At 73.0% G+C, this 54920-nt stretch carries 58 protein-coding genes (1 of these 58 running past the window's edge); 35 read left to right on the top strand and 23 right to left on the bottom strand.

The genetic code is table 11. The features are described 5' to 3' along the window. Both ACFY0D_RS37685 and ACFY0D_RS37680 read left to right on the top strand, forming a co-directional pair. A protein-coding gene (locus tag ACFY0D_RS37685) for a sacsin N-terminal ATP-binding-like domain-containing protein (RefSeq protein WP_390802393.1) crosses the window boundary here: on the top strand, positions 1–915 show its end. It extends 2217 nt beyond the left edge of the window; only the last 915 of its 3132 coding nucleotides appear in the window; the start codon falls outside the window, past its left edge; the stop codon is at positions 913–915. A 184-nt stretch (positions 916–1099) separates the two neighbouring features. Continuing rightward, positions 1100–2344: an acyltransferase family protein gene (locus ACFY0D_RS37680; protein WP_390802392.1), complete on the top strand. Its 1245-nt coding sequence runs from the start codon at positions 1100–1102 to the stop codon at positions 2342–2344. 39 nt (positions 2345–2383) lie between these two features. On the opposite strand, the gene ACFY0D_RS37675 is transcribed toward ACFY0D_RS37680, so the two are convergent. Both ACFY0D_RS37675 and ACFY0D_RS37670 read right to left on the bottom strand, forming a co-directional pair. Next, a complete protein-coding gene (locus tag ACFY0D_RS37675) occupies positions 2384–4849 on the bottom strand; it encodes an HAD-IC family P-type ATPase (protein ID WP_390802391.1) in 2466 nt (821 codons plus the stop codon). A 248-nt stretch (positions 4850–5097) separates the two neighbouring features. After that, a complete protein-coding gene (locus ACFY0D_RS37670; protein ID WP_390802390.1) occupies positions 5098–5457 on the bottom strand; it encodes a DUF2530 domain-containing protein in 360 nt (119 codons plus the stop codon). A 128-nt stretch (positions 5458–5585) separates the two neighbouring features. Here ACFY0D_RS37670 and ACFY0D_RS37665 point away from each other — a divergent pair, with 128 nt between their 5' ends. Beyond that, the gene (locus ACFY0D_RS37665) at positions 5586–7049 is read left to right on the top strand and encodes an NCS2 family permease (protein ID WP_390802389.1); all 1464 of its coding nucleotides are present in this window, start codon (positions 5586–5588) and stop codon (positions 7047–7049) included. Position 7050: 1 nt separating this feature from the next. Here the strand turns inward: ACFY0D_RS37665 and ACFY0D_RS37660 are convergent, their stop codons facing one another. Then, positions 7051–7233, bottom strand: a complete 183-nt coding sequence (locus ACFY0D_RS37660) for a hypothetical protein (RefSeq protein WP_030010567.1) — start codon at positions 7231–7233, stop codon at positions 7051–7053. Positions 7234–7363: 130 nt separating this feature from the next. On the opposite strand from ACFY0D_RS37660, the gene ACFY0D_RS37655 reads away from it, so the two are divergent. The 3 genes from ACFY0D_RS37655 to thpR all read left to right on the top strand — a co-directional run bounded on the left by ACFY0D_RS37655 (position 7364) and on the right by thpR (position 9855). Further along, positions 7364–7801 (top strand): MarR family winged helix-turn-helix transcriptional regulator, encoded by a 438-nt coding sequence (locus ACFY0D_RS37655; RefSeq protein ID WP_030010566.1) that lies wholly within the window; start codon positions 7364–7366, stop codon positions 7799–7801. Positions 7802–7827: 26 nt separating this feature from the next. Then, positions 7828–9186 (top strand): MFS transporter, encoded by a 1359-nt coding sequence (locus ACFY0D_RS37650; protein ID WP_390802388.1) that lies wholly within the window; start codon positions 7828–7830, stop codon positions 9184–9186. A gap of 114 nt (positions 9187–9300) precedes the next feature. Then, positions 9301–9855 (top strand): RNA 2',3'-cyclic phosphodiesterase, encoded by a 555-nt coding sequence (gene thpR, locus ACFY0D_RS37645; protein ID WP_390802387.1) that lies wholly within the window; start codon positions 9301–9303, stop codon positions 9853–9855. Between the two features lie 190 nt (positions 9856–10045). Here thpR and ACFY0D_RS37640 read toward each other — a convergent pair whose 3' ends face one another. Beyond that, positions 10046–11035, bottom strand: a complete 990-nt coding sequence (locus tag ACFY0D_RS37640; protein ID WP_390802386.1) for an aldo/keto reductase — start codon at positions 11033–11035, stop codon at positions 10046–10048. Between the two features lie 59 nt (positions 11036–11094). Continuing rightward, entirely contained in the window at positions 11095–11787 is a 693-nt protein-coding gene (locus ACFY0D_RS37635) for a GDSL-type esterase/lipase family protein (protein WP_390802385.1), read from the bottom strand. 76 nt (positions 11788–11863) lie between these two features. Here ACFY0D_RS37635 and ACFY0D_RS37630 point away from each other — a divergent pair, with 76 nt between their 5' ends. After that, positions 11864–12868 carry a WD40 repeat domain-containing protein gene (locus tag ACFY0D_RS37630; protein WP_390802384.1) on the top strand — a complete coding sequence of 335 codons (1005 nt, stop codon included), beginning with the start codon at positions 11864–11866 and terminating at the stop codon, positions 12866–12868. A gap of 379 nt (positions 12869–13247) precedes the next feature. On the opposite strand, the gene ACFY0D_RS37625 is transcribed toward ACFY0D_RS37630, so the two are convergent. The 3 genes from ACFY0D_RS37625 to ACFY0D_RS37615 form a co-directional block, all read right to left on the bottom strand. After that, positions 13248–14711 carry a flotillin family protein gene (locus ACFY0D_RS37625; RefSeq protein WP_390802383.1) on the bottom strand — a complete coding sequence of 488 codons (1464 nt, stop codon included), beginning with the start codon at positions 14709–14711 and terminating at the stop codon, positions 13248–13250. Positions 14712–14838: 127 nt separating this feature from the next. Further along, positions 14839–15069 (bottom strand): hypothetical protein, encoded by a 231-nt coding sequence (locus ACFY0D_RS37620; protein ID WP_189735107.1) that lies wholly within the window; start codon positions 15067–15069, stop codon positions 14839–14841. A gap of 56 nt (positions 15070–15125) precedes the next feature. Next, positions 15126–16049, bottom strand: coding sequence for a DUF3027 domain-containing protein (locus tag ACFY0D_RS37615; protein ID WP_390802382.1), 924 nt, complete (start codon positions 16047–16049; stop codon positions 15126–15128). A 327-nt stretch (positions 16050–16376) separates the two neighbouring features. On the opposite strand from ACFY0D_RS37615, the gene ACFY0D_RS37610 reads away from it, so the two are divergent. From ACFY0D_RS37610 to ACFY0D_RS37595, 4 genes are all read left to right on the top strand, one after another. Then, a complete protein-coding gene (locus ACFY0D_RS37610; RefSeq protein ID WP_390802381.1) occupies positions 16377–17738 on the top strand; it encodes an MFS transporter in 1362 nt (453 codons plus the stop codon). 225 nt (positions 17739–17963) lie between these two features. Beyond that, complete coding sequence (locus ACFY0D_RS37605) at positions 17964–18455, top strand: DUF2771 domain-containing protein (RefSeq protein WP_150257960.1); 492 nt, start codon at positions 17964–17966, stop codon at positions 18453–18455. A gap of 13 nt (positions 18456–18468) precedes the next feature. After that, the gene (locus ACFY0D_RS37600) at positions 18469–19206 is read left to right on the top strand and encodes a futalosine hydrolase (protein WP_390802380.1); all 738 of its coding nucleotides are present in this window, start codon (positions 18469–18471) and stop codon (positions 19204–19206) included. Further along, positions 19187–20050, top strand: a complete 864-nt coding sequence (locus tag ACFY0D_RS37595) for a 1,4-dihydroxy-6-naphthoate synthase (RefSeq protein WP_390802379.1) — start codon at positions 19187–19189, stop codon at positions 20048–20050. The genes ACFY0D_RS37600 and ACFY0D_RS37595 overlap by 20 nt, the downstream gene beginning before the upstream one ends. A 75-nt stretch (positions 20051–20125) precedes the next feature. On the opposite strand, the gene ACFY0D_RS37590 is transcribed toward ACFY0D_RS37595, so the two are convergent. Continuing rightward, the gene (locus ACFY0D_RS37590; RefSeq protein WP_030012939.1) at positions 20126–20509 is read right to left on the bottom strand and encodes a cold-shock protein; all 384 of its coding nucleotides are present in this window, start codon (positions 20507–20509) and stop codon (positions 20126–20128) included. A gap of 178 nt (positions 20510–20687) precedes the next feature. Between ACFY0D_RS37590 and ACFY0D_RS37585 the strand changes: the two genes are divergently transcribed. Further along, positions 20688–20939: a hypothetical protein gene (locus tag ACFY0D_RS37585; RefSeq protein WP_390802378.1), complete on the top strand. Its 252-nt coding sequence runs from the start codon at positions 20688–20690 to the stop codon at positions 20937–20939. Positions 20940–20954: 15 nt separating this feature from the next. On the opposite strand, the gene ACFY0D_RS37580 is transcribed toward ACFY0D_RS37585, so the two are convergent. After that, positions 20955–21572, bottom strand: coding sequence for an HAD family hydrolase (locus ACFY0D_RS37580; RefSeq protein WP_390802377.1), 618 nt, complete (start codon positions 21570–21572; stop codon positions 20955–20957). A 211-nt stretch (positions 21573–21783) separates the two neighbouring features. Between ACFY0D_RS37580 and ACFY0D_RS37575 the strand changes: the two genes are divergently transcribed. Beyond that, positions 21784–22284, top strand: a complete 501-nt coding sequence (locus tag ACFY0D_RS37575; RefSeq protein WP_314251884.1) for a SigE family RNA polymerase sigma factor — start codon at positions 21784–21786, stop codon at positions 22282–22284. 9 nt (positions 22285–22293) lie between these two features. Further along, a complete protein-coding gene (locus ACFY0D_RS37570; protein ID WP_390802376.1) occupies positions 22294–23136 on the top strand; it encodes a hypothetical protein in 843 nt (280 codons plus the stop codon). A 45-nt stretch (positions 23137–23181) separates the two neighbouring features. Here ACFY0D_RS37570 and ACFY0D_RS37565 read toward each other — a convergent pair whose 3' ends face one another. Then, positions 23182–24192: a hypothetical protein gene (locus tag ACFY0D_RS37565; RefSeq protein ID WP_390802375.1), complete on the bottom strand. Its 1011-nt coding sequence runs from the start codon at positions 24190–24192 to the stop codon at positions 23182–23184. 86 nt (positions 24193–24278) lie between these two features. Between ACFY0D_RS37565 and ACFY0D_RS37560 the strand changes: the two genes are divergently transcribed. Then, complete coding sequence (locus tag ACFY0D_RS37560; protein ID WP_390802374.1) at positions 24279–26771, top strand: helicase-associated domain-containing protein; 2493 nt, start codon at positions 24279–24281, stop codon at positions 26769–26771. A gap of 108 nt (positions 26772–26879) precedes the next feature. Further along, entirely contained in the window at positions 26880–27476 is a 597-nt protein-coding gene (locus ACFY0D_RS37555; protein WP_390802373.1) for a DUF4291 domain-containing protein, read from the top strand. Positions 27477–27525: 49 nt separating this feature from the next. On the opposite strand, the gene ACFY0D_RS37550 is transcribed toward ACFY0D_RS37555, so the two are convergent. Continuing rightward, a complete protein-coding gene (locus tag ACFY0D_RS37550) occupies positions 27526–28068 on the bottom strand; it encodes a DoxX family protein (protein ID WP_390802372.1) in 543 nt (180 codons plus the stop codon). Between the two features lie 191 nt (positions 28069–28259). Here ACFY0D_RS37550 and ACFY0D_RS37545 point away from each other — a divergent pair, with 191 nt between their 5' ends. Further along, positions 28260–29051, top strand: a complete 792-nt coding sequence (locus tag ACFY0D_RS37545; protein WP_390802371.1) for a hypothetical protein — start codon at positions 28260–28262, stop codon at positions 29049–29051. A 211-nt stretch (positions 29052–29262) separates the two neighbouring features. On the opposite strand, the gene ACFY0D_RS37540 is transcribed toward ACFY0D_RS37545, so the two are convergent. Next, entirely contained in the window at positions 29263–29823 is a 561-nt protein-coding gene (locus tag ACFY0D_RS37540) for a peroxiredoxin-like family protein (protein ID WP_390802370.1), read from the bottom strand. Between the two features lie 47 nt (positions 29824–29870). Here ACFY0D_RS37540 and ACFY0D_RS37535 point away from each other — a divergent pair, with 47 nt between their 5' ends. After that, the gene (locus tag ACFY0D_RS37535; protein ID WP_390802369.1) at positions 29871–30509 is read left to right on the top strand and encodes a TetR/AcrR family transcriptional regulator; all 639 of its coding nucleotides are present in this window, start codon (positions 29871–29873) and stop codon (positions 30507–30509) included. Positions 30510–30684: 175 nt separating this feature from the next. Then, the gene (locus ACFY0D_RS37530; protein WP_030387353.1) at positions 30685–32328 is read left to right on the top strand and encodes a DNA repair helicase XPB; all 1644 of its coding nucleotides are present in this window, start codon (positions 30685–30687) and stop codon (positions 32326–32328) included. On the opposite strand, the gene ACFY0D_RS37525 is transcribed toward ACFY0D_RS37530, so the two are convergent. Next, positions 32286–33053 carry a glycosyltransferase 87 family protein gene (locus tag ACFY0D_RS37525; RefSeq protein WP_390802368.1) on the bottom strand — a complete coding sequence of 256 codons (768 nt, stop codon included), beginning with the start codon at positions 33051–33053 and terminating at the stop codon, positions 32286–32288. The two genes, ACFY0D_RS37530 and ACFY0D_RS37525, sit on opposite strands and share 43 nt — an antisense overlap. Positions 33054–33100: 47 nt before the next feature. Next, positions 33101–33280: a hypothetical protein gene (locus tag ACFY0D_RS37520; protein WP_390802367.1), complete on the bottom strand. Its 180-nt coding sequence runs from the start codon at positions 33278–33280 to the stop codon at positions 33101–33103. 237 nt (positions 33281–33517) lie between these two features. Between ACFY0D_RS37520 and ACFY0D_RS37515 the strand changes: the two genes are divergently transcribed. Both ACFY0D_RS37515 and ACFY0D_RS37510 read left to right on the top strand, forming a co-directional pair. Beyond that, positions 33518–34153, top strand: coding sequence for a hypothetical protein (locus ACFY0D_RS37515; RefSeq protein ID WP_390802366.1), 636 nt, complete (start codon positions 33518–33520; stop codon positions 34151–34153). A gap of 318 nt (positions 34154–34471) precedes the next feature. Next, entirely contained in the window at positions 34472–36445 is a 1974-nt protein-coding gene (locus ACFY0D_RS37510; RefSeq protein WP_390802406.1) for a HelD family protein, read from the top strand. A gap of 217 nt (positions 36446–36662) precedes the next feature. Here the strand turns inward: ACFY0D_RS37510 and ACFY0D_RS37505 are convergent, their stop codons facing one another. After that, on the bottom strand, positions 36663–37349 hold the full coding sequence (locus ACFY0D_RS37505) for a copper homeostasis protein CutC (protein WP_390802365.1): 687 nt from the start codon (positions 37347–37349) through the stop codon (positions 36663–36665). 132 nt (positions 37350–37481) lie between these two features. Between ACFY0D_RS37505 and ACFY0D_RS37500 the strand changes: the two genes are divergently transcribed. From ACFY0D_RS37500 to ACFY0D_RS37490, 3 genes are all read left to right on the top strand, one after another. Beyond that, on the top strand, positions 37482–38186 hold the full coding sequence (locus ACFY0D_RS37500; RefSeq protein WP_390802364.1) for a hypothetical protein: 705 nt from the start codon (positions 37482–37484) through the stop codon (positions 38184–38186). 54 nt (positions 38187–38240) lie between these two features. Beyond that, positions 38241–39461 carry a Cmx/CmrA family chloramphenicol efflux MFS transporter gene (locus tag ACFY0D_RS37495; RefSeq protein ID WP_390802405.1) on the top strand — a complete coding sequence of 407 codons (1221 nt, stop codon included), beginning with the start codon at positions 38241–38243 and terminating at the stop codon, positions 39459–39461. 152 nt (positions 39462–39613) lie between these two features. Beyond that, positions 39614–40846 carry a serine hydrolase domain-containing protein gene (locus ACFY0D_RS37490; protein ID WP_390802363.1) on the top strand — a complete coding sequence of 411 codons (1233 nt, stop codon included), beginning with the start codon at positions 39614–39616 and terminating at the stop codon, positions 40844–40846. Here the strand turns inward: ACFY0D_RS37490 and ACFY0D_RS37485 are convergent. Both ACFY0D_RS37485 and ACFY0D_RS37480 read right to left on the bottom strand, forming a co-directional pair. Beyond that, positions 40843–41112, bottom strand: a complete 270-nt coding sequence (locus ACFY0D_RS37485; RefSeq protein WP_390802362.1) for a DUF4031 domain-containing protein — start codon at positions 41110–41112, stop codon at positions 40843–40845. The genes ACFY0D_RS37490 and ACFY0D_RS37485 overlap by 4 nt on opposite strands. A gap of 7 nt (positions 41113–41119) precedes the next feature. Next, complete coding sequence (locus ACFY0D_RS37480; protein ID WP_030727652.1) at positions 41120–41494, bottom strand: hypothetical protein; 375 nt, start codon at positions 41492–41494, stop codon at positions 41120–41122. 205 nt (positions 41495–41699) lie between these two features. Between ACFY0D_RS37480 and ACFY0D_RS37475 the strand changes: the two genes are divergently transcribed. The 5 genes from ACFY0D_RS37475 to ACFY0D_RS37455 all read left to right on the top strand — a co-directional run bounded on the left by ACFY0D_RS37475 (position 41700) and on the right by ACFY0D_RS37455 (position 46163). Next, positions 41700–42560 carry a MurR/RpiR family transcriptional regulator gene (locus ACFY0D_RS37475; protein WP_390802404.1) on the top strand — a complete coding sequence of 287 codons (861 nt, stop codon included), beginning with the start codon at positions 41700–41702 and terminating at the stop codon, positions 42558–42560. Between the two features lie 133 nt (positions 42561–42693). Then, complete coding sequence (gene murQ / locus ACFY0D_RS37470) at positions 42694–43629, top strand: N-acetylmuramic acid 6-phosphate etherase (protein WP_390802361.1); 936 nt, start codon at positions 42694–42696, stop codon at positions 43627–43629. A 23-nt stretch (positions 43630–43652) separates the two neighbouring features. Next, the gene (locus ACFY0D_RS37465; RefSeq protein WP_390802360.1) at positions 43653–45170 is read left to right on the top strand and encodes a PTS transporter subunit EIIC; all 1518 of its coding nucleotides are present in this window, start codon (positions 43653–43655) and stop codon (positions 45168–45170) included. A gap of 17 nt (positions 45171–45187) precedes the next feature. Then, positions 45188–45574, top strand: a complete 387-nt coding sequence (locus ACFY0D_RS37460; protein ID WP_390802359.1) for a hypothetical protein — start codon at positions 45188–45190, stop codon at positions 45572–45574. Positions 45575–45581: 7 nt separating this feature from the next. Then, complete coding sequence (locus tag ACFY0D_RS37455; protein ID WP_390802358.1) at positions 45582–46163, top strand: GNAT family N-acetyltransferase; 582 nt, start codon at positions 45582–45584, stop codon at positions 46161–46163. Positions 46164–46314: 151 nt separating this feature from the next. On the opposite strand, the gene ACFY0D_RS37450 is transcribed toward ACFY0D_RS37455, so the two are convergent. Then, on the bottom strand, positions 46315–46848 hold the full coding sequence (locus ACFY0D_RS37450; protein WP_390802357.1) for an amidase: 534 nt from the start codon (positions 46846–46848) through the stop codon (positions 46315–46317). Then, the gene (locus ACFY0D_RS37445; RefSeq protein ID WP_382549591.1) at positions 46845–47066 is read right to left on the bottom strand and encodes a hypothetical protein; all 222 of its coding nucleotides are present in this window, start codon (positions 47064–47066) and stop codon (positions 46845–46847) included. The genes ACFY0D_RS37450 and ACFY0D_RS37445 overlap by 4 nt, the downstream gene beginning before the upstream one ends. Positions 47067–47182: 116 nt before the next feature. Here ACFY0D_RS37445 and ACFY0D_RS37440 point away from each other — a divergent pair, with 116 nt between their 5' ends. Together ACFY0D_RS37440 and ACFY0D_RS37435 are read left to right on the top strand one after the other, a co-directional pair. Beyond that, positions 47183–48019, top strand: coding sequence for a Scr1 family TA system antitoxin-like transcriptional regulator (locus tag ACFY0D_RS37440; protein WP_390802356.1), 837 nt, complete (start codon positions 47183–47185; stop codon positions 48017–48019). Continuing rightward, entirely contained in the window at positions 48003–48269 is a 267-nt protein-coding gene (locus ACFY0D_RS37435) for a DUF397 domain-containing protein (protein WP_390802355.1), read from the top strand. The genes ACFY0D_RS37440 and ACFY0D_RS37435 overlap by 17 nt, the downstream gene beginning before the upstream one ends. Here ACFY0D_RS37435 and ACFY0D_RS37430 read toward each other — a convergent pair. Next, positions 48253–49428 carry a S8 family peptidase gene (locus ACFY0D_RS37430; protein ID WP_390802354.1) on the bottom strand — a complete coding sequence of 392 codons (1176 nt, stop codon included), beginning with the start codon at positions 49426–49428 and terminating at the stop codon, positions 48253–48255. The genes ACFY0D_RS37435 and ACFY0D_RS37430 overlap by 17 nt on opposite strands. Before the next feature lie 365 nt (positions 49429–49793). Here ACFY0D_RS37430 and ACFY0D_RS37425 point away from each other — a divergent pair, with 365 nt between their 5' ends. Further along, a complete protein-coding gene (locus tag ACFY0D_RS37425) occupies positions 49794–50138 on the top strand; it encodes a protease inhibitor I9 family protein (protein WP_390802353.1) in 345 nt (114 codons plus the stop codon). A gap of 86 nt (positions 50139–50224) precedes the next feature. On the opposite strand, the gene ACFY0D_RS37420 is transcribed toward ACFY0D_RS37425, so the two are convergent. Then, complete coding sequence (locus ACFY0D_RS37420) at positions 50225–51421, bottom strand: S8 family serine peptidase (protein WP_390802352.1); 1197 nt, start codon at positions 51419–51421, stop codon at positions 50225–50227. A 368-nt stretch (positions 51422–51789) separates the two neighbouring features. Here ACFY0D_RS37420 and ACFY0D_RS37415 point away from each other — a divergent pair, with 368 nt between their 5' ends. The 3 genes from ACFY0D_RS37415 to ACFY0D_RS37405 all read left to right on the top strand — a co-directional run bounded on the left by ACFY0D_RS37415 (position 51790) and on the right by ACFY0D_RS37405 (position 53189). Then, positions 51790–52161 carry a protease inhibitor I9 family protein gene (locus ACFY0D_RS37415; RefSeq protein WP_390802351.1) on the top strand — a complete coding sequence of 124 codons (372 nt, stop codon included), beginning with the start codon at positions 51790–51792 and terminating at the stop codon, positions 52159–52161. 61 nt (positions 52162–52222) lie between these two features. Next, complete coding sequence (locus ACFY0D_RS37410; RefSeq protein WP_390802350.1) at positions 52223–52762, top strand: hypothetical protein; 540 nt, start codon at positions 52223–52225, stop codon at positions 52760–52762. Between the two features lie 43 nt (positions 52763–52805). Next, complete coding sequence (locus ACFY0D_RS37405; protein ID WP_390802349.1) at positions 52806–53189, top strand: hypothetical protein; 384 nt, start codon at positions 52806–52808, stop codon at positions 53187–53189. A gap of 16 nt (positions 53190–53205) precedes the next feature. On the opposite strand, the gene ACFY0D_RS37400 is transcribed toward ACFY0D_RS37405, so the two are convergent. Further along, a complete protein-coding gene (locus tag ACFY0D_RS37400; RefSeq protein WP_390802348.1) occupies positions 53206–54630 on the bottom strand; it encodes a PQQ-binding-like beta-propeller repeat protein in 1425 nt (474 codons plus the stop codon). Between the last annotated feature and the right edge of the window lie 290 nt (positions 54631–54920).

The raw sequence follows: 54920 nt of genomic DNA, 5'->3' as shown, positions 1-54920 counted from the left end.
GACCTCGACCTCGTCGACGACGACTGCTGGCCGCAGGCCCTCGCCATGCTCGCGCAGCCGCCGCTGCGTGACGCGCTGACCCAGCCCGTGCGGATCCTGCTGCCGGACGGCACCACGCAGTCGGTGCGCCCGTACACCGCCTGGTGGCTGCGCGACCACCCGGTGCTCGACGGCCGCCGCCCGGCGGGCCTGCGCGCGGCGGGCGGCGACCCGCTGCTGGGGGGCCTCTACACCTCGGCGGACGCCACGGGCTTCGAGGACGAGCAGGTCCTGCGGGCGCTGGGCGTACGCACGTCCGTGCCGGCCCTGCTGGACGAGCCCGGCGGCGCCGCCGAACTGCTGGCCCGGCTCGCCGACCCGGACCGCGAGGTCACCGGCCACCAGCTGCACGGCCTGTACGGCGCGCTGGCCGATCTGGACCCCGAGCAGGTCACCCTCCCGGACGAGCTGCGCGCGGTGGTGGACGGCGAGGTGCTCGTGGTGGACGCGGCCGACGCGGTGATCGCGGACGCCCCGGACCTGCTCCCGCTGACGGCGGGGCTGCCGCTGCTGCCGGTCCCGCCGTCGCGTGCCGCGGATCTCGCGGAGCTGCTCCAGGTCCGCCGCCTCTCGGAGACGGTTCCGGCGGAGGTGACGACGCCCGGCGAGGAGCACGAGGTGCCGGAGTCGGTGCTCGTGCTGCTGGGTCCGGCCACTCCGGCGACGTACATCGAGCACGAGGAGCTCGTCGCGGGCGGCACGGAGCTCGACTGGCGCCGCACCCCCGACGGCACGCTCCACGCGTCCACGCTGGAGGGCGTCGCCGCCGGCCTCGCCTGGTCGGCGGGCCAGTGGCCGCGCCGCTTCGAGGTGGCGGCGCTGCTGGAGGACCCGTCGCGTACGGCGGAACTGGCCCGGGACCGCTGGTTCGACTGACCGGAAGGGGGCCGGAAGGGGGCCGGGAGCGGGCCGGGAGCCGGGCGCGCGGGCGCCCGGAAACCGTGCGCTCCCTTTGACAGGCGGCACGTGCCGACTCAGACTGATCAGTGCTTTCGTCCGACCGGCGGATCCACGACCAAGAAGAGAACGCGCCCTCAGGGAATCGTTCAGGGGGAGCGTCATGCCCGACAGGAGAGCCCGTTCGGCCGGCTTCCGGTGGTCCCACGGCCCGGTGTCCGAGCTGTTTTCCGGCCGGAACAACAGCCTGGGCCTCCTGCGGCTGTTCCTCGCCTCCGCCGTCGTGGTCTCGCACGCGGGCATCCTGGGCTTCGGCAGCCATGAGATCGGTCACGGCTTCTCGCAGGGGCAGATAGACCTCGGGAAGATGGCCGTCTTCGGCTTCTTCTTCCTCTCCGGCATCCTCGTGACGCGCAGCGGGAACCGGCTGCCCGTCGGCCGCTTCCTGTGGCACCGGGCGCTGCGTCTGCTGCCCGGCTTCTGGGTCTGCATGGCCGTCACGGCCTTCGCCGTGGCCCCTTACCTGTACTGGCGCCAGCACGGCGGCACGGCAGGGTTCTGGGACCATCCGCAGGGCCCCTTCGCCTATGTCGAGGCGAACTGGGCCGTCGGCGTCGGGCAGTGGGGGATCTCCGGTGTGATGGAGACCGGCGCCACCAAGGGGCTCACGCACAACGCGGCGATGAACGGCGCCCTGTGGTCGCTGGCCTACGAGATCCTCTGCTACCTCGGGGTCGGCCTGCTCGCGCTGGGCGGCTCCCTGGTGCGGTCCCGGCGGACCGTCCTGGCGGTGGCGGTGATCCTGGGCGGCCTGGTCGTCGGTGACGCCGTCGGCAACCGGCTGAACGCCGGGGCCGGGGCGGCGGCGCACGGCGGTGACCTGGTCATCCCGCTGATGGGCCCCCACAGCGTCAACTACATGATCTACCTCGGTTTCGCCTTCGCCCTCGGTGCGGTGCTGGAGCTCTACAAGGAGCGCGTCCCGGTCAGCGACCCGCTGGCGGCCCTCAGCGCCGTGGTGTTCGTGCTGACCCTGCACTACGGGTACTTCTTCGCCCTGGGCGTGCCGGCCTTCTGCTACCTGCTGCTGTGGCTGGCCATCCGGCTGCCCAAGCCGTTCCAGCGCATCGGCGCCAAGCACGACTACTCGTACGGCATCTACATCTACGGCTTCCTCGTGCAGCAGTCGCTGGCCGTCCTCGGTGGCGCGCGCTGGGGTTTCGCCGCCTACCTGGGGCTCTCCCTGGCGGGTGCGCTGATCGCGGCGGTGCTCTCCTGGCACCTGGTCGAACGCCCGGCGATGCGCCTGAAGGACATCGGCGGCGCCCGGCGCCGGCCCCCGCACGACGTCCCGGCCCCCCGGCAGGGCGCCACCGCCGAGGACCAGCAGCCCGTATCGGTCTCCTGACCCCGACCCCGACCCCGACCCGGACCGGGCCGGCTCCGGTCAGGCCGGGAACTTGCGGTCGACCCACCTGAAGGTGAACTCGATCAGGACGGCCGCGCCCACGGCGACGGCCACCGCGATCCACGGCACCGTGACGCCGACCAGCTTGAGCTGGAAGAAGTCCTGCAGCCACGGCACGACGAGGACGATCAGGAACGCCCCGCCCATCGCGCCGACCAGGGCCACCCGCCACCACGTGTACGGGCGGGCGATGATCACCAGGACCCACATGGACGTCAGGAACAGCGTCAGAGTGGCCGCGCTGGACTCGGCTTCGAGGGCGCCCTGGCCCGTGTAGTAGTGGCGGGCGATCAGGTACGAGACGAAGGTGGCCACGGCCGCGATGACGCCGCCGGGGATCGCGTACCGCATGACCCGCTTCACGAAGTGCGGTCTCGCGCGTTCCTTGTTCGGAGCCAGCGCCAGGAAGAAGGCCGGGATGCCGATGGTGAGCGTGGACAGCAGCGTCAGGTGGCGGGGCAGGAAGGGGTACTCGACCTGCGAGCAGACCACCAGGATGGCCAGCAGCACCGAGTAGACCGTCTTCGTGAGGAAGAGGGTGGCCACGCGGGTGATGTTGCCGATGACCCGGCGGCCCTCGGCGACCACCGAGGGCAGGGTCGAGAAGCTGTTGTTGAGGAGGACGATCTGGGCCACCGCCTTCGTCGCCTCCGAGCCCGAGCCCATGCTGACGCCGATGTCGGCGTCCTTGAGGGCGAGCACGTCGTTGACCCCGTCGCCCGTCATGGCGACCGTGTGGCCCTTGGACTGGAGGGCCCCCACCATGTCCCGCTTCTGCTGCGGGCTCACCCGTCCGAAGACCGAGTTGTCGTCGAGGACCTTCGCCATGTCGGCCTGGTCGGTGGGGAGCCCCCGGGCGTCCACGGTGTTCTGCGCGCCCGGCAGACCCAGCTTGCCGGCGACCGCACCGACGGAGACCGCGTTGTCGCCGGAGATGACCTTCGCGCTGACGTTCTGGTCCTCGAAGTAGCGCAGCGTGTCGGCGGCGTCGGGACGCAGCCGCTGCTCCAGGACGACGAGGGCGGTCGGCCGGACCCCGGTGGCGACGGCCGCGTCGTCGAGCTCGCGGGCGGAGCGGGCCAGCAGGAGGACGCGCAGTCCCCGCTCGTTGAGGTCGTTGATCTCGTCGAGGGCCGGATCCCCGGCGGGGAGCAGCACGTCGGGGGCGCCGAGCAGCCAGGTGTTGTTCTCGCCGTCGCCCTCGCTGAAGCTGGCGCCGCTGTACTTCCGGGCGGAGGAGAAGGGCAGGGACTCGGTGCAGCGCCACTCCGCGCTGTCCGGGTAGGCGTCGATGATCGCCTGGAGGCTGGCGTTGGGGCGCGGGTCGGACTCCCCGAGGGCGCCGAGCACCTTCTTGACGTACGCCGGCTCCGCGCCGCCGAGCGGGCGCAGCTCGGTGACGTCCATGCCGCCCTCGGTGAGGGTGCCGGTCTTGTCGAGGCAGACCACGTCGACGCGGGCGAGGCCTTCGATGGCGGGCAGCTCCTGGACCAGGCACTGCTTGCGGCCGAGCCGGATGACGCCGATCGCGAAGGCCACGGAGGTGAGCAGGACGAGCCCCTCGGGGATCATCGGGACGATGCCGCCGACGGTCCGGGCGATGGAGTCCTTGAGGTTGTTGTCCTTGACGAGGAGCTGGCTGATGATCAAACCGATCGAGGTCGGGATCATCATCCAGGTGACGTACTTGAGGATGGTGGAGATGCCGGTGCGCAGCTCGGAGTGGACGAGCGTGAAGCGGGAGGCCTCTTCGGCCAACTGGGCGGCGTAGGCCTCGCGGCCGACCTTGGTGGCGGTGAAGGCGCCGCCGCCGGCGACGACGAACGAGCCGGACATGACCGGGTCGCCGGGCTTCTTCAGGACGGGGTCGGCCTCGCCGGTGAGCAGGGATTCGTCGATCTCCAGGCCGTCGGCCTCGCCGACGGATCCGTCGACGACGACCTTGTCGCCGGGGCCGAGTTCGATGACGTCGCCGAGGACGATCTCGGAGGTGGAGATCTCGGCGGTCCGGCCGTCGCGGCGCACGCTGGGTTTGACCTCGCCGATGACGGCGAGGCTGTCGAGGGTCTTCTTGGCGCGCAGTTCCTGGATGATGCCGATGCCGGTGTTGGCGACGATCACGAAGCCGAAGAGGCTGTCCTGGATCGGCGCGACGACGAGCATGATCGCCCAGAGCACGCCGATGATCGCGTTGAACCGGGTGAAGACGTTGGCGCGGACGATGTCGGTGGTGGAGCGGCTGCTGCGGACGGGAACGTCGTTGACCTCGCCCCGCGCGACGCGCTCGGCGACCTCGGCGGTGCTCAGCCCGCCCGGCTTGAAGCGGGGCGCGGGCGGTCGCACCGGATGTACGGGGTCCAGCTCCGCTCCCGCGTCGATGGCGGGGGCGGCCGTCCTGCCACCCGGCTCCGGCCCGTCGGATTCGGTTCCAGCCCGCTGCGTCATGCCTTCGACGTTAAGCGGGGTTCTTTCGCTTCACCCGCCGAGAAGTCCGAAGATCAGACCTCAGGATGACCCGAATCGTCCCCTGGTAGCGCCGTGGGCCACGCCGTGGGGCGGGGACACTCCGGGACGTCCCCGCAGGTCGAGCGAACCCGCCGCCGGGCCACGGGCCGATCCGGCCCACTGTTCGCGAGCCGAGGAGACGTCCCGGAGGGGCACCGCCCCACCCGAAACGGCGCCGCCGCGCCCCGCTAGGCCTGTGGCCCCGAGCCCTGCCCCGAGCCCGCCGGGCCCTGGCCAGAGCCCGCCTGCCCCGCCTGCCCGTCCTGCCCGTCCCGCTCGGCCCGCGCAGCGACCTCCGCCTGTTCCGCCGCGTGACGCGCAAGCGCTGCGTCGCGGCCGCGGACGTACCAGATGCCGATCAGGCCGAGGAAGCCGCCGGCTGCGCAGGTCCAGACCCACCACAGCTGGCCCCGGTCGGCGAACCACCCGTAGAAGGGCAGCTGGACCAGGAAGAGGGCGAACCACAGGATCGTGCCACCTGTGACGGTGGCGACGACCGGCCCCTCCAGGGGCTCGGGCGCCTCGTGCTTCGCAGTCCATTTCGCCATGCGGCAAGTCTAGGCGGCGCGAAACGACATCTACGCGCGGAGATGGACGCCCTTTCGTTCATGTGTTCATACTGAAACGGTTTGGGCGCGGCCCATTTTCTTCGTATGAACCACCCAATGAGGACCGTATGAGCACTCCGGCCCCCGCCCCCGCAGCGACCGTTCCGGAGCCTTCCCCGCAAGGACCCTCCGGCCCGCTGGACCGCTACTTCAAGATCTCCGAGCGCGGCTCGACCCTCGCCCGCGAGGTCCGCGGCGGCTTCGCGACCTTCTTCGCCATGGCCTACATCATCGTGCTCAACCCGATCATCCTGGGCAGCGCGAAGGACATGTACGGGCACCAGCTCGACAACGGCCAGCTCGTGACGGCCACCGCCCTGACGGCGGCCTTCACCACCCTCCTCATGGGTGTCATCGGCAACGTCCCGATCGCGCTCGCCGCCGGCCTCGGCGTGAACACGGTCGTCGCGCTCCAGCTCGCCCCCCGCATGAGCTGGCCCGACGCCATGGGCATGGTGGTCCTGGCCGGCTTCGTGGTGATGCTGCTGGTCGCCACCGGCCTGCGCGAGCGGGTCATGAGCGCCGTCCCGCTGGGCCTGCGCAAGGGCATCGCGATCGGCATCGGCCTGTTCATCATGCTGATCGGCCTGGTCGACGCGGGCTTCGTCTCCCGCATCCCGGACGCCGCGCACACCACGGTCCCGCTCCAGCTCGGCAGCGACGGCCACCTGCACGGCTGGCCCGTCCTGATCTTCGTGATCGGCGTGCTGCTCACCCTCGCCCTGCTGATCCGCAAGACGCCGGGCGCGATCCTGATCTCCATCGTGGCCATGACCGTCGTCGCCGTCGTGGTCCAGCTGATCGTCCAGCTGCCCGACTCCGGCTGGGGCCTGACCGTTCCCGAATGGCCCGGCAACCCGGTGGCCGCGCCCGATTTCGGGCTCGTCGGCGAGGTCAGCCTGTTCGGCGGCTTCGGCAAGGTCGGGATGCTCACCGGCATCCTCTTCGTCTTCACCGTGCTGCTGTCCTGCTTCTTCGACGCCATGGGCACGATCCTCGGCGTCGGCGACGAGGCGAAGCTGATCGACAAGAAGACCGGCGAGTTCCCCGGGATCAACCGGGTCCTGCTCGTCGACGGCCTGGCGGTCGCCTCGGGCGGCGCCACCTCCTCTTCCGCGACCACCTGCTTCGTGGAGTCCACGGCCGGCGTCGGCGAGGGCGCCCGCACGGGCATGGCGAACATCGTGACCGGCGGCCTCTTCGCCGTGGCGCTGTTCCTCGCCCCGCTCGCCACCATGGTCCCGTCCCAGGCGGCCACCCCGGCGCTCGTGGCGGTCGGCTTCCTGATCCTGGCGGGCTCCGTCAGGGACATCGACTGGAGCGACTTCACCATCGCCGTACCGGCCTTCCTGGCCATGGTGATGATGCCCTTCACCTACTCGATCACCAACGGCATCGGCATCGGCTTCATCAGCTTCTGCGTACTGCGCCTGGCGACCGGCCGGGGCCGCGGGGTCCCGGTGGCCATGTACGTGGTGTCGGCGGTGTTCGTCTTCTACTACGCGATGCCCGCCCTCGGCCTCGCCGAGTAGCTCACGTCAGCCCGTAGAACTTCTCTGTCTCGTCGACGGCCGCCTTGAAGCGCTCGTCGAAGTCATCGCGAATGAGCGTCCGGACCACGTAGTCCTGGACGCTCATTCCGCGTTTGGCGGCATGGATCCGGAGCCTGTCGAGGAGCTCCCCGTCTATGCGCATGCTCAGCACATGTGTCCCCATGCCGAAAGAGTCGGGGCACAGGGTGCGTACGCGTGTCACTTTCAGCCGCCGACTCACCCGTATGAGTGACCCCAGGAGTAAGCCGGAAAACCGGTTTTCCTTAGGAAGAGTAATGAGTTACCCTAAGCACATGCATGACCTTTCCCATGGCGACGACGCAGCCGCCGTGAACGACCTCCGCTCCGCCGTCATGCGGCTGGGGCGACGCCTGAAGCACCAGCGCGTCGACGAGTCGCTGAGCCCGACCGAGATGTCGGTCCTCGGCACCCTCGCCCGCTGCGGCCAGGCCACACCCGGCGAGCTCGCGCGGCGGGAGCACGTCCAGCCGCCGTCGATGACGCGCATCGTCGCGTTGCTGGAAGCCAAGGGACTGGTCACGCTGGAACCGCACCCCGACGACCGCCGCCAAAAGGTGGTCCGCCAGACGGAGGAGGCCGAAGCGATGCTCGAAGAGAGCCGCCGCAAGCGCAACGCCTTCCTGGCCGGGCTCGCTGCCGAGCTGACCGAGGACGAATGGGCCAAGCTCCGCGCGGCCGCACCCGTCCTGGAGAAGCTCGCGCACCTGTAAGGAACGACGCCAGGAGGCGAACGCTTTTGAGTACGGGAACCGGAGCAGACTCCGCACCCGGCCACACATCCACCCCCTCTACCGCCGCGACCCTCGCGGCACCCGCGAGCAAGGGCTCCATGTTCAGCTCGCTGAAGATCCGCAACTACCGGCTCTTCGCCACCGGCCAGGTCGTGTCCAACACGGGTACCTGGATGCAGCGCATCGCCCAGGACTGGCTGGTCCTCTCGCTCACCGGCTCCGCCTCCGCCGTCGGCATCACCATCGCCCTGCAGTTCCTGCCGATGCTGATGTTCGGCCTCTACGGCGGCGTACTCGCCGACCGGCTGCCCAAGCGGCCGCTGCTCCTCGCCACCCAGAGCGCGATGGGCCTGACCGGCATCGCCCTCGCCGTCCTCACCCTGGCCGGACACGTCCAGGTGTGGCACGTCTACCTCGCCGCCTTCGCGATCGGCCTGGTCACCGTCGTCGACAACCCGGCCCGGCAGACCTTCGTCTCCGAGATGGTCGGCAAGGACCAGGTGGCCAACGCCGTCAGCCTGAACTCGGCCAACTTCCAGTCCGCGCGGCTGGTCGGCCCGGCGATCGCCGGTGTGCTGATCACCGCCGTCGGCTCCGGCTGGGCCTTCCTGCTGAACGGACTGTCCTTCGCCGCACCCCTCGCCGGCCTGCTGATGATGCGGACCCACGAACTGCACCCGGTCGAGCCGAGGCCCCGCGCCAAGGGGCAGCTGCGCGAAGGCCTGCGCTACGTCGCCGGCCGCCCGGAGCTGATCTGGCCGATCGTGCTCGTGGGCTTCATCGGCACCTTCGGGTTCAACTTCCCGATCTGGCTCTCGGCCTACGTCAGCGACGTCTTCCACGGGGACGCGGGCACCTACGGGCTCTTCAACACCCTGATCGCGGCCGGCTCCCTGGCGGGCGCCCTGCTCGCGGCCCGGCGCGGACAGTCCCGCCTGCGGGTGCTGGTGGCCGCGGCCGTGCTGTTCTCGGTCCTGCTCCTGGTGACCGCCTTCGCACCCGGCTTCTGGCTGTTCGCCGCCCTGCTCGTCCCCATCGGGATCTTCGGCCTGACGGTCAACGTCACGGCCAACTCCAGCGTGCAGATGGCGACCGACCCCGAGATGCGGGGCCGGGTCATGGCCCTGTTCATGATGGTGTTCACCGGCGGCACCCCGCTGGGCGCCCCGCTGCTGGGCTGGATCACGGACACCTACGGCGCCCGGATCGGCATGGCCTCGGGCGCGGTGATCTCCCTGGCCGCCTCGGTCGCGATCGCGGTGGTCCTGGCCCGTGTCGGCAACCTCCGGCTGCGGTGGGGCCGACGCGGTGTGACGTTCGTCCCGGCCGTCCCGCGCCACCGCGAGCTGGTGACGGTGGCCTGACGCCGCGCCTCAATCGCCGGCGAGGCCGCGTTTCGGCCTCGCCGGCGATTGAGGCGCGGGGGTTCGGGGCCAGAGCCCCCGACAACGGCGCCGCGCACGGCTACGCTCGCCGGCATGAGACTGTTCGCAGCCGTCCTACCGCCGGACGCGGCCGTCGCCGAGCTGGCCCGGGCCGTCGACCCGCTGCACGACGACCACCTGACGTGGACCGCGCGAGCGGGCTGGCACTTCACGCTCGCCTTCATGGGCGAGGTACGGGACGAGGTGCTCCCGGAGCTGCACACCCGCCTGGAGCGGGCCGCCCACCGCACGCCCCCCTTCGCACTGCGGCTGCACGGCTGCGGCCACTTCGGGGATCGCGCCCTGTGGGCCGGCGCCGCCGGTGAGCTCGCCGCCCTGCGGATGCTCGCCGAACGCGCCGACGCCGCCGCCCGGCGGGCCGGCGTACCGATGGAGCAGCACCACCGGTACACCCCGCACCTCACCCTGGCCCGCAGCCGCAGCGCCACCACCCCGCTGCGGCCCTACCTGGACGCCCTCGCGGACTTCGAGGGCACGCCCTGGCAGGTCGACACGCTCAGCCTGGTCCGCAGCAACCTCCCCGTCAGCGGGGTACCGGGCGAGCAGCCCCGCTACGAGACCGTCGGAGCCTGGCCGCTCGGCGGCTGAACCATCCACGCCCCCCGGCCGGAACCGGGGGGCGTGCGGGAGAGCGGGCGGGCCGCGTTAGGCTCGACGGGTGGATCCCAAGACCAGAAACCGTGTGATGGCCGGTGTGCTCGTACTGATGTTCGTCGTCGTGGCCGTGGCGGCCGCCGTCGGCCAGTAACCCCCTCGGGGGTGCCGTGCCGGTCAGGACCTACCAGGCGAAGGCCTCCGGCGACGCCCCGGGACCGGGGAAGATCTCGTCCAGGCCCGCCAGGACCTCCTGCGAGAGCTCCAGCTCCGCCGCGCGCAGCGCCGAGTCGAGCTGTTCCTGCGTACGCGGCCCGACGATCGGCCCGGTGACCCCGGGGCGCGTCAGGAGCCAGGCCAGCCCGACCTCGCCCGGCTCCAGGCCGTGCTTGTCCAGCAGGTCCTCGTACGCCTGCACCTGCGCCCGTACGGCGGTGTTCGCCAGCGCGTCCGCCGAACGGCCGGAGGCACGGCGCCCGCCCTCGACCTCCTTCTTGATGACGCCGCCCAGCAGGCCGCCGTGGAGCGGGGACCACGGGATGACCCCGAGGCCGTACTCCTGGGCCGCCGGGATGACCTCCATCTCGGCGCGCCGCTCGGCGAGGTTGTAGATGCACTGCTCGCTGACCAGGCCGAGCCGGCCGTGACGGGCCGCGGTCTCGTTGGCCTGGGCGATCTTCCAGCCGGGGAAGTTGGAGGAACCCGCGTAGAGGATCTTGCCCTGCTGGACCAGGACCTCGACGGCCTGCCAGATCTCCTCGAAGGGAGTCAGCCGGTCCACGTGGTGGAACTGGTAGACGTCGATGTAGTCGGTCTGGAGCCGCTTGAGGCTGGCGTCGACGGCCCGCCGGATGTTCAGCGCCGACAGGCGGTCGTAGTTGGGCCAGGTGTCCGCCTCGCGGTACATGGAGCCGTACACCTTGGTGGCGAGGACCGTCTTCTCACGGCGGTCGCCGCCCTGGGCGAACCAGGTGCCGATGATCTCCTCGGTGCGGCCCTTGTTCTCGCCCCACCCGTACACATTGGCTGTGTCCACGAAATTCAGGCCTGCGTCGAGGGCGGCGTCCAGGATGCCGTGGCTGGTCGGTTCGTCTGTCTGCGGACCGAAGTTCATCGTGCCGAGGACGAGTCGGCTGACTTTGAGTCCGGTGCGTCCGAGCTGCGTGTACTTCATGGGACCCAAGCCAACTGCTTCGAGTGCGCTCGAAGCAAGACCCCGCCGTGAAGGGCGTGTTACAGCCCCTGCGCGGGCCGGTAGGGGCCGCCGATCCCCCACGCCTGGTGCAGGACGGCCGCGAACTCGCCCGCCAGCCGGTGCTCGCCCGAGGCGTTCGGGTGAGTGCCGTCGTAGGTGTCGCGGTGGATGTCGTACGCGTCCGGGCGCGCGGCCAGCAGGATCGGCGAGGCGCCGGTCGACAGGTCGGCGACCGCCTTCGCGAGGAGCTCGTTGAAGCGGGCCACCTCGGCCGCGAAGGGGGCGTCCTCCTCGGCCCGGCTGTTCGGGATGACCGGCAGCAGGACCATGCGGACGGCGGGGCCGGCGGCGCGGGCCTCGGCGACGAACCGGCGGGCGTTGGCGGCGGTCTGCTCGGCGTCGGTGTAGAAGCCGAGGTCGATCAGCCCCAGGGAGACCAGCAGGACGTCGGCGCCGGTGTCGGCGACCGCGGGGCCTATGAGGGGGGCCATGTGCTGCCAGCCCTCGCCCCAGCCGGCCAGGTGGCGGCGGGCGCGCTCCGGGAAGCCCGGGTCGGCGTACGCGTGGCTGGTGGGCGTGTCGGCGACGGTGTCGTACAGCTCGCAGCGCGGACCGACGATCCGGTACGGACCGCCGAAGGTCGAGCTGAGGTGCTGCCACATCCGGTAGCGCCAGGTGTAGTCGCCGGCGCGTCCGATGGTCATGGAGTCGCCGACGAACATGAAACGCATCCGGTCATCATCGCGGATCGCGCGACAGAAACCCCTGTGACGCCGGACACGCGGCACGTACTGGCAGGCTGGGGGAATGCGCCTGCCCATGCCGTCCGCCGCCGCGTCCGCCGCCGTTGCCGTCACCGCCGCCGTCGCCGCCGCACTCGCCGTGCTGCCGGGCCCGGCCCTCGCGGCGGAGTCCCCCACCACGTCCTCCTTCACCATCTCCGACCCGCGGATCAAGGAGTCGAGCGGCCTGGCCGCCAGCCGGATCCACCCGGGCGTGTACTGGACGCACAACGACAGCGACGACGGCCCGTACATCTACGCGGTGGACTCGACATCGGGCAGGACGGTGGCCCGCGTGACGCTGACGGGGATCGGGAAGCCGCGCGACGTCGAGGCGATCTCGCTGGGCCCGGACGGGCAGCTCTACGTCGGGGACATCGGCGACAACCGCAACGGCACCTGGGACCACGTGTGGATCTACCGCTTCCCGGAACCGAGGCAACTGGGTGATGTCACGGTCGAGGCCGCGCAGTTCACGGTGAAGTACGCGGACGGGGCGCGCAACGCGGAGGCCCTGATGGTCCATCCGGTGACGGGGCGCGTGTACATCGCGAGCAAGGACGAGAACAAGGGCGGTCTGTACGAGGGTCCCGCGGAGCTGACGAAAGGGGGCACGAACGTGTTCCGGCGGGTCGCCGCCGTGCCGTGGGTGACGGACGGGGCGTTCTCCCCCGACGGCACCCGGCTGACGCTGCGGGGCTACTTCACGGCCCGCACCTACCCGTGGAAGGACGGCCTGCCGGAGGGCGAGGGCGAGCGGGTGGACGCGCCGTGGCAGGGCCAGGCGGAGTCGGTGACGTACACGCCGGACGGCGCCACGCTGATGTTCGGCGCGGAGGGCGAGGGCAGCCGGGTCATCGCCGTGCCGGTCGCCGCCGCCGCGTCGGCCTCGCCGCAGCCGGGTGCCCCTTCGGAGGCGGGCTCCACGCCGGAGCCGACGGGCAGCTTCGGCAAGGGAGCCCTCGTCCTCGCGGGCGGCCTGGCCCTGGTCTTCGGCGCCAAACGCCTCCTCCGCCGCCGCAGCAGCTGACCCCGGCCCCGCCGAACCCATCCGGCCCCGCCGGGCCAAACCCAGCCCCTCCGGCCCATCCGGCTCCGCCGGGCCAACCCCAGCCCCTCGGGGAACATCCAGCCTCGCCGGGCCAAACCCAGCCCCTCCGGCGTTTGAGGAGCGGGGTCCGGGGCGGAGCCCTGGCAGCGGCGCGGGCGCCGAATCACCTGGTTCCGGGTGCGGCGCCGTTGCCAGGGGCGCTGCCCCCGGACCCCCGCTCCTCAAACGCCGGAGGGGCTGAATGTGCCCGGAGGGGCTGAATCGGCCCGGCGGAGGGAGCCACATGGTCCCGGCGAAGCCGGATTGGCCCAGTGGGCCGGAGGGCCTCGATGGAGGGCCCGGCAGCGTAGGGCTTGGGTTACTCCTCGCGGATCGGGATGCGGCCGTTCACCGGCGGGGAGGCCGGGGAGGGGGTGCCCGACGGCGGGGTCTGGCCCATCGAGGCCAGGAGTTGGCGGGCCACGCCGAGGCCCGTGCCGCCCATCGTCAGCGCCTTCGCGAACATCTCCGACATGCCCTCGGCCCCGTTCAGCAGGACCATGTGCTCCACGTTCCCGAAGGCCCCCGCGCCCGCCTCCACGATCGCCGGCCAGTTCTCGGCCAGCTGCTGCGCGACGACCGCCTCCTGGTTCTCCGCCAGCGCGGCGGCCCGCGCCTTGATCGCTTCCGCCTCGGCCAGACCGCGGGCCTTCGCCGACTCCGCCTCCGCGAGACCCCGCGCCTGCGTGGCCGCGGCCTCCGCCTCACCGGTCGCCCGCGTGGCCTTCGCCGACGCGATGCCCCGCGCCTCCACGGCCTGCGCGTCCGCGGTCGCCGCCGTCGTCACCCGCGTCGCCTCGGCGGCCGCCGCGAGCTCCGTCTCCTGCGCCTTCGCCTGCGCCGCCGAGATCCGGGCGTCACGCTCGGCCTCCGCCCGGGTGCGGGTCTCGTACGCCGCCGCGTCCGCGGGCTTGCGTACGTCCGCCTGCAGCTGCTGCTCGCGCCGGTGCGCCTCCAGCTCCGCGACCCGGGTCTCCTGGACGACGACCTCCTGGCGGGCGGCCGCCTCCGACAGCGGGCCCGCCTGGCGGGCCGTCGCCGCCGCCTTGTCCCGTTCGGCCTGGTAGCCGGCCTGCAGGATCTCGCTGTCCCGCGTCGCCTCGGCCATCCGGGCGAAGGCGGCCTGCTCGGCCTCCGTGGCCAGCCGGTTCGCCTCGGCCTGCGCGATCCGCGCGTCCCGCTGCACGGCCGCCGCGTGCGGCATCGCCAGGTTCTTGATGTAGCCGGTCGGGTCCTCGATCTCGTGGATCTGCAGCGAGTCGACGATCAGGCCGAGCTTCTCCATCTCGGTACCGCAGGCCATCCGGGTCTGGCCCGTCAGCTTCTCCCGGTCGCGGATCATGTCCTCGACCGTCAAACCGCCGACGATGGACCGCAGATGGCCCGCGAAGACGATGTGCACGCGCTCGGGCATCATCTTCTGCTGGTCCAGGAACCGGCGGGCCGCGTTGGCGATCGACACGAGGTCGTCGCCGACCTTGAAGATGACGACGCCCTTCACCCGCAGCGGGATGCCCTGGTGGGTGACGCAGTCCACGGACAGCTGTGTCTCGTTGAGGTCCAGGGACAGTTTCCGTACCGCCTGCACGCCCGGGAGTACGAGCGTCCCCCGCCCGGTGACGATCCGGAACCCCATGCCCTGCCCGAGGCCCTCGGTCTTGTGCGTGGAACCGGAGATGACGAGTGCCTCGTTCGGTTCGGCCACCCGCCACATGAGCTTGAACAGGCCGATCAGAGCCACGATTGCGGCGAGAACGATTCCCGCCACGACGCCGATAGCCATCGGCAACGCCCCCTTAGCGCGGTGCCGTTCGGCACCGACGAGGCCGAGTCTGCGCCTGCCGCATCCCCGCCGGAAGATGCGGGCCGAGTCTTGTCGCCATCTTGATACGTACAGGTGGGACGGGGCGTCAGTTGTCGTAGGCGGCCATCACGTACACCGTGCGCGGCGGCAGGTATTCGACCACCGTCACCACCGTCCCGACGGCGATGCGGCCGGTCCCGGAGACCGGGTGGGCGAGGAAGTGCTCCGCCCCGCCCCGGATCCGTACGATGACCTCGCCCACCAGCCCCGGCCCGACCGTCCCGGTCACCCGGCCGGTCAGTCCCACCATGTCCGCGTCGGCGCCCGTGTCCCCCATGGGGCGAGGGTACGCCGCACGGCCGCCGGAAGGGGCCTGCCGGGCGGACCACGAGGCTACGAGTGGCCGAGGTCCGCGGCCGGCAGATCCGATTCCGAGACCGGAACCGAGCCCGTGTCGGAGGCCGGTCGCAGGGTGAACTCGTCCGAGGCCATCGAGTCGAGCACCGGCGGGGCCGGGCGCAGCGGCGCCGGCATGACCGCGGCCTCCGAGTGGCCGCCGCAGCCGTAGGACAGCGACACCAGACGGCCGTCGGCCGGGCTGAACTCGTTCGCGCAGACGCCGAAGGCCTGGCCGAGCGAGCCGCCGATGGCGACCAGGAAGCCGCAGGAGACGCAGGACGCGGGCGCGGCCTGCGCCATCGGGGTCTTGGCGCCGAAGGACTCGTCCCAGCGGTCGGCGGCGGTGTGCAGCCCGTACCGCGAGAGCACGCGCGCCCGGCGCATGCCCAGTTCCTCGGCGACCGAGGTGATGGAGCCGCGTACGGGGACCACCGCGCGGTCGGTGACGTCGGCGTCCTCGGCCTCGACCAGTTCGGCCATCTCGGCGGAGACCACCGAGTTCGGCGGCGGGGTGTCCTCGCCCGACCAGCCCGGCTCCAGGCGCAGGTCCTCGGCGTCGGTGGGCAGCAGGTCGCCGGGGCCCATGTCGCCGGGGCGCAGCCGCTCGCTCCACGGCACCCACTCGGGGGCCAGCAGCGCGTCGTCGCCGGGCAGCAGCACCGTTTCGTCGAGGGTGACGTTCTTCGCGCGGGAGGCGCGGGTCACGGTGACGGCCCAGCGCCAGCCGCGGTAGCCCGGTTCCTTGGACTCGAAGAAGTGGGTGACGACGCGGTCGCCCTCCGCCACGGCGGAGACGTGCGCGCCCACCACTCCGGGGAAGGCGGCCTCCTCGGCCGCCGCGCGGGCGAGTTCTACCGCCTCGACGCAGAGGCGGTCGGGGGTACGCGGGGTACGGCTTCGCGTCGTCGCAGCACTCACTGGTCTCGTTCTCTCCTACGCCGTCTCACGTGTGCGCCGTCCGTACTGTCGTCCACAACGACCCGTCGGTGCTGTCCGTACGTGGCACGGGCGGAGCGGACCAGAGGGCCGCGTCGACGTCCGCACCCGATCGGACTCCGGGCGCACCTCACTGCGACCCATTCTGCGGGATCACGAAGAGGCGCGCGGCCAGGAGCAACCGCCGGTGGCGCGCTACGCACGCTACCTCCTCTTAAGCCTCGGGCACACATGCAAGGTCCGATTCGCGGACAAGCCACCGGCCGGGTGACGCGCCGGGAGGCGCCCGGCAGGGCCGGGTGGGGCACTATGTCGAGTGTGGCACCCGTACGGTCGTCCGACGACGGCTCGGGACCGGCCAGGCGGGCCGGCCGGGCTGTCGGGCGTGCGCTGCACCTTCCGGCGCGGGGGATCCGGCGGGCCACACACGCGCACGGGGCGGGGGAATCGGGCCTCGGCAAGCTGATCGAGCTGCACGCCATCAACGGCGCCGGCGATGTGATGATCACGGTGGCGCTGGCCTCGACGGTGTTCTTCTCCGTTCCCACGGACGAGGCGCGCGGCCGGGTGGCCCTGTACCTGGCGATCACGATGGCCCCCTTCACCGTGCTGGCCCCGGTGATCGGTCCGCTGCTGGACCGGCTGCCGCACGGCCGGCGGGCGGCGATGGCGGCCTCGATGCTGGCGCGCGCGCTGCTGGCGCTGCTGATGTCGGGCGCGGTGGCCACGGGGGGCATTCAGCTGTATCCGGCGGCGCTGGGCGTGCTGGTGGCGTCCAAGGCGTACGGGGTGGTCCGCAGTGCGGTGGTGCCCCGGCTGCTGCCGCCCAAATTCTCACTCGTCAAGGCGAACTCCCGGGTCACGCTGGCCGGCCTGCTGGCCACGGGCGCGGCGGCACCGGTGGGTGCCGCCCTGCATCTGATCGGGCCGCCGTGGCCGCTGTACGGGGCCTGCGTGATCTTCGTGTGGGGCACCGTCGCGGCGTTCACGCTGCCGCACAAGGTGGACGAGGCCAAGGGCGAGCGCCGGGCGCGGCTGTCCACGCACGAGCCGCACTCGAAGCGGCCGGGCCTGCGGACGGTCAGCCGGCCGGTGCTGTGCGGGCTGCTGGCGAACGCCTCGATGCGTGCGCTGTCCGGGTTCCTGATCTTCTTCCTGGCGTTCCTGCTGCGCGAGCATCCCCTGGCGGGGCAGAGCGCGGCGGTGTCGCTGGGCATCGTGGGCGTCTCGGCGGGCGTGGGCAACGCCTGCGGCACGGCGGCGGGAGCGTGGCTGCGGGCGCGGGCGCCGGAGGCGATCATCGCGGCGGTGCTGTGCCTGACCCTGGGCGTGGCGGTGCTCGCGGCGGTGTTCTTCAGCGCGCTGTTCATGGCCGTGCTGGCCGCGACGGCGGGCTTCTGCCAGGCACTGGCGAAGCTGTCGCTGGACGCGATGATCCAGCGGGACGTCCCGGAGTCGGTGCGGACCTCGGCCTTCGCCCGTTCGGAGACGCTGCTCCAGGTGGCGTGGGTCCTGGGCGGCGCGATCGGCATCGTGCTTCCGCTGAACGGGGTACTGGGGATGTCGGTGGCCGCGGCGATCGTGGCCCTGGGTACGACGATGGCCCTGCGCGGCGTCCTCTCGACCCCCCGCCCCCACCACCCGGACACCGCCCGCCCCCGCGTGGCGTAGGAAGTCCGGCCCCGCCGGCGTTTGTGGCGCGGGGGTCCGGGGGCGGCGCCCCGGCAACGGCGCCGCACCCGGCCGAACCGGCCGAACCGGCCGAACCGGCCGAACCGGCCGAACCGGCCGAACCGGCCGAACCGGCGGAGCCGGACCGCGCCGCGCCGCGCCGCGCCGCAGGCCACCGGTACCCCGTGCGGCGGCGCAGCCCACCGGCCCGATAGCCTTCGGCTCATGACCGCACCGCTTTTCTCGGGTAGGGCCCGCCGCAGCGTCGCGGCCCTCGGAGCCGTGTCCGCCGGCCTCCTCCTCCTCTCCGCCTGCGGCGAGAAGCCGACACCGCTGGCGACCGTGACGGTCGGCACCTCGTCGGTGTCCGCCGAAGCCTCCTGCCACAACGACGGCAAGGAGCTCTCCATGGACCAGGTCCAGGAGTGCCTCACCAACCTCAAGAACCCCAAGACCGTCGAGTACGCCCGCGGTGACACGCTGCGTCTCGGTGTCGAGCCGGAGATCGTCGAGGACGGCAAGCGCTGGTCGGCGGTCCTGGACGGCCAGCCGATCACCGAGCCCTCCTCGAACACCTACCGCAGCTTCCCGGGCGCCGACGTCTTCGCGACCGGCGGCCAGGGCGAGGCCCCGTCCTCCAAGAAGCTCGCGTTCCTGCAGATCGCCGAGGACGGCAAGCCGCTCGCCGTCTGGTCCTTCAACCTCAAGCTCAAGTAACCGGGCGGCGGCGGTGCGCGCGCTCGTCGTGACCGCGGTGGCGGCGGAGGCAGACTCCGTCACCACCGGGCTGACCCCTCATCCGGACACTCCTGGTCCTGAGCCACGCACCTTGCCCGGCGGCTACCTCATCAACCGCCGGGACCTTCCGGGCATCGCCTTCGACGTGCTCGTCGGGGGCGTCGGTCCGGCGGCGGCCGCCGCCGGGACCGCCACGGCCCTGGCCCTGGCCCTCGCCGACTACTCGCTCGTCGTCTCCGCCGGCATCGGCGGCGGGTTCGCGCCCGCCGCCCCGCTCGGTTCCCTCGTGGTCGCCGACGCGATCGTCGCCGCCGACCTGGGGGCCGATACCCCCGACGGCTTCCTCGACGTGACGGAGCTGGGCTTCGGGCACAGTGTGCACCTGCCGCCCGCCGAGCTCGCCGCCCGCGCCGCCGAGGCGACCGGGGCGCTGCTCGCGCCCGTGCTGACCGTCTCCACCGTGACCGGGACCGCCGCCCGGGCCGCCGCGCTCGCCGCCCGGCACCCGATGGCCGGGGCCGAGGCCATGGAGGGTTTCGGGGTCGCGGAGGCGGCCGCCGCGCACGGGCTGCCCGTACTGGAGATCCGCGCCGTGTCCAACGCCGTGGGCCCTCGTGACCGTGCCGCCTGGCGGATCGGGGACGCGCTGACCGCGCTCGCCGGCGGCTTCCGCGTGCTGGGGCCCGTACTCGCGAACTGGGGAGAACGCCATGAGCACCCGCACCGGTGAACCGCTGAAGATCGCCTATTCGCCCTGCCCGAACGACACCTTCGTCTTCGACGCGTGGGCCCACGGCCGGGTACCGGGCGCGCCCGCCCTCGACGTCACCTTCGCGGACATCGACCTCACCAACGGCATGGCCGAGCGCGGCGAGCTGGACGTGCTGAAGGTGTCGTACGCCGTCCTCCCATGGGTCCTGGAGGAGTACGCGCTGCTGCCTTGCGGCGGGGCGCTGGGGCGCGGCTGCGGCCCACTCGTACTGACCCGCGAGCCGGGGCTCGACCTGACCGGGCGGACGGTGGCCGTGCCGAGCGAACGCTCCACCGCCTACCTGCTGTTCCGGCTGTGGGCCGCGGACGTGCTGCCGGAGGGCGTCGGCAAGGTCGTCGTCCTGCCGTTCCACGAGATCATGCCGGCGGTCCGGGACGGCCGGGTGGACGCCGGGCTGGTGATCCACGAGGCCCGGTTCACCTATCAGGACTACGGGTTGCACTGCCTGGCCGACATGGGTGAGCACTGGGAGTCCACGACCGGCCTGCCGATCCCACTGGGCGCGATCATCGCCCGGCGCTCGCTGGGCGCGGAGCGGCTGCGCGCGCTGGCCGAGTCGGCCCGTACGTCGGTCCGGATGGCCTGGGACGACCCGGAGGCCTCCCGCCCGTACGTCCGCGCGCACGCCCAGGAGCTGGACCCGGCCGTCGCCGACCAGCACATCGGTCTCTACGTCAACGAGTTCACCGCGGACCTCGGCGATTCCGGCTACGCGGCGGTGCGCGGGCTGCTCACACGGGCGGCGGCCGAGGGTCTGGTACCGGCCATCCCGCCCGGCTCGCTGGACTTCCCGCAGGACTGACCGCCCGCACACACGACTGCGCCCCGCCGCTCTTTCGAGTGGCGGGGCGCAGTCGTACGCGTGACGGTGCGAGGTTCAGACGTCGAGCTGGTCGGCCACCGCGCGCAGCAGTCCGGCGATCTTCGTGCCGTGCACCTTGTCGGGGTAGCGGCCGCGCTCCAGCATCGGGGTGATGTTCTCCAGGAGGGTCGTGAGGTCCTGCACGATCGAGGCGAGCTCGTCGGGCTTGCGCCGCTGCGCAGCCGCGACGGAGGGTGCCGGGTCCAGTACCGTCACCGAAAGTGCCTGGTCACCGCGCTGGCCCGCGACGACACCGAACTCGACGCGCTGGCCGGGCTTGAGAGCGTCCACCCCGGCAGGGAGCACCGACGAGTGGACGAAGACGTCGCCGCCGTCGTCGCGGGAGAGAAAGCCGAAGCCCTTCTCACTGTTGAACCACTTGACCTTGCCGGTAGGCACGTCCGTCCTCTGTCCTTGTGCTCGTCGGGGGTCCGAAGTGCCGTGAACGGCTCCGGACAACAGCGCAGCGGGCCATGTGTGACCCGCCACCTCAAGGCTAATGGTCGGGGGCCGGGTGACAAGACGTTCCCCGGTCCTTCACGGTCGGCTGCTTCGGCCAGGGAACTACCCTGGTGAGGTGACTGTTACTCCTCATTCAGACGAAGCGCGGCCCGGCGACGGACTCGTCAAGGCCGGCGGCATCGTGTTCATCGCCGGGGCCGTGGCCACGCTGGCGACCATGGCTCCGCTCTTCCTCGACATCGACCCGTTCCCGCCGTACGCGTGGGCGGTCTGCATGCTCATGGGCGTCGGCTTCGCCCTCTCCGCGGCGGGCGTGCTCCGCTCGGCCTCGGCGCAGCGCCGGGCCGCCCGGGCCTCGCAGGCGTAGCCGCCCGGGAAGCTTTCAGACGGGCTGCGCGGCGACGTACTGCGCGAGCCACTGGGGCAGCGCGGTGAGGTCGGGCAGCACCACGTCCGCGCCCGCCTCGCGCAGTTCCTCCTCCGGGCACGGGCCGGTCGGCACCACCACGGACAGCGCGCCGGCCGTGCGGGCCCCGCGTACGTCGCCGACGTGGTCGCCGACGTAGACCTGCGCCCCGTACTCGCGCAGCGCACCGGCCTTGGCCTCCGCCCAGAGCCAGCCGACGACCGCGTCGGGCTCGATGCCGAGGTGCGACAGGTGCAGGCGGGCGTTGGGCTCGTGCTTGGCCGTGACGACGATCGCGCGGCCGCCCAGCGCCTGGACGGCCTCGATCGCCTCGCGGGCGCCCGGCATGGCCGGGGTCGGCCCGATGCCGTACATGGGGTAGATCTCGCGGTAGCGGTCGGCCACGGCCGGGATCTCGGCCTCCGGGAACCAGTGCGCGAGCTCCTCCTCCAGCGGCGGACCCAGCCGGGTGACCGCCTCGTCGGCATCGATGAAGGTTCCCGTCTCGGAGGAAAGGGCCTGGTAGGCGGCCTTGATTCCCGGGCGCGAGTCGATGAGGGTCATGTCGAGGTCGAAGCCGACGGTGAGGTTCATACCTTCCATTGTGCCGAGGCGCCCGCACGGCAGGCCGACTGCGGGCCGACTGCGCGCCTACATCAGGGGAACGCACGCCGAAGACCGCCCGCCGTCCGGCGCGGCCCACGCATCCTGCACCTCCTTCGAATCCCTCATATCCGTGCTCAACCTTTTCCCGGCGGCGGCACTCAGGACAGGGGTGAGACACACCATGTGAAGGGGAGGGCGGATGCCACCAGGCACCGAGCACGACTTCGAGGCCTTTGCCCGGGCCGGTCAGCGCAAGCTGTACCGGACCGCGTACCTGCTGTGCGGGAACGCCGACGGCGCACGCGATCTGACGCAGACGACGCTCGCGAAGCTGTTCCAGCACTGGCGGCGGGTGTCCGCCGCCGAGCATCCCGACGCGTACGCCAGAACCGTGCTCACCCGCACCTTCCTCGCCGAGCGGCGGCGGCGCCTGCGTGACCTGCTGGCCCACACGCGCGCCGATCCGCCGTCCCGGCCCGAGCACGCCGACCTGCGCGTCACCCTGCTCGCCGCGCTGGCCGAACTCCCGCCGCGGGCCCGCGCCATGGTCGTCCTGCGCTACTGGGAGGACCTGAGCGTCGAGACCGTCGCCGAACTGCTGCGCTGCAGCGAGGGCACGGTCAAGAGCCAGTGCTCGCGCGCCCTGACGAAGCTGCGCGCGCGGCTCGGCGAGGCCCACATCTACGCCACCGAGAGCTGAGGAGACGCCATGGGTACCAACGAGGACCACACGGAAGACCGGGCCGCAGCCAGGCTCGTCCGGGACGCGATGGACCGTGCGACCGCGGAACTGCCCGCCACGGTGGACCTGGTGGGCCCGGCCCGCGCCCAGGGCCTGCGCCGCAGGGCGCGCGTCCGGGCGGCGATCGGCGGTGCGGTACTGGCCGTGGCCGGGCTCGGCCTGGCCGGAGCCTTCGTCCTGCCGGGCGACGGCGACGGCCGGGGGGCGACCGGAGCCACCGGGGTCATCGACGTGGCCGCGCCGCCGGCGAGCTCCGGACCGCCGCCGCCTATCCACCTCGAACCCAGTCCGGGCGAATCGTCGATGGCCGACCTGCCGCCCGCCGAGCGGGCCCGGCAGGAGAACTTCCAGAACCAGGCCGTCGAAGTGCTCCAGCGGCTGCTGCCCCCGTCGGTCGGCACCGTGCAGCGGATCGACCTCAACGTGCGGCACTACCAGGGCACCAAGGACGGCAAGGCCTTCCACATCATCTTCTCGGTGCGGCCGTTCGAACCGGGCACCTCTCCCCAGGCCTGCCGGAACGTCAAGGGCCGGGTCTGCTCGAAGGCCACCCTGCCCGGCGGCATCGAGGCCAATGCGTGGATCTCGCCGGTCAACAACGGCACGGTCACCGAGTCCCGGGTCTCGTTCCGTTACGGCGCGAGCGACGTCTCGCTGGCCGTCAGCCCGCACGACGCGTCGAACACCTCGGCGCCCGTCACCGCCCAACAGCTCCTCGACCTCGCCAAGTCCTCCGCCTTCCTCGACCTGGTCAAGGCGGCCGACCGCGACCCGGTGGAAGAGATGCAGCGCACGATCGTAGGCGGCTGACCGCCCCGACCCCGCCGGCCACATCCAGCCCCGCCGCGCCCCCGGCTACCGCCGCCGCGCCCGCCACACCAGGTACAGCGCGGAGGCCAGCGCGGCGCCCCGCAGGACCCACGGCCCCATCCCGTGCAGCGCCCCGCTCAGCTGGTCGTCGGGCAGCGTCTCGCCCCACTTGCCGTTCATCCGGCCCCACACCCACAGCACCGCCCCCGCGAGCACCGCGCCGGGCGGGCCGAAGACCGCCCATTTCCGCTCGGCCGGCCTCAGCACGCGCGAGGCGAACGGAAGGAGCCAGCCGACCACGAGGAGCAGCCAGTAGCCGGTGACCATGCCGACGACGAGGACGGCCGCCGCCAGCAGCAGGAGGGCGTTCGGCCGCGGGCGGGCGGCCGGGGCCGCCGGGGCTTCCGGCCCGGCGGCCCCGGCCGCCGCGTCCTTCTTCGCGCGCCGCCGCTCGCGCAGGAACCGTACGAGGCTCCGCGCGCGCCCCTCGTCCTCCCCGGGCCGAGCCGGCGCCGCCGCCGCCTCCCCCGGCTCGTCCTCCGCCCCTTCCTTGAACAGGTCCGGGATCTCGATGCCGCCCGCGAAGCCGTCGACCTGCGGGCCCGCCCCGTACGCCGCCGGGCTCACCCGCCACCAGTCGGGCTCGGCCCCGCCGGAGGGGCCGAGCTCGTCCAGCCCGGCCAGGTGCGGCGGCACGTTCTCGGGCTCCGCCGCCGGGCGGGCCGGGGCCGCCTTCCGGCTGCGCAGGCGGCCCGGTCCCCGCTGGACGGGGACCGACAGGCCGGCGTCGGCGGGGGCCGCGGGGGCAGGGGCGGGCGCCGCGCCCTGCCGGGAGCCGAGGGTGTCCAGGACCTCCTCGGGCGTGCCGATCCGCTCCAGAATGCGCCGTACGGCGGCCGGGGTGTCCGGGTCGTACTTGGCGCGCCGACGGTCGATCTCGTCCCGCAGCCCCGACACCAGCCGCATCCGGTCACCGGAGGACAGCTGCCGCTGTTGCGCCAAGTCCCCGACGCGGCTCAGATATTCGTAGACCAGATGGTCGCTTTCGATCCCCACGCCCAGGCTCCTCCCTTACCCCCTGTCCCGAAGGTAGCGCGTGCGCCCGTGGAGCTGCTGCGGGCGCAGCGGATACCGTTGACCGGATGGGGACCGGCCGACTGACCGGCCGACGCGACCAGGAGGCGACTGTGCCCGAGGCAAGCACTGCGGCGGGATCCGCCGGCGGGAGCCCGGCGGGAAGCTCCCCGCGTTCACTCGCCGAGGCGCTGCGCGCCCGTGACGACGCGGCGCTCGCGGCCCTGTTGCGCGCCCGCCCGGACCTGCTCGGGCCGGTGCCGGGCGATGTGACGCAGCTGGCCACCCGGGCCGGCACCCGGGCTTCGGTGGTGCGCGCCCTGGACCGGCTGGACCGGTTCGCCCTGCAGACCGCCGAGGCCCTCGCGGTGGGCCCGGACCCGTGCCCGTACCCGGTGCTGGAGGGGCTGCTGACGGGCGGCGAGGACGAACGGGCCCGCGCCGAGCTCCCCGGCGCCCTGGCCACCCTGCGCGACCAGGCCCTGGTGTGGGGCGACGAGGACCGGCTGCGGCTGGTCCGCACCGCGCGCGAGCTGCTCGCCCCCTCGGCCTCCCGCCCCTCCCCCACGGGCCTCGGGCCGACGGTCGCCGAGGCCACGGCCGGGATGTCGCCGACCCGGGTGCAGGAGATCGTGGCGGCCGTCGGGCTGCCCGCCACCCACGACCCGGTGTCCGCGGTGACCGCGCTGACCGGGCTGTTCACCGATCCGGAGCGGATGTCGGCGCTGCTGGACGAGGCTCCGGCGGAGGCGCACCAGGTGCTGGGGCGGCTCGTGTGGGGGCCGCCGTACGGGGAGGTCACCCCGAATCCGACGCCGCCGGTGCGCTGGCTGCGCGACCGGGGCCTGCTGCTGCCCGCGACGGCGCGGACGGTCGTGCTGCCCCGCGAGGTGGCGCTGCACCTGCGCGGCGGGCTCGCGCACCGGGACACCGCGCCGGTGGCTCCGCCGGTGCCCGCGCACCGCGAGCACCGTCCACAGCTTGTGGACGCGAACGCCGCCGGGCAGGCGCTGGCCGCGCTGGCCACCGTCGAGGAGCTGGTGAAGTCCTGGGAGCACGCCGGTCCGCCGGTCCTGCGGGCGGGCGGGCTCTCCGTACGGGACCTGAAGCGGACCGCGGCCCTGCTGGACACGACCGAGCCGCAGACGGCCTTCTGGGCCGAACTGGCCTACGCGGCCGGTCTGCTGGCCAGCGACGGGGAGGCGGACGAGCGGTACGCGCCCACCCCGGCCTTCGACGACTGGGTCGAACTGCCGCCCGCCGAGCGCTGGTCGCACCTCGCGGCGGCCTGGCTGCCGGCCACCCGCACGGCCCCGCTGGTCGGCGAGCAGGACACCAAGGGGCGCACGCTCTCCGCGCTCGGCCCCGAACTCGACCGGTCCGCCGCCCCCGAGGTGCGCCGGCGCGTGCTGGAGCTCCTCGGCGACCTGCCCGAGGGCGCGTCGCCCGACCCGGAGACCCTGTTGGCGCGGCTCGCCTGGGAGCGTCCCGTACGCGGGGCGAGCGATCTGCGGGCGCGTCTCGCGCACTGGGTGCTGGTCGAGGCGGAGGTCCTCGGCGTGACCGGCCGGGGCGCCCTGTCCGGTCCCGGCCGGGCCATGCTGGAGCACCGCGACCCGGCCCCGCTGCTGGCCCCGCTGCTGCCGGAGCCGGTGGACCACGTGCTGCTGCAGGCCGACCTGACGGCGGTGGCCCCGGGCCCGCTGCGCCGCCCGCTGGGCGACACCCTCGCCGTGCTCGCGGACGTGGAGTCCAAGGGCGGGGCGACGGTGTACCGGTTCACGCCCGGCTCGGTGCGCCGGGCCCTGGACGCCGGTCATGCCGCCGCGGACCTGCACGCCTTCCTCAAGGAGCACAGCCGTACGCCGGTGCCGCAGCCGCTGGCCTACCTGATCGACGACGTGGCCCGCCGGCACGGACACCTGCGGGTCGGCGCGGCCTCCTCGTACGTGCGCTGCGACGACGACGCGATGCTGGGCGAGATCCTGGCCGACAAGCGGTCGGCCGGGCTGGGGCTGCGCCGCCTCGCGCCGACGGTGCTGGCGGCGCAGGCGGATCCGACCGTGCTGCTGGAGGGGTTGCGGGCGATGGGTTACGCGCCGGCCGCGGAGTCCCGTACCGGCGACGTGCTGGTGGCGCGGGCCGACGCCCACCGCACCCCGGCCCGCTCGGCGCCCGTACCGGTGCCGGAGGGTCCGCCGGTGCCGGACGCGACGCTGCTGGCGGCGGCCGTACGGGCGATCCGCGCGGGCGACGTGGCGGCGACGGCGGTGCGCAAGGAGCCCGCGACGGCCTCCGCCGCCGGGACCGGGGTGCCGGGCGAACTGCCGCGCACGAGTGCGGCGGAGACCCTGGCGACGGTGCAGGCGGCCGCGCTGACCGGGTCGGCGGTGTGGATCGGGTACGTGAACGCGGAGGGCGCGGCGAGCCAGCGGGTCATCGCGCCGGTCCGGGTGGAGGGCGGCTTCGTCACCGGGTACGACCACACGGCGGACGAGGTACGGACGTACGCGCTGCACCGGATCACCGGTGTCGCGGAACTGGCGGACGACCAGGTGTGACGACCAGGTGTAGGGGGTGGGGTCGGCGGGGCGGCCGCGGCTGCCGGTCCGCGCCGCCCGCGCCGAAAACCGATGGTCAGCAGGGTGACGGGCCGTCATCCTGGGCCCATGTCCGACGAGCACGTACCGAACCGCCAGATCCGCGCGGCGCACACCGACACCACCGTCACGGTGTACCAGGCCTATTCCCCGGCGCTCGGGGTGCCGGCCGCCCGCGACGGGCGCTTCCCGCCCGCCTGGAAGCGGGAGCGGATGACGTGGATCAAGCCGTCGTTCCTGTGGATGATGTACCGCTGCGGCTGGGGGGCCAAGGACGGCCAGGAGACGGTGCTGGCGATCGAGATCACCCGCGAGGGCTTCGACCGGGCACTGCGCGACGCCTGCCTGTCGCACTACGCGCGGGGCGTGCACGCGGACCGGACGGCCTGGAAGGAAGCGCTGCGCGGGGCGCCCGCCCGGGTCCAGTGGGACCCGGAGCGGGACCTGCGGCTGAACCCGCTGCCGTACCGCTCGCTCCAGCTGGGCCTGTCCGGTCCGGCGTCGCGGGCGTACGCCGACGAGTGGACGGTCTCCATCCGTGATGTGACCGGGCTGGCCCGGGAGGTCCGCGGTCTGCTCGGGGCCGGGGACGAGGCGGCCGCGCGCGCCCTGCTGCCCGTGGAGACCCCGTACCCCGCGGGTCCGCTGCCCCACCTGGGCGCGTAGCCGGTCGGTCCCGCTCGGCCCCGGTCGGCCCCGCTCGGTCCCGGCCGGTTCAGTCGCGGATGAGCACGACGACGAATCCCGCGACGACACCCACCAGCAGGGCGAGCAGGGAGTAGCGGGGCCGGTTCTCGCGCAGCACCGGGAGGTAGTGGTCGACGGCGAAGCGGCCCGGCCCGGTGAGGGTGAGGGCGACGATCGCGGCGAACAGCACCACTTCGAGTTCCACGCCCTTGGGCGGGAAGTAGGCGCTCAGGCCCCGGACGTCGAGGACGTTGATGAAGGTGCCGGTCAGGGCCGCTCCGGCGAGCGGGGTGAGCAGGCCGAGGGCGAGGCCGAGGCCGCCCAGGGTCTCGGCGAGACCGGCGATGACGGCCATGGCGTCGCCGGCGGGGTAGCCGGCCGCCGTGAAGCCCTTGCCGGTCGCGGTGAGGCCCGGGCCGCCGAACCAGCCGAAGAGCTTCATCGTGCCGTGGCCGGCCATGCTCAGGCCGACGACGAGCCGGAGCAGGAGCAGGCCGGTGTCGTGGGTGACGGTGGTGGCGGGAGCCGAGGAGGTGCTGAGGAGCGTGCGGTCCCAGCTTGCTTGCGTCATGAGGGTCCGTTCCGACGTCGCCTGTGGGCGCCAGTGGGCGCCTGCCACCCTAGGCCGCGCGCCGGTGACGCTCCGGGAGTGACGTCGCCGCCCGTCCCATCGGCCCGCGGCGTCTACCCGTTCGGCCCTGGAACACCTGGACACGACCGCGCCGAAAGGCCGTCCCCACCCGTTGGCTACCCTCTCGGACCATGTCTGACCTGCCTCCTTTCCACAGCGCGATCATCGACGCGATCATCGGCCACGCCGGCCGGGCGACACTTCCCTTCCAGCGGATCCACCGGTCGGAGCAGTACGCGACGGCCTTCTGGTTCAACGAACTCGTGGAGGAGACCGCCGAGGGTGCGGTCGTCCGGCAGTACCTGGTGACCGCCGGTGAGCCGACGAGGGTCGAGACGGCCGAGATCACCCTCCGGCCGCAGCTGTGCGCACCCGCGATGAGCGCGGAGAAGCTGGCGATGACGGACTTCGCGCAGGGGTGGACCCACCTCGGGGACCTGGGCGTGGCGGTCATGCCCGACACCGCGCTGTACGCGCACGCCGCGCGCAAGGGGTGGAGCTGGACCACGGACGAGATCACCGACGGCGTCGCGGCCACGGAGGAGGACATCGCCGGTCTCGACGGGACGCCGGTCCCCGCCTACGTCCTCGGCCACGATGTCGGTGCCGGGAACGGCGCGCGGGAGCAGGCCGTCGTGGTCGGGCAGATCGTGCGCACCGGCGAGGACGGCGTCCGCTGGGTCGGGACCCTGCCGCAGGGGTGCGTCGGCGCACCGGTGTTCATCGGCACCGGTCTCGGCGAGAACAGCTTCAAGCTGGTCTGCGTCGGCGTGGCGCTGCCCGGCGACGGGCATCACCCGATCGCGACCTTCGACCGCATCCGCACGGCCCTGGGCGCCCTCGCCCCGGACGCCGACACCGCGCCCGCCCCGGACGTACAGCCCGTCGAACCGAAGCGTCGCTGGTGGCAGCGGCGCGGCTGACGCCGACCGCCGCGGCCGGCGGCGAGCACGGGTCTCACCTGGGGGCGTGGTCGGTCCGCCGATGTGCGCGATGCTCCCGGTCCAGGCGGCGAGGTCCCGCTCGTTGTGCCCGGCGGCGAGACACCCCCCTAGGGCTCCAGCCGGAAGCCGTCGGCGACGAGGGTCCGCGGTATCGCGAAGTCGGCGGGCACGAAGGGCTGCCGGTCTTGGTTCAGGCCAGGACGGTACGTGCCTCCGCCGCCAGGGTCAGCAGCTTTTCCACCGGCCACTGGTCGTCCGCGTGCACCCCGTAACCGGCGGCCAGGACGCGTCCGTCCGGCGCGATCAGGAAGTCCGCCGGCAGCCCCAGGCGCCCGCCGTCCTGGACGAGCGTCGGCGGCTTCGCCCGGCCGCGCAGGATGTCGAGCGTGCCGACGGCGATCGCCCGCCAGGCGCGCGCGGCCAGCAGGGCGCGGTAGGACGACTCGACGCCGAACTCCGCGTACAGCCGCTTGCGGGGGTCCGCGACGACGGCGAAGGGCAGGTCGGCGACGTGTTCGCGCAGTTCGTCGGCGCCGGAGTGGAAGACCACGACCTCCCGGATCCCGGCGGCTTCTATCTCGGCGTGCCGCCGCACCACCGAGCGCAGGTGCAGATGACAGATGGGGCAGCCGGCGAACCGGCGGAACTGCAGGTGGACGAGGTGTCCGGGGTCGGGGACGGCCACGGGCGCGCCGTCCGCGACGGCGGTGAGCGTGCGGGTACGGACGATGGAACCGGTGTCGAGCTGCACTGAGGTCTCCTCCGTAAGCGTATGTCGTACACCTACAGCGTAAGCGTATGTCGTACGCTGTCAACACCATGCCGCGCCCCCGCTCACTCACCCCGGACCAACTGGCCGCCGCGGCCCTCGCCGTGATCGACCGTGAGGGTCTCCCCGGACTGTCCATGCGTGCCGTCGCCGTCGAACTCGGCATCAGCACCATGGCCCTGTACCGGTACGTCCAGGACCGCGGGGAGCTGGAGGCCCTCGTCGTCGAGCTGGTCCTCGGCGCCGTCGACAGCACCCCGCCGCCCCTGACCGCCGGCCCCTGGCCCGACCGCATCACGCTCCTCGTCGACCGGATGCGGGACACCGTCGGCGCGCACCCCGCCGTGCTGCCGCTCACCATGAGCCACCGGCACCGCTCCCCCGGCGTGCTGCGCTGGGGCGAGACCGTCCTCGGAGTGCTCGGCGAGGCCGGGTTCGGGGCCGAGGAGCGGATCATCGCCCTGCGGGCCCTGCTCGCCTACGTGATCGGCGCGATCCAGCAGGAACACCTCGGCGCCCTCTCCGGAGCGGGCACCGCCGCGATCGCCGAACTCCCGGCGCACGAGTACCCGTACCTGACCGAGGCCGCCCTCGGCGCCCGCTCCCTCACCCCGGACCGCGAGTTCCACGGCGGCCTCGCCCTGCTCCTGGACGGCCTGGGCCGCTGACCCGCCCAGGGCCCCGCCCAGGGCCCCGCCCAGGGCCCCGCCCAGGGCCCCACCCGGTGCCCCGCGGCGTGCCCCACCCGGTGCCCCGAGGCGGCCCCGCCGAAGCGCCGTGTTCCCACCCTCCGCGCCGTACGGCACACTGGAGGTTTGACCTGAATGAAACGGGGCGCCGCGCGTGAATGGTCCACTCATCGTCCAGAGCGACAAGACCCTCCTTCTCGAAGTCGACCACGAGCTCGCCGGAGCCGCCCGGCGTGCCATCGCCCCCTTCGCCGAGCTGGAGCGGGCCCCCGAGCACATCCACACCTACCGGATCACCCCGCTCGGCCTGTGGAACGCCCGGGCCGCCGGCCATGACGCCGAGCAGGTCGTCGACGCGCTCGTCGAGTACTCCCGCTACCCCGTCCCGCACGCACTCCTCGTCGACGTCGCCGAGACCATGGCGCGCTACGGCCGCCTGACCCTCTCCAAGCACCCCGTGCACGGACTGGTGCTGACCAGCACCGACCGGCCGGTGCTGGAGGAGATCCTGCGGTCCAAGAAGGTCGCCCCGCTCGTCGGTGCGCGGCTCGACGCCGACACCGTGGCCGTGCACCCCTCCGAGCGCGGGCAGATCAAGCAGACGCTGCTCAAGCTGGGCTGGCCCGCCGAGGACCTCGCCGGCTACGTGGACGGCGAGGCCCACCCGATCGACCTGGCCGAGAACGGCTGGGCCCTGCGGCCGTACCAGCAGCAGGCCGTCGAGGGCTTCTGGCACGGCGGCTCCGGTGTGGTCGTGCTGCCCTGCGGCGCCGGCAAGACGCTGGTCGGCGCCGGGGCCATGGCGATGGCCAAGGCGACGACGCTGATCCTGGTGACGAACACCGTCTCGGCCCGCCAGTGGAAGCACGAGCTGGTCAAGCGGACCTCGCTGACGGAGGACGAGATCGGCGAGTACTCCGGTACCCGCAAGGAGATCCGGCCCGTCACCATCGCCACCTACCAGGTCCTCACGACCAAGCGGAAGGGCGTCTACCCGCACCTGGAGCTCTTCGACTCCCGCGACTGGGGCCTGATCGTCTACGACGAGGTGCACCTGCTGCCCGCGCCGGTCTTCAAGTTCACCGCCGACCTGCAGGCGCGCCGCCGGCTCGGCCTGACCGCGACGCTGGTGCGCGAGGACGGGCGCGAGTCGGACGTCTTCTCGCTCATCGGGCCGAAGCGGTTCGACGCCCCGTGGAAGGAGATCGAGGCGCAGGGCTACATCGCGCCCGCCGACTGCGTGGAGGTCCGGGTCAATCTGACGGAGTCGGAGCGGCTCGCCTACGCGACCGCCGAGACGGAGGAGAAGTACCGCTTCTGCGCGACGACGGCGACGAAGCGCAAGGTCACCGAGGCGCTGGTGGCCAAGCACCGCGGTGAGCAGACCCTCGTCATCGGGCAGTACATCGACCAGCTCGACGAGCTGGGCGAGCACCTGGACGCCCCCGTCATCAAGGGCGAGACGTCCAACGCGCAGCGCGAGAAGCTCTTCAACGCCTTCCGCGAGGGCGAGATCAGCGTGCTGGTCGTCTCGAAGGTCGCGAACTTCTCCATCGACCTGCCGGAGGCCACCGTCGCCATCCAGGTGTCGGGCACCTTCGGCTCCCGCCAGGAGGAGGCCCAGCGCCTGGGCCGCGTGCTGCGGCCGAAGGCGGACGGACACGAGGCGCGCTTCTACTCGGTCGTCGCCCGCGACACGATCGACCAGGACTTCGCGGCGCACCGCCAGCGGTTCCTCGCCGAGCAGGGGTACGCCTACCGGATCATGGACGCCGACGAGCTGCTGGCGAGCGACTGACTCCGGCACGCGCGGGCGGTCAGGACGGCCAGTAAGGGAGCGCACCAGACCCACAGCGGCGGCCAGTCCAGTACGAGGTCCCGGGCCGCGTCGGCCAGGTGCCGGGTCCAGAACTCGGCGGAGGCCTCCGGCAGGACCAGCAGCCCGAGCAGGGCGGTCCCGGCCGAGGCCGCCAGCGCGGTGAGCCCGGCGCGGACGCGGCGGGTCAGCAGGAGGTACGCGGCGATGGCCGCCGGGGCGAGGGTGATCCCGGCGGCGACGCCCAGCGCGAAGCCCTTGCCGAGCGCGGAGCGCGGCCGCCCGAGGTCCCACAGGACCAGGCAGGCGAGAGCCAGGTTGATCAGCCCGGGCAGCGGTGCCTGGAACAGCGGCTGCAGCCACAGCCCGGCGATGGTGGCGGCCAGCACGGGCCCGGGCCGGGACCGGAGTCCGGCAAGGCGGCAGGACAGCGTGATCAGCAGGGCGAGCAGGCCGGCGTTGCCGAGGACGAGGACGGCCTTCAGCGCTCCGCTCGGCAGCCACGCGGCGGGCGTGAACAGGATCGCAGCGAACGGCGGATACGTGGCGGACGGCCCCCACTCGGCGGCGGAGAAGCCCTGGACGAGGGCGTCGGCCACCGGAATGCGCAGGGCGATGCAGAGCACACCGAGCAGCAGCAGCGAGCCGGTCAGCAGCACACCGGCGAGGGACGACGGTGAGCGGCTGGGAACGGGACTCCGGGTCACCCGCGTGACCCTAGTGGATCAGCGGATGTGCTGCGTGGGGCCCGAGGTCAGTGGCGTATGACGCCCGCGTCCTCGGCGTATTCACCGAGCACGACGACGCTGACGGCGGTCGCCGCGAAGATCTTGACGGCGCGCAGCATGCCGCCGAGGCCGTTGCGCGGACGGGAGTCGGATGCGGCGCCGCTAGGACGGCTGCCCTGGATCGAGGTGAAGGTTGCGGGGCTCATGCATCCATGGTGCGTTTTCGCGCCGTCCCGCACATCGCTCCCGGGAGGGAACCTCAAAGGCCCCCGGGTCCTCCTCCCGTCGCATGCGTACCCCTAGGGGTGGATACCAAGGTCTGACACTCTCCGGTACGACGCGGTACGACGCGGTACGACACCCGTCCGGATGCACACGGGCGGGTCGGGACGGACCCTGGGAAGGTCCGCGGCGCCGCCGACCACGCCAGGGGAGTGATCCGCATGACCCACCGTTCCCGGACGCAGCGGCTCGCGCTGCTCTCCGCATCGACAGCCCTGGTCACAGGAGGGCTGCTGCCGTCCGCCACCGCGCTCGCCGCCCCGGCACACGCCGCCGCGGTCGCCGTCGCTGCCGCCCCCACGCCCACGCCCACATCCCCGTCGACAAAATTCGCCCGGGAGGCGGTGAAGACCACCGATCCCCCCAGCGGCATCACGGCCGAGCTCCCCGGAAAGGCCAAGGTCCGCATGGGTGCCATCCCCATGGAGGGCGGTTCCGTCGACGCCCGCGTGTACGGGGTGGAGACCCCGGACGGAGCCTCCGGCTTCGCCGTCTACGACATGCCGGGCGACCGGATTCCGCTGGAAGACGCCCTCAAGGGCTTCGTCGACGCGTACGGCCTGACCGGCGCCGGGACCCTGACCAGTGACGACGTCCGCAAGACGACGGTGGACGGCCGCCCGGCCCTCGACGCGACCCTCTCCGGCGAGGACCCCGAGGGATCCTCGGTCGGCTCCATCCGCTTCATCTCCGACGACGACCATCTCGTCATGGCCCTGACCTTCGGTCCCGAGGCCAAGGAGAAGGACCTGAAGGAGATGCACCAGCAGCTCCTCTCCTCCCTCACGATCCCCTGATCCCCGCCTCCGATATTCGTTCGCGCCGCACCGCCCCGGTGGCTAGAATCTCCGCTCTTGCCGCCTCCCGCCGCCTCATCGGGGAGAGCCGCCCTCCGGCCGGAAACCGGCGGGCCATCTGTTCCGCATCCAGCAGCTGGAGGCAGTTCCGTGCCCGCGCACGCCCCCGAGACCACGCACGACGACCCGACCGCGAACGCGACCTCGAAGCCGGCCTCGAACCCGATCGCGAACCCGATCGCCGACCCGGCGGCGCCCACCGACCCGCTGGGCCGCGAGCGGGCCCACCTCACCGCCTCGCGTTCCGCCCTGCGCGCCATGCGCGAGGACGTCGAGTCCCTCGACATCCGCGACGTCACCGCGAACTGGGTCAACGCGATCGTCCTCCAGGCCCAGATCGACGACCGCATCAAAGCCCTCGCCGACCTCGCCCACACCCCGCTGTTCTTCGGCCGCCTCAACTACCTGCACGCGCCGGGCGCGGAGCTCGCCGAGGGCGCGGAGGGCGAGCAGTTCTACATCGGCCGCCGCCACGTCCACGACGCCGGCGGCGACCCGATGGTCATCGACTGGCGCGCGCCCGTCTCCCAGCCGTTCTACCGGGCCTCCAAGACCGACCCGCAGGACATCGCGCTGCGCAGGCGCTTCGGTTACACCGGCGGCGAGCTGACGGCGTACGAGGACGAGCACCTGTCCGACCCCGGCGAGGCGGCCGTGGTCAGCAAGCTGCTCCAGCAGGAGATCGAGCGCCCGCGCGTGGGCCCGATGCGGGACATCGTCGCGACGATCCAGCCCGAGCAGGACAAACTCGTCCGCTCCGGCCTGACCGGTTCCGTCTGCGTGCAGGGCGGCCCCGGCACCGGCAAGACCGCCGTCGGCCTGCACCGGGTCGCCTACCTGCTCTACGCGCACCGCGACCGCCTCGCCCGCACCGGCACGCTCGTCATCGGGCCGAACCGTTCCTTCCTGCACTACATCGAGCAGGTCCTGCCGGCCCTGGGCGAGCTGGAGGTCAAGCAGGCCACCGTCGACGACCTGGTCGCCCGCGCCGGCCTGGAGGTACGCGGCACGGACGCCGCCGAAACCGCCGTGGTCAAGGGCGACGCCCGCATGGCGGAGGTACTGGGCCGCGCCGTCCGCTCCCACGTCACCCGCCCCACGGAGCCGCTGATGGTGGTCCGCGGCTCGCGCCGCTGGCGGGTGCCCGCGTACGAGCTGGAGGAGATGGTCGAGGAGCTGCAGAAGCGCGACATCCGCTACGGCGCCGCCCGCGACGCGCTGCCGCAGCGCATCGCGCACGCCGTGCTCGTTCGGATGGAACAGGCGGGCGAGGCCCCGGACGACCGGGTGCAGGACGCGGTGGCCCGCAACGCGGCGGTGAAGGCGGCGGTCAAGGAGATCTGGCCGGCCGTCGAACCGGCGAAGCTGGTCCTGCGGCTGCTGTCCGACCCCGAGTTCCTCGCGCTGCACGCGGCGGACGTGCTCACCGAGGACGAGCAGAAGCTCCTGCTGTGGCCGAAGCCGTTCCGGAGCGTGAAGTCGGCGAAGTGGTCGGCGGCGGACCTGGTGCTGATCGACGAGGCGGCCGACCTGGTGGAACGGACGCATTCGCTGGGCCACGTGGTCCTCGACGAGGCCCAGGACCTGTCGCCGATGCAGTACCGGGCGGTCGGACGGCGCTGCACCACGGGCTCGGCGACGGTCCTCGGCGACCTCGCGCAGGGCACCACGCCGTGGGCCACGCGCAGCTGGGACGAGGCCCTCACGCACCTCGGCAAGCCGCAGGCGGTGCTGGAGGAACTGACGGCGGGCTTCCGCGTGCCGCGCGAGGTGATCGCCTACGCCTCCCGGCTGCTGCCGTCGATCTCCCCGGGCCTGGCCCCGGTCTCCTCGGTCCGCGAGACGCCGGGGTCGCTGCGGATCGAGGAGACGGCGGACCTGACGGCGGCGGTGGTCGCCGCGTGCCGTGCCTCCTTGGCGCACGAGGGGTCGATCGGCCTGATCGCGGCGGACGCGCGGATCCCGGTGCTGGCGGAGGCGCTGGCGGAGGCGGGGATGCCGTACCTGTCTCCCGGCGAGGAGACGACGGCGGAGTCCCGCCTGACGCTGGTCCCGGCGTCGCTGGCGAAGGGTCTGGAGTACGACTACATGGTCCTGGACGAGCCCGCGGCGATCGTGGACGGCGAGCCGGACGAGCGGACGGGCCTGCGCCGGCTGTACGTCTGCCTCACCCGCGCCGTCTCGGGCCTGACGGCCCTCCACGCGACCCCGCTCCCGGCCGCCCTGTCCTGACCTGCGCCCCGCCCTCCCGGCGGGGCTGAAAGACCGGGGCTCCGCCCCGAACCCCGCGCCTCAAACGCCGGAGGGGCTGGATCTTCCAGCCCTTCCGGCCGAACTCCAGCCCCGCCGGCGTTTGAGGCGATCTTTCAGCCCCGCCGGCGTTTGAGGCGCGGGGGTCCGGGGGCGGCACCCCCGGCAGCGGCGGCGCGCCCGACCGCCGCACCCCCGGTCAGGAGAGGGCGGTGCGCCAGTCCGCGACGGCCGCGGCCGAGACCGGCCCGCCCCACCCGGAGGGCCTGGCCGCACCGCCGATGTGGAAGGCGTCGATCCCGCCCGCCCTCAGCACCGGCAGGTGCGCGAGCGTCAGCCCGCCGCCCACCAGGATCCGCGCCCCGTACCCCGGCTCACCGCCCCGCGCCGCCTCCGCCAGCAGCACCGGCAGCCCGGCCTCCACCCCAGCCGCCGCGCCCGCCGTGAGGTACGTGTCCAGCCCCGGCACATCAGCCAGCGCCTTGCGCAGCTGATCCCGGTCCGCCGCGCGGTCGATCGCGCGGTGGAAGGTCCAGCTGCAGCCGTCCAGCTCCGCGACGACGGCCTCGACCGCGGCCAGGTCGGGGGCGCCGTCGGCGCCCAGGAAGCCGAGGACGAACTCGCGTGCGCCCTCCGCCCGCAGTTCCCGTGCCGCCCGGGCCAAGGCGGAGACGTCGCCGGCCGCGAAGCCGTCCGTCTTGCGGAGCATCACGCGCAGCGGGATGTCGACCGCCGCCCTGATCGCCGCGAAGGTCTCGCGCGGCGGGGTGAGCCCGTCGGCGGCCATGTCGGTGACCAGTTCGAGTCGGTCCGCCCCACCGGCCTGGGCCGCGACCGCGTCCTCCACGTCGAGGGCGATCACCTCCAGGAGCGCACGGTTGCTCATTCGATCCCATCCTTCTTCGGAAAGCTCGGGAAAACTCGGGAAACTCCCAAGAAATAGGTCTAGTCCAATATTCAGAATACGGGCCTCCACCCGCCCTTCACCAGCACAATCACGCCACCCCACAATGTGCCCATGGACACAGGCACCCAGAGCAGCGACACCCACCCGGACACCGCCGACCTGCGAGCCCGCTGGCAGGCGACCGTCACCGCCGCCGGCGCCGCCGCCGACCGTGATCCCGCGCCCTACGCCGACCGCCTCCTCACCGCCTGGGCGGAGCCGCAGCGCCGGTACCACACCACCGCGCACCTGGCCGACGTACTCGCGCGGATCGACGTACTGGCCCCGCACGCCGCCGACCCGGCCGCCGTTCGGCTCGCCGCCTGGTTCCACGACGCCGTCTACCGCCCCGACCGGTCCGAGAACGAGGAGCGCAGCGCCGCCCTCGCCGAGCGCGCCCTCCCCGAGCTCGGCATCGGCCCCGCGCGCACCGCCGAGGTGGCCCGCCTGGTCCGGCTCACCGTCACCCACGACCCCGCGCCCGCAGACACCGACGGCGAGGCCCTCTGCGACGCCGACCTGGCCGTCCTGGCCGGGGATCCCGACGCGTACGCCGCCTACGTGGCCGCCGTCCGCGCCGAGTACGGCTTCGTCCCCGACGACGCCTTCCGCACCGGCCGCGCCGCCGTCCTGCGCCAGCTCCTCGACCTGCCGCGGCTCTTCCGCACGCCCTACGGAGCCGCGCACTGGGAGGCCCCGGCCCGCGCCAACCTCGCCGCGGAGCTCGCCGACCTCACCGACCCCACCGACGACCCCATCGGCGACCGGGGAATTTGATCGCGTTCGCGCTGGTTGGTGACAGTCATGCCCGCAGCAGCCGCACGCCCCCGCATGCCCGTCTCCGTGTACGTCCTCGGCCTGTCCGTGTTCGCGCTCGGCACCAGCGAGTTCATGCTCTCCGGCCTGCTGCCACCCATAGCCGAGGACATGGGCGTCACCATCCCGCAGGCGGGCCTGCTCATATCCGCCTTCGCGATCGGCATGGTCGTGGGCGCACCGCTGCTGGCCGTGGCCACCCTGCGGCTCCCCCGCCGCACCACCCTCATCGCCCTCATCAGCCTCTTCGGCCTCGGGCAGGTCGCGGGCGCGCTGGCCCCCACGTACGAGCTCCTCTTCGCCTCCCGCGTGGTCTCCGCGTTCGCCTGCGCCGGCTTCTGGGCCGTGGGCGCGGCCGTCGCCATCGCCATGGTCGACAAGGACCAGCGGGCCCGCGCGATGGCCGTCATGATCGGCGGCCTGTCGATCGCGAACGTCCTCGGCGTCCCCGCCGGCGCCTTCCTCGGCGAGCACCTGGGCTGGCGCTCCGCCTTCTGGTCGGTCGCCGCCGCCTCCGCGATCGCCCTCGTCGGCATCCTGGCGCTGATCCCGAAGATCCCGCTGCCCGCCGACAAGCCGTCGCTCGGGCGCGAGCTGCGCATCTACCGCGACCGCCAGGTGTGGCTCTCCATCGGCATCACCGCGCTGGCCGCGGGCGGCGTCTTCTGCGCCTTCAGCTACCTGTCACCGCTGCTCACGGACGTGGCCGGGCTGGACTCCCGGTGGGTCCCGTGGATCCTCGGCCTCTTCGGCATCGGCGCGCTCGCCGGCACCACCGTCGGCGGCCGGGTCGCCGACGCGCACCTGTTCGGCGTGATGATCTGGGGCATCACCGCCTCGACCGTCTTCCTCACCGCGCTCGCCCTGGCGGCCTCCACCGCCGCCGCGGCGGTCGCCCTGGCCTTCCTGCTCGGCTTCTCGGCCTTCTTCACCGCCCCGGCGCTCAACGCCCGTATGTTCAACGTGGCCGGCGCCGCCCCGACCCTGGCCGGCGCCACCACCACGGCCGCCTTCAACCTCGGCAACACCGGTGGCCCCTGGCTCGGCGGCACCGTCATCGACGCCGGCCTGGGCTTCGCCGCCACCGCCTGGGCGGGCGCCGCCATGACCGTCACCGCGATCGTCCTCACCGTGCTCGCCCTGCGCCTGGACCGCCGTACGCCGCCGCGCGCGACCCGCGTGATCGCCACAGGCGGCGCCGCCGCCACCCCCGCCGAGGAGCCCGCCCGCGCCTGACCGCGATCCCGTCGCGGTCCCGGTCCCGGTCCCGGTCGCGATCCCGTCCCGGTCCCGGTCCCGGTCGCCGCCCCCGACCCGGCTTCCTACGATGGGAAGGTCCGCTCGGGATCCGGGGACCGCTCGGGGACGCGCGTCAGAGGTGATCCTCCATGGGCCGGTACCGCACGCCCACCGTCTTGGCAGCCGCCTCCCTGCTGCTGACCGCGCTGTGCGCGGGCCAGGCCCCCGCGGCCGCCCCGCCCGGCCGGGTCGACATCGATCCGGTGACCGCCGAGCAGCTCGACGACGCGATCACCGCGGCCATGCGCAAGGCCGCCATCCCCGGTGTGGGCGTCGGCCTGTGGATCGACGGCGAAGACCCCTACGTGCGCGCCTTCGGCACCGCCGACAAGGCCACCGGCATCCCCGTCAAGACCGACATGCACACCCGCATCGGCAGCGTCACCAAGACCTTCACCGTCACCGGCGTCCTGCAGCTCGTCGACGAAGGGAAGGTACGGCTCGACGCGCCGATCTCGACGTACCTCGGCGGCGTGCCCGGCGGCGACAAGATCACCGTCCGGCAGCTCGCCGACATGCGCAGCGGCCTCTACAACTACACCGAGGACCCCCGCTGGACGGCCGCATTCAAGGCCGACCCGCACCGCTCCTGGACCCCGCAGGAACTGCTGGACATCGCCTTCCGGCACCCCGCGAACTTCGCGGCGGGAACGCGCTGGGAGTACTCGAACACCAACACCGTCCTGCTCGGCCTGCTCGTCGAGAAGGCCGGCGGGCAGCCCCTGCACACCTACCTGCAGCAGCACGTCTTCGAACCGGCCGGTCTGGACGCGACCTCGCTGCCGACCGGCGCGGAGATCGCGTCCCCCTACGTGCACGGCTACACGAACTTCACCCCGAACGGCGCGACCGTCGACGCCTCCACCTGGAACCCGTCCTGGGGCTGGGCGGCCGGCGCGATGATCTCCACCATGGACGACCTGCACTCCTGGGTCCCGACCCTGGTCACCGGGAAGCTGCCCGACGGCGACCGCCTGCTGGAGCCGGGCACCCAGGCCCAGCGGCTGCGCATGCTGCCCACCGGGCACGCCGACGTGGGTTACGGGCTCGGCATCGCCGAGCTCGACGGCTGGATCGGCCACAACGGCGAGCTGCCCGGCTACGAGACCGTCGCCGTCCGGCTCCCGCAGGCCCGCGCCACGATGGTGATCGTGGTGAACTCGGACGTCGACGGGAAGTTCGGCAGCCTGAGCTCGCTCATCGCCAACACGGTCACCAAGATCGCGACCCCGGACCACGTCTGGGAGCTGCCGCAGGCGGCCCAGCCCAACACGGTCCCGGAGCCGTCCACACCCCCGACCCCGGCCCCGACCCCGAGCTAGGGCGCCGGCCGGCCCTTCGGGCGGCGCAGACCCGCCGCGGTGAGGCGGCGGACGAGTTCCTTGCTGCCGATCTCCACCGCGCCGGCACCGACCGCGTCCGCGTACCGGTACGAGGGCACGTCGTAGTGGTCCCGCTCGAAGGCCCGCGGCGGACAGCCGATGGCCGCCGCGAAGGCGTGCAGCTCCTCGTACGAGACGTCGCTGACCAGGTGCGACCACATGCGGCCGTGGCCCGGCCAGGTCGGCGGGTCGATGTAGACGGTCACCGGCGGCTCACCGGAGTCCGAAGACCGGGCCCAGGCCGCCGATCGCGGCCACCTTCACACCCGCCTCCGAACACACCCAGTGCGGGTCGGGTCCCAGCTCCGGCTCCACGTCCAGCGCGTGCGGCTCGCCGTGGTTGCAGACCGGGCACAGCGGCCATCGTCCGTACTTCTCCAGCAGCGCGTCCTTCACGTCTTGGGCGACGAGTCCGGCAAGGTAGTCGACGCCCTCCGGCCACTGCTCCACCCACCACCGGCGGTGCGTGACCGAGTCCTCGACGAGGGAGACGACATCGGCATCGGCGACCTCGCCGGCGGCGAGGTCGGCGAGAACAAGGGCACGGGCGACGTGCAGCGCCTGCTCCAGGGGGGTCGCGTGGTCCATGCGCCCATTGTGGACCCGCGAGGGCCCGGCGATGAAGGCCGTCTTCCCGGGGGCCCAATGGCGTATTGACCGGACCTTGCGCTGAAAATAAATTTCAGGGGTGAGCCAGAACGCGAAGGAAACTGCCAGCCGCCCGCCCGTCCCTGCCAAAGGCTCCGGCGAAAGCCCCGCCCCGGCTCCCCCGCCCCACGCCCTCCGGGCCCGGATCCGCAGCCTCGCACCCTCCATGACCCGGTCCGTGCAGGCCGTCGCCGACGCCGTCGCCGCCGACCCCGCCGCGTGCGCCCGGCTCACCGTCTCCGCCCTCGCCGAACACACCGGCACCAGCGAGGCCACCGTCGTCCGCACCGCCCGCCTCCTCGGCTACCCCGGCTACCGCGACCTGCGCCTCGCGCTCGCCGCCCTCGCCGCCCAGCAGGAGTCCGGCGCCGCCCCCGCCGTCACCGTCGACATAGCCGTCGACGACCCCCTCGCGGACGTCGTCGCCAAGCTGGCCCACGAGGAGGCGCAGACCCTCACCGACACCGCCGCCGCCCTCGACCTCACCCAGCTCGCCGCCGCCGTCACCGCGCTCGCCACCGCCCGCCGCATCGACATCTACGGCGTCGGCGCCTCCGCCCTCGTCGGCCAGGACCTCGCCCAGAAGCTGCTGCGCATCGGCCTCCTCGCCCACGCCCACAGCGACCCCCACCTGGCCGTCACGGGCGCCGTGCAACTCCGCCCCGGCGACGTCGCCGTCGCCATCACCCACTCCGGCACCACCGGCGACGTGATCGAACCACTGCGCGTCGCCTTCGAGCGCGGAGCCACCACCCTCGCCCTGACCGGCCGCCCGAACAGCCCCGTCACCCGCCACGCCGACCTCGTACTGACCACCTCCGCCGCCCGCGAGACCCAGCTGCGCCCGGCCGCCATGTCCAGCCGGACCAGCCAGCTGCTCGTCGTCGACTGCCTCTTCGTCGGCGTCGCACAGCAGACCTACGACACCGCCGCCCCCGCCCTCGCCGCCTCCTACGAAGCCCTGGCCCACCGCCACACCGCCAAATCCAGCCACTCCGGCGTTTGAGGAGCGGGGCCCGGGGCGGAGCCCCGGCATTTCAGCCCCGCCGGCGATTGAGGCGCGGGGTCCGGGGCGGAGCCCCGATCGTGAAGCTCAGCCCGCACACCACCCGCCACCCCCTACCGCACGGGAGCCGCCCATGACCGCGTACGAAGAACTCCGCGCCCAGCTGGACACCCTCACCACCGAGGCCTTCCGCCAGGACCTCGCCGAGATCGACCGGCTGCCCACCCTCGACATCGCCCGCACCATGAACGCCGAGGACGCCACCGTCCCGGCCGCCGTCGCCGCGCAGCTCCCCCGGATCGCCGCCGCCGTCGACGCGATCGCCGAGCGGATGGCCCGGGGCGGGCGGCTGGTCTACGCGGGCGCCGGCACCGCCGGCCGGATGGGCGTCCTGGACGCCAGCGAGTGCCCGCCCACCTTCAACACCGACCCCGCCGACGTGATCGGCCTGATCGCGGGCGGCCCCTCCGCCATGGTCAAGGCCGTCGAGGGCGCCGAGGACTCGAAGGAGCTGGCCGCCGAGGACCTCACCGCGCTGGAGATCGGGCCGCACGACACGGTCGTCGGCATCTCCGCCTCCGGCCGCACCCCGTACGCGATCGGCGCCGTCGAGTTCGCCCGTACCCGCGGCGCGCTCACCGTCGGGCTCTCCTGCAACGCCGGATCCGCCCTCGCCGCCGCCGCCGACCACGGCATCGAGGTCGTCGTCGGACCCGAACTCCTCACCGGATCCACCCGCCTGAAGGCCGGCACCGCGCAGAAGCTCGTCCTCAACCTCATCTCGACCATCACGATGATCCGCCTCGGGAAGACGTACGGGAACCTGATGGTCGACATGCGCTCCTCGAACGAGAAGCTGCGCGCCCGCGCCCGCCGCATCGTGGCGCTGGCCACCGGCGCACCCGACGAGGAGATCGAGGCCGCCCTGACCGCCACCGGCGGCGAGGTGAAGAACGCCGTCCTCGTCGTCCTCGGCGGAGTCGACGGCCCCACGGCCGCCGAGCTGCTCGCCGCCTCGCAGGGCCACCTGCGCGCCGCCCTCCAACGCGCCCTCGCCCCCACCCGCTGACCCCCGAGCCAAGGCGATCCCCCATGTCCACTGACAAGAACCGCGCCACCGCCGCCGCGATCCTTCCGCTGGTCGGCGGCCCGGACAACATCACCTCGATCGCGCACTGCATGACCCGCCTGCGCCTCTCGCTGCGCGACCGCTCGCTGGTCCAGGACGAGGCCCTGCGCGCCCTCCCGGCGGTCCTCGGCGTGGTCGAGGACGACACGTACCAGATCGTGCTGGGCCCGGGCGCCGTCGCCCGCGTGACCCCGGAGTTCGAGGCGCTCGTCGAGGAGGCCCGCTCGGCGGCCACGCCGGCAGCCGCCCCGGCGGCCCAGCCCTCCGGCGGGATCACCGCGGACGACCTCTCCGCTCAGGGCGCGGCACTGAAGGAGGCTCAGAAAGCCCGGAACGCCACGCCCTTCAAGCTGTTCCTGCGCCGCATCGCGAACATCTTCGTCCCGCTGATCCCGGCCCTGATCGGCTGCGGCATCATCGCCGGACTGAACGGCCTGCTGACGAATCTGGGCTGGGTACCCGCCGTCGTCCCCGCCCTCGCCTCCATCGCATCCGGCTTCATGTCCCTGATCCCGGTCTTCGTCGGATACAACACGGCCAAGGAGTTCGGCGGTACGCCCGTCCTGGGCGGCGCGGTCGCCGCGATCATCGTCTTCCCGGGCGTCGCGAAGATCGACGCCGTCGGCCTGGAGCTCAAGCCCGGCCAGGGCGGCGTCCTCGGCGCGCTCGCCGCCGCCCTCCTCGCCGTGTACGTGGAGAAGTGGTGCCGCAGGTGGGTGCCGGAGGCCCTGGACGTCCTGATCACCCCCACCCTCACCGTCCTGATCTCGGGCCTGGTCACCCTCTTCGGCCTGATGTACCTCGCCGGTGAGGCCTCCGCCGCCATCGGCACCTTCGCCAATTGGCTCCTCGCCAGCGGCGGCGCCTTCGCGGGCCTGGTCCTGGGCGGCCTCTTCCTCCCCCTCGTGATGCTCGGCCTGCACCAGGCCCTGATCCCCATCCACACCACCCTCATCGAACAGGACGGCTACACCGTCCTGCTGCCCATCCTCGCCATGGCGGGCGCGGGCCAGGTCGGCGCGGCCATCGCCGTCTACCACCGCCTCCCGCGCAACGGCTCGCTCCGCGCCACCATCAAGTCCGCCCTCCCGGCCGGCTTCCTGGGCATCGGCGAACCGCTGATCTACGGCGTCTCCCTGCCGCTCGGCCGCCCCTTCGTCACCGCCTGCATCGGCGGCGCGGCCGGCGGCGCCTTCGTCGGCCTCTTCCACCAACTGGGCGTCGCCTTCGGCTCCACCGCCATCGGCCCCTCGGGCTGGGCCCTGTTCCCGCTGCTCGACGGCAAGTCCGGCGCGGGCATCACCCTCGCGATCTACGCGGGCGGCCTGCTGACCGGCTACCTGGTGGGCTTCACCGCCACCTACTTCTTCGGCTTCACCCGCCAGATGCTGACCGACCTCGACACCGGCCCGGACCAGGCCCAGGACCCGGACGCCACCACCGCCACCGGAACACCCCCGAAGGAACGGGTCCCCGCATAGCCCCGCATGATGTGCGGATGCTGCTCCCCGCCGAAGCCGTCGCCGCCACGACCCGCATCGACGTCGTACGCATCACCGCCGGTCCCGAGCAGCACGGCGACCCGATGACCGGGCCCGTCGTGGGTCACTGGGAGGGTCCCGCCGCCGCGGAGGTGCTCACGGCCGTACGGAAGATCCCCGCCGCCGACGCCACCCTGTGCGGGTTCGCCCCCGGCTGGGGCATCCGCGCGTACGCCGACCCGGCCGGGCCGCCCCTCTACGAAGCGGCGTTCTGCTACGGCTGCGACATGGTCTGGCTCTGGGGCCCCCGGGTCCCGGAGCCGCTCCACCGCCAGACCTTCGCCTCGGACTCGCCGTACGCATCGTTCCTCCGCATGCGCATGCGCGCCGCGGGTCCGCAATGATGCAGAGATGATCAACTCCATACCTCCCGTGGTCCCCGCCGGCCGGATGCGCGCCCTGCCACAGCCCGAGTTCGCACTGCCGGGCGGCCTGCTGCTGCGCCCCTGGGCCGCCCACGACGTCCCCGCGCTCGTCGAGTCCTGCCTCGACCCGGACATCCGGCACTGGAACCGGCCCGCCCTCCTCACCGCGGCCGAGGCCGAGGAGCGGATCGCCCGCTGGCACGCCCGCTGGCAGGACGAGGAGGCCGCGATCTGGGCCGTCGCCCCCGCCGGCACAGGCCCGGCCGTCGGGCTCATCGGCATCGGCGACCTCGACCTCGCGGGCGGCAGCGGCGAGATCCTGTACTGGCTGCTGCCCGCCGGGCGCGGCCGCGGGGTCATGGTGACGGCGACGCAACGCGTCACCCGCTGGGCCTTCGAGGACCTCGGCCTGCACCGCGTGCGGATCACCCACTCCGTGGCGAACCCGGCCTCCTGCGCCATCGCGACGAAGGCCGGATTCCCCCTGGAGGGCACCATGCGCGGCGCCCTCCTGCACGCGGACGGCTGGCACGACGAGCACCTGCACGCCCGCCTGCGTACCGACTGAGGCGGACCGTGCGTCAGCAGCTGCCCGGCGCCGGACGTCCCGCGAAGCGGTCGGCGATTCAGGTCAGGCACTCCTGCTGCGGGACGAAGGGGATCGTACAGATCGCATCGATTTGCATGCCATCGTGCGGCCGCGGGGGCTGAGCGGCCCGCTACGCTCCGACATCGGCTGCTCCACCGACGGTTTGCAGGAAGTCGGCCAGATCGTCCACGCCGTAGCCGAGCCTCGGACCCCGCTCGGCCGCCATCAGCAGGAGCTGCCCCACGATCTCGGCGCCCCAGCCGTCCGTACCGTCCTCGGACCACTCCCACAGCTTGTCGATGCCGAGGCCGGTCATGAGCAGCCCGTACCCGGTACGGATCTCCGCGCACAGCTCCGCCACCGCGTCGAGCAGCCGCCCGCCCGGCCGCTCGCACCGCAGCCCGAGGCACCCGCCGAAGTCCTCCACCGCGCACCCCTGCGGCGGGGCTGCCCTGAGCCCCTCGTAGCGCGGATCGTCGAACCCCGGATACCCCTCCACCGGGCAGTGCACCAGCGTGAACCGCTGCCATCCGGACGGCGGAGGCGGCTTCGGATCACCCGACTCCGGCCCGCACACCCCGCGCGGGGCGAGGGCCGTCTCCAGCCCCCGCAGTTTCCAGCCGAGTTCGAAGGCGAAGTTCACCGCCTCCACGGACTCGCTCACGCGCCCGCCGCCCGCTCGTGCAGGACGGCGGCCAGCCGGAGCGCGGTGTCCAGGTTGCAGCGGCCGAGGTCGACCAGCGGCAGGCCGTACGTACCGGCGGCCGAGACCCGCTCCACGTCCAGCGAGGGGAACAGCACCCCGACCGCCGCGAGCGATTCCCGCAGCTGCCGGACGGCCTCCTCGGCCGCCTGCATGCGCTCCTGTGGGGAGAGCACCATGACATGTCACCTTTCTACTCTGAGTATCCAACTTCTTCACACAGAGTGGCGACGCGCTCACTAGCCTTTCAAGTGCGGACCCCGCAACAACCGCACATGTTGCTCAGGGAGTTGCCATGGCACGGAAGAACCTCGATCCCTCCTCCTCACCCCGCGCCCTCCTGGGCGCGGAACTGCGCGTAGCGCGCGAACGCGCGGGCATGAGCCAGGCCGAACTCGGCGAACGGCTCTTCGTGAGCGGCGCGTTCATCGGCCAGCTCGAAGCCGGCACCCGACGTATGCACCTGGAGTTCGCCCGCCAGATCGACGAGATCCTCGACACGGGCGGCTTCTTCGTCCGCAACTGCGGAGCCGCGGCCGAGTCGAAGTACCCGGACCACTTCGCGGCGGCCGCCGAAGCCGAAGCTCTGGCGAAGACCATCAGGGAGTACGCGCCACAGCTGATCCCCGGACTGCTCCAGACGGAGGCGTACGCACGCGAGGTGTTCCGCGCGTACCAGCCGACGGCCACGGAGGAGACCATCGACGAGCTGGTCACGAATCGCCTGGCCAGGGCCTCGCTGCTCAATGACCCAACAACCCCACTGTTGTGGTGCGTCCTCGACGAGGCGGTCCTGCGACGCGCCGGGGACAGCCCGGCGATCCTGGCCGAGGCCCTTCGGCACATCGCGCGCCTGATCCGCTCATGCCGGATCATCGTGCAGGTGCTCCCGTTCAGCGCGGGCTTCCACGCGGGGCTGGCAGGCACCCTCAAGCTGATGTCGTTCGATGACGCGCCGCCACTCTCCTACGTCGACGGCCTCGGGATGGGCCAGTTGTTCGACGATCCGGCCACCGTCGCCCAACACACCCTGACCTACGATCTCCTCACGGCCAACGCGCTGTCACCGCGCAAGTCCCTGGCCCTGATCGAATCGGTGGCGGAGGATTACGAACATGACCAGCAAGCCTGAGTACGACGTGTCGGCGGCCACCTGGCACAAATCGAGCTACAGCGCAGGCGACGGCGGCAACTGCCTGGAGATGGCCACCTGGCGGAAGTCCACCCACAGCGGCGGTGACGGCGGCGAGTGCCTGGAAGTGGCCGACGGCCTCCCCGATGTCGTCCCCGTGAGGGACTCCAAGCAGCCCGAAGGCCCGCACGTGGTGTTCCACGCGCAGGCCTGGGCCCGGTTCGTCGGGTCGCTCAGAGAGCGTTGGTGAACAGCAGCCGGTTCGGGCTGTTGTCGCTGAGGTTCTCCACGACGTCCTTCGTGGACTTGTCCTCCAGGAAGTCCTGCACCTCGGCCGGCGTCGCGCTGGGGTGCTCGGCCTTGTAGAGGGCAGCCACACCGGTGACGTGCGGCGCGGCCATGGACGTACCGTCCAGGGCCACGTTGCCGCCGTGCAGCTTCGCGGACACGATCTCCTTGCCGGGGGCGTAGATCTCCAGGCACTCGCCCCAGTTGGAGAAGTCGGTCTCCTCGTCGAACTTGTTGGTCGCGCCGACCGTGAACGCACGGTTGGCGGACGCCGGCGAGACCCGGCAGGCGTCGCGGTTCTCGTTGCCCGCCGCGATGATCGGCAGTACGCCGTGGTCGTACACGGCGTTGGTGGCGCTGTTGACCGAGGCGAAGCGGTCCCCGCCCAGGGAGGCGTTCAGGACGGCGGGCTGGCGGGCGTGGTTGGCCACCCAGTCCAGGCCGGCGATGATCCCCGACCAGGGGCCCCTGCCGTCACAGCCGAGGACGCGGACGCTGACCAGGGAGACCTTCCGCGCCACACCGAACGTCTCGCCGCCGACCGTCCCGGCGACGCGCGTGCCGTGGCCGTTGCAGTCCGACCCGTCGCCTCCGAACGCGTCGAAGCCGAGGCGCGCCCGGCCGCCGAACTCGGTGTGCCCGTATTCGATGCCGGTGTCGAGGATGTACGCGGTCACGCCCTGGCCGCTGCCGTTGGCCCTGAAGTTGCCGTCGAGCGGGAGGCCCTCTTGGTCGATCCGGTCCAGGCCCCAGGACCCGGCCGGCGACCTGGTCCCGCCCAGGGTGACGGGCGTGGGCGGGGTGGACACGTTCGCGTCCTCCTCCACCGACTTCACGCCGGCCGTCACCCGGGCGGTGCGCAACTGGTCCGCCGTGAGGGACGCGGCGAACCCGTGCAGGGCGGAGGTGTAGGTGAACTTCGCCTTCACTCCCAGCGCCGCCGCGATGCGCGCCGGCGAGGCGGCCTTGTCGAGGGTGATGACGTACTGGCCGGGGATCGCGTTCATGGACGTGAGGAGCGGCGCCGGGGTCGGCTCCGGGGCCGCAGTCGCGGCGGAGCCGGCCGCGATGGGGGTGACGGTGAGGAGAACGGCAGTGGCCAGACGTGCGAGCAGACGCATGGAAGGAGCTCCCTGACGTGCTTGGAAGGTCGGCGTGGAGGAGCCGCCCCCGCGATCTGGAGTCCTCCGCGGGTGCGGCCCCTCTCTACATCGGGGACCACCTCGGCGCGACTTGAACCATCGCCGCCACCTGGCCGATCGTCCGATGGCCGCGTCGACATGCCGTACCGGACACACAGCAGAAAGGGTTAGTCCCCTGTGCCGCCCGGGCCGCGGGCCGCTCCACCCGGGGTGCGGAAACCCGTGCGAGATTCACCCGTACGTCCGGCCCCCACACCAGGGAGCGCGCGGCCGGTACCCGCCGTGCACCCGCCACACCCGCCGGCGTCGTTGACCCGCCCTGCCGCGCGTGATGGCCTCCCCCCATGCGCATCCGTCTGAGCCGAGCCCTGACCGTGGCCGTCGCCGTACTGGCCGCCGTCGCCGTACTGCCCGTGGCCGCGGCCACGGCCGCCGACGGGCCGGAACCCGTACCGCACACGGCCCCCGCCGCCGACCACGCCACGTACATCGTCACCGTGCGGGGGGACGTCGACCCGGCCGAGGTGGCCGAGCGGGTCGGCGCCACCCCGGTCCACATCCACCGCACCGTCCTGCACGGCTTCGCCGCCCGGCTGAGCCCCGACCAGGTCGAGGCCCTACAGGAGATGCCGGACGTCGAGACCGTCGAGGAGGACGGCCGGGCCACCGGCTTCGGCACCGGCTTCTGAGGCCCGGGCGCCCGACCGAGCAGGGCGGCCCGGCCCGGGGCCGCGAGGCCCCACCGGCACCCAGGCGCGCCCGTACGCGGGCCGGGTCAGAGACCGCCGGTGTTCAGCAGCACGTTCGGGCTGGTCTTGCTGATGCTCTTCAGGACGTCCTTGGTGGCCTCCGTGTCGAGGAACTCGTTGAGCTCGGCCGCGTCCGCGTTCGGGTGTGCCTGCTTGTAGAGGGCGACCACACCTGCGACGTGCGGGGCGGCCATCGACGTGCCGTCGAGGGCCACGCTGCCGCCGCCGAGCTTCGCGGAGACGATGGCCTGGCCGGGGGCGTAGAGCGAGACACACGAGCCGTAGTTGGAGAAGTCGGTCTCCTCGTCCCACTGGTTGGATGCGGCGACGGTGACCACGCGCGCGGCGGACGCGGGTGAGATGTTGCAGGCGTCCTTCGCGGAGTTGCCCGCCGCGATGACCGGCAGCACACCCGCGTCGGAGACCGCGGTCGCGGCGTTGTTGACCGCCTCCGACCTGTCCCCGCCGAGGGAACCGTTCAGCACGGCAGGCTGCTTGGCGTTCTTCGCCACCCAGTCCATGCCCGCGATGATCCCCGACCAGGTGCCCTTGCCGTCACAGCCGAGGACCCGGACGCTGACCAGGTTCGCCTTGCGCGCCACCCCGTACGTCTTGCCCGCGACCGTGCCGGCGACGTGTGTGCCGTGGCCCTGGCAGTCCGCGCCGTTGCGGCCGTCGTTGATGGCGTCGAAGCCGAAGCTGGCACGTGTGGTGCCGTCGGCGCCGGTGAACTCGGTGTGGCCGTAGTCGATGCCGGTGTCGAGGATGTACGCGGTCACCCCGGCGCCGTTGCCCTGGGTGGTGAAGCTGTTGTCGAGCGGCAGCTCCTTCTGGTCGATCCGGTCCTGGCCCCACGAGTTCGACGGGGCCCGCATCGCCGCCGAGGAGGTGGGTGTCGGGACGGACTGGACGGAAGCGTCTTCCTCGACCGACTTCACCCCCAGGCTGTTGCGGACGAGCGTGAGCTCCAGTGAGGTCAGCGGGACCGCGAAGCCGCTCAGCGCCGAGGTGTAGACGAACGTCGGCTTCAGGCCCAGCTTCTTCGCGATCTTCGCCGCGTCCTGGCCCTTCTCCAGGGTCACGATGTACTTGCCGGGCACCGGGTTGGCGGCGGTCATCAGCGGTGCCGGGGTCGGCTCCGGGGCCGCGGCGGAGGCCGTACCGGCGGCGACCGGGGGGATGGTGAGGAGGGCGGCGGCGGCCAGGCGTGCGAGCAGGCGCATGGAAGGAACTCCCTGACGGGTTCTCGGTCGGAGGCATGGGGGAGCCGCCCTCACGGCACCAGGTGCTCCTGCGGGGGCGGCCCTCAGCTCCATCGCTGCCACCTCTGTGCAGCTTGAATCACCGGCTCACCTGGTTGCCCGTCCGGCGCCCGCGTCGACGCGCCCAAAAGCGCGCACCGTGCAGAAAGGGTTGTCCCGCTGTGCCGTACCGGTCGTGCCCCGTCCCGTGCGACCGTCGGCCCGCCCCGCAAGATCACCCGTACGGTCCGCCGCCGGACCAGGGGGCGCACGGCCGGTGCGCCGCCCGTGCCCCCGCCACACCCACCGGCGTCGTTGACCGTCCCTGCCGCGCGTGATGGCCTCCCCCCATGCGCATCCGCCTGAGCCGAGCCCTGCCCGTGGCCGTCGCCGTACTGGCCGCCGTCGCCGTACTGCCCGTGACCACGGCCACCGCCGACGTCCCGGAACCCGTACCGCACACCCTTCCCGCCGCCGACCACGCCACGTACATCGTCACCGTGCGCAAGGACGTCGACCCGGCCGAAGTGGCGGACCGGGTCGGCGCCACCCCGGTGCACATCTACCGCACCGTCCTGCACGGCTTCGCCGCCCAGCTCAGCCCCGACCAGGTCGAGGCCCTGCAGGAGATGCCGGACGTCGAGACCGTCGAGGAGGACGGCCGGGCCACCGGCGGCGGGATCTTCGGCCAATACTGGGGGTGGGGGACCTCAGGCGTGTGACCCGCGGTCAGGCCCCCGGTCCGTCCGTCCGGCCGGCCGACCGACAAGGGAGACGCCCGTCGTGAAGATCAAGCAGGGTGCTCCGGTGCTCCTCGCGTCCCTCGCCCTCACCACCCTCGGCGGATGCGGCCTGACCGGCTCCGACTCCGCCGGCTCCGACGCGATACCCCTCGCGGGCACCAGCACCTCACGTGACGCCGCCGACGCGGTGGAGAAGGTGTCGGCCGAGCTCCGCGGCCTCACCGGAGTCGAGGGGAAGCCGTCCGAAGGACGCGCCGGCGTCACGGAGTGCCCGGGCAAGGACCCGGCCAGGTACTTCCAGGTGTTCCACCCGTGGAGCTTCTACCCCACCTCGAACGACCGGCTCGACGAGGCGATGGAACGGCTCAAGGCCGCGCTCCCCGAGCACGGTTGGAAGGTCGTCCGGTACGCACCCGACACCAGCCGGAACAAGAACCTCGGCCTCACCGCCGACCACGGCGAGAAGAAGTACGGCGTCAGCGTCGTACAGATGAAGCAGAACGACCCGCCGAAGCTGAGTCTGACCGTCGTCTCCGGCTGCTACGAAGTCCCGGAAGGCAAGGCGGTCGAAAGGTTCTGACCCTCGACGACCCCTCGTTCCGGTAGGCGGGGAAACTGTGTTCATGCAGCTCCCCGCCGAAGTCCTGACCGGTACCGCGTTGATCGAGGTGGTACGGATATCCGCCCACCCGAAGAAGAAGGGCGCCCCGTACCCGGGCAGGACCGTCGCCCACTGGTCCGGGAGCGAGGTGACCGACGCCCTGGCCCTCATCGGGACCCTGCCCGGCAGCGGTCAGCACCGCTGCGGCTTCTCACCGGGATGGAGCATCCGCGGCTACGAGGACTCCCTCGAACTGGTCCTCTTCGAGGCGGCCTTCTGCTTCAGCTGCCACGAGGTCCGCATGCACGGACCGGCGGTCCCGCCCGACCTCGCCAAGCAGTTCTTCCACGCGGACGCTCCGCCCGCCCAGGCCCTCCTCGCGCTCTTCCGCGCGGCCGGGCCGTGACCCCGGCCGGCCGCCGTCACCAGCCGAAGACCGGATCGATGTCGAAGGTCGGCGGCAGCAGGCCCTTGCGGTCCAGGTTGACGAAGACGTACGAGCCGGGCGGGCCGGGGTAGAACGCGAACCGCTCGCCCAGCGGCAGGTCGCGCAGGATCGCGGGCTCCGCCCGGCGCCTGCCGTCGGCCAGGCCGCGGCGGGTGAGGTACGTCCACCAGTGGCCGGAGGTCACCACGCCGACCTCGCCGGGGCCGGTCGGGGCCAGCCCGCGGACCTCCTCGTCGCCGGTGCCCGCGTGCCAGAGGCTTCGGCCGTCGGTGAGGGAGTAGGCGGACACGCCGTTCTTCTTCCCCTGCTTCACCGCGGTGACCAGCATGTCGCCGGTCAGCACCGGGGACGGCTCGGACAGCAGGTCCCCGTCCGGGCCCGAGGCGGGTACGGAGCCCCGCACGCGGCCCGTGTCGTCGAGCAGCAGGGCCGCGTCCACTCCGCGTTCCGAGGTCTCCGTGACGCGCAGGACCGGCGGGGCGGCGGACAGCACCCGCACCTCGCGCAGCCGGCTCGCCGTCGGCAGCGCGGTCTGCCAGGCGCGGGTTCCCGTACGGGCGTCGACTGCCGTGATCCGGGCGGCGTCGCCGCACTCCTCCACGTACAGGGCGCGTCGCTCCGAGCCGTCGACGGCCTTCACCGTGCAGTCGGCCGGGACCGGGACCCGCCAGAGCTCCTGGCCGCCGTGCAGGTCGAGGCCGGTCACCGTGTCCCGGTCCGCCACGACGGCGCTCGCGCCCGCAGCGGCCACCAGGGCCCGGCCGGTGTCCCGGGTCCACCGGACCCGGCCCCCGGCCAGGTCCACGGCGACGACCTGCGAGCCGCACGTCCCCACGCTCTCCCCGTACGCGAGGAGGCCGGTGCCCGACGGGGTCGTCCGGCTGAGCGCGCAGAGCGGCGTACGCTCCGGGGCGGGCAGCCGCCAGCCCTTGCGGCCCTCCCCGCCGTAGGCGACGAGGCCGTCGGTGCGGGCCCGTACGAGCATTCCGGGCGCGGGCGCCCAGACGCCGACGGGGGCCGCCGCCGGATGCACCGGCTCCTGCCACCCGGACAAGTCCAGCTGCGGGCCGCGCACCGACTCGAAGCCCAGCCAGCCGGGCCCCAGTGCGGCCAGCGCCACGCCCGCGGCGATCACCCGGACGGGCACCGGGGCGCGTCCGTGACCCCGCTTCCTCGGCGTACGCCACAGCAGCCACGCGGCGGCGGCGCACAGCGGGGCGAGGAGCGCGAGGGTGCCGGTGCCGCGCGGGCAGCTGTCGATCCCGCACATGCGGCCGGGGGCGTCGGCGAACACCAGCTTCGCGAGGAGGACCAGGTACAGGGCGGCCACCGCCGCGAACGCGGCGGCGCCGGCGCACGCGAGATACCCCAAGAGCCGCCCGGGCCGCGGTCGTTCCATGTCCATGATCCCCCCGAGTGGGACCCTATCGACGACGCACCGCTTCCCCTGCGGTGCCCCTGCGGTGCCCCTGCGGGGTGCTCGGTGGTGTGGCTTCCTCCTGCCGAGGTGGGTCGCCTCAATCGCCGGCGGGGCTGGGTGGTGTGGGGCGGTGCCCCGCACGAGGGTCTCCTCGGCCGGTGCCCCTGCGGGGTGCCCTGCGGTCGGCTCGGTGGTGTGGCTTCCTCCTGCCGTGGTGGGGCGCCTCAATCGCCGGCGGGGCTGGGTGGTGTGGGGCGGTGCCCCGCACG

The organism is Streptomyces sp. NPDC001502, from assembly GCF_042894785.1.
In the GTDB taxonomy this organism is placed as follows: domain Bacteria; phylum Actinomycetota; class Actinomycetes; order Streptomycetales; family Streptomycetaceae; genus Streptomyces; species Streptomyces kutzneri.
The sequence above is the reverse complement of the archived record's forward strand: the minus strand, read 5'-3'. Positions and strand labels throughout refer to the sequence as shown.

Coding starts and splice junctions, on each gene's coding strand:
- ACFY0D_RS37635 (WP_390802385.1), bottom strand. CDS start 11,787: ATGCGTTTCATGTTCGTCGGCGACTCCATGACCATCGGACGCGCCGGC.
- ACFY0D_RS37500 (WP_390802364.1), top strand. CDS start 37,482: ATGGACACAGGCACCCAGAGCAGCGACACCCACCCGGACACCGCCGAC.
- ACFY0D_RS37575 (WP_314251884.1), top strand. CDS start 21,784: ATGCCACCAGGCACCGAGCACGACTTCGAGGCCTTTGCCCGGGCCGGT.
- ACFY0D_RS37660 (WP_030010567.1), bottom strand. CDS start 7,233: ATGGGGACACATGTGCTGAGCATGCGCATAGACGGGGAGCTCCTCGAC.
- ACFY0D_RS37675 (WP_390802391.1), bottom strand. CDS start 4,849: ATGACGCAGCGGGCTGGAACCGAATCCGACGGGCCGGAGCCGGGTGGC.
- ACFY0D_RS37555 (WP_390802373.1), top strand. CDS start 26,880: ATGTCCGACGAGCACGTACCGAACCGCCAGATCCGCGCGGCGCACACC.
- ACFY0D_RS37425 (WP_390802353.1), top strand. CDS start 49,794: ATGCGCATCCGTCTGAGCCGAGCCCTGACCGTGGCCGTCGCCGTACTG.
- ACFY0D_RS37580 (WP_390802377.1), bottom strand. CDS start 21,572: ATGAACCTCACCGTCGGCTTCGACCTCGACATGACCCTCATCGACTCG.
- ACFY0D_RS37520 (WP_390802367.1), bottom strand. CDS start 33,280: ATGAGCCCCGCAACCTTCACCTCGATCCAGGGCAGCCGTCCTAGCGGC.
- ACFY0D_RS37630 (WP_390802384.1), top strand. CDS start 11,864: ATGCGCCTGCCCATGCCGTCCGCCGCCGCGTCCGCCGCCGTTGCCGTC.
- ACFY0D_RS37670 (WP_390802390.1), bottom strand. CDS start 5,457: ATGGCGAAATGGACTGCGAAGCACGAGGCGCCCGAGCCCCTGGAGGGG.
- ACFY0D_RS37625 (WP_390802383.1), bottom strand. CDS start 14,711: ATGGCTATCGGCGTCGTGGCGGGAATCGTTCTCGCCGCAATCGTGGCT.
- ACFY0D_RS37680 (WP_390802392.1), top strand. CDS start 1,100: ATGCCCGACAGGAGAGCCCGTTCGGCCGGCTTCCGGTGGTCCCACGGC.
- ACFY0D_RS37665 (WP_390802389.1), top strand. CDS start 5,586: ATGAGCACTCCGGCCCCCGCCCCCGCAGCGACCGTTCCGGAGCCTTCC.
- ACFY0D_RS37490 (WP_390802363.1), top strand. CDS start 39,614: ATGGGCCGGTACCGCACGCCCACCGTCTTGGCAGCCGCCTCCCTGCTG.
- ACFY0D_RS37505 (WP_390802365.1), bottom strand. CDS start 37,349: ATGAGCAACCGTGCGCTCCTGGAGGTGATCGCCCTCGACGTGGAGGAC.
- ACFY0D_RS37620 (WP_189735107.1), bottom strand. CDS start 15,069: ATGGGGGACACGGGCGCCGACGCGGACATGGTGGGACTGACCGGCCGG.
- thpR (WP_390802387.1), top strand. CDS start 9,301: ATGAGACTGTTCGCAGCCGTCCTACCGCCGGACGCGGCCGTCGCCGAG.
- ACFY0D_RS37440 (WP_390802356.1), top strand. CDS start 47,183: ATGGCACGGAAGAACCTCGATCCCTCCTCCTCACCCCGCGCCCTCCTG.
- ACFY0D_RS37595 (WP_390802379.1), top strand. CDS start 19,187: ATGAGCACCCGCACCGGTGAACCGCTGAAGATCGCCTATTCGCCCTGC.
- ACFY0D_RS37545 (WP_390802371.1), top strand. CDS start 28,260: ATGTCTGACCTGCCTCCTTTCCACAGCGCGATCATCGACGCGATCATC.
- ACFY0D_RS37605 (WP_150257960.1), top strand. CDS start 17,964: ATGACCGCACCGCTTTTCTCGGGTAGGGCCCGCCGCAGCGTCGCGGCC.
- ACFY0D_RS37570 (WP_390802376.1), top strand. CDS start 22,294: ATGGGTACCAACGAGGACCACACGGAAGACCGGGCCGCAGCCAGGCTC.
- ACFY0D_RS37405 (WP_390802349.1), top strand. CDS start 52,806: ATGCAGCTCCCCGCCGAAGTCCTGACCGGTACCGCGTTGATCGAGGTG.
- ACFY0D_RS37515 (WP_390802366.1), top strand. CDS start 33,518: ATGACCCACCGTTCCCGGACGCAGCGGCTCGCGCTGCTCTCCGCATCG.
- ACFY0D_RS37445 (WP_382549591.1), bottom strand. CDS start 47,066: ATGGTGCTCTCCCCACAGGAGCGCATGCAGGCGGCCGAGGAGGCCGTC.
- ACFY0D_RS37465 (WP_390802360.1), top strand. CDS start 43,653: ATGTCCACTGACAAGAACCGCGCCACCGCCGCCGCGATCCTTCCGCTG.
- ACFY0D_RS37455 (WP_390802358.1), top strand. CDS start 45,582: ATGATCAACTCCATACCTCCCGTGGTCCCCGCCGGCCGGATGCGCGCC.
- ACFY0D_RS37610 (WP_390802381.1), top strand. CDS start 16,377: ATGTCGAGTGTGGCACCCGTACGGTCGTCCGACGACGGCTCGGGACCG.
- ACFY0D_RS37655 (WP_030010566.1), top strand. CDS start 7,364: ATGCATGACCTTTCCCATGGCGACGACGCAGCCGCCGTGAACGACCTC.
- ACFY0D_RS37510 (WP_390802406.1), top strand. CDS start 34,472: ATGCGCGAGGACGTCGAGTCCCTCGACATCCGCGACGTCACCGCGAAC.
- ACFY0D_RS37560 (WP_390802374.1), top strand. CDS start 24,279: ATGGGGACCGGCCGACTGACCGGCCGACGCGACCAGGAGGCGACTGTG.
- murQ (WP_390802361.1), top strand. CDS start 42,694: ATGACCGCGTACGAAGAACTCCGCGCCCAGCTGGACACCCTCACCACC.
- ACFY0D_RS37640 (WP_390802386.1), bottom strand. CDS start 11,035: ATGAAGTACACGCAGCTCGGACGCACCGGACTCAAAGTCAGCCGACTC.
- ACFY0D_RS37550 (WP_390802372.1), bottom strand. CDS start 28,068: ATGACGCAAGCAAGCTGGGACCGCACGCTCCTCAGCACCTCCTCGGCT.
- ACFY0D_RS37435 (WP_390802355.1), top strand. CDS start 48,003: ATGACCAGCAAGCCTGAGTACGACGTGTCGGCGGCCACCTGGCACAAA.
- ACFY0D_RS37415 (WP_390802351.1), top strand. CDS start 51,790: ATGCGCATCCGCCTGAGCCGAGCCCTGCCCGTGGCCGTCGCCGTACTG.
- ACFY0D_RS37480 (WP_030727652.1), bottom strand. CDS start 41,494: ATGGACCACGCGACCCCCCTGGAGCAGGCGCTGCACGTCGCCCGTGCC.
- ACFY0D_RS37430 (WP_390802354.1), bottom strand. CDS start 49,428: ATGCGTCTGCTCGCACGTCTGGCCACTGCCGTTCTCCTCACCGTCACC.
- ACFY0D_RS37460 (WP_390802359.1), top strand. CDS start 45,188: ATGCTGCTCCCCGCCGAAGCCGTCGCCGCCACGACCCGCATCGACGTC.
- ACFY0D_RS37495 (WP_390802405.1), top strand. CDS start 38,241: ATGCCCGTCTCCGTGTACGTCCTCGGCCTGTCCGTGTTCGCGCTCGGC.
- ACFY0D_RS37420 (WP_390802352.1), bottom strand. CDS start 51,421: ATGCGCCTGCTCGCACGCCTGGCCGCCGCCGCCCTCCTCACCATCCCC.
- ACFY0D_RS37535 (WP_390802369.1), top strand. CDS start 29,871: ATGTCGTACGCTGTCAACACCATGCCGCGCCCCCGCTCACTCACCCCG.
- ACFY0D_RS37400 (WP_390802348.1), bottom strand. CDS start 54,630: ATGGAACGACCGCGGCCCGGGCGGCTCTTGGGGTATCTCGCGTGCGCC.